General features: G+C 65.8%; 54 protein-coding genes and 3 tRNA genes (1 of these 57 running past the window's edge). 17 read left to right on the forward strand and 40 right to left on the reverse strand.

Features of this window, described 5'->3' with window-relative positions:
- Window positions 1-233: 233 nt before the first annotated feature.
- Together rluB and scpB are read right to left on the reverse strand one after the other, a co-directional pair.
- Window positions 234-2,120, reverse strand: coding sequence for a 23S rRNA pseudouridine(2605) synthase RluB (gene rluB / locus FBY20_RS03390; protein ID WP_255452225.1), 1,887 nt, complete (start codon window positions 2,118-2,120; stop codon window positions 234-236).
- 17 nt (window positions 2,121-2,137) lie between these two features.
- Entirely contained in the window at window positions 2,138-3,370 is a 1,233-nt protein-coding gene (scpB, locus tag FBY20_RS03395) for an SMC-Scp complex subunit ScpB (RefSeq protein ID WP_142050035.1), read from the reverse strand.
- Between the two features lie 63 nt (window positions 3,371-3,433).
- On the opposite strand from scpB, the gene FBY20_RS03400 reads away from it, so the two are divergent.
- Window positions 3,434-3,510: transfer RNA gene (locus tag FBY20_RS03400), tRNA-Met, on the forward strand.
- A 105-nt stretch (window positions 3,511-3,615) separates the two neighbouring features.
- Window positions 3,616-3,891, forward strand: coding sequence for a hypothetical protein (locus FBY20_RS03405; protein WP_142050038.1), 276 nt, complete (start codon window positions 3,616-3,618; stop codon window positions 3,889-3,891).
- Window positions 3,892-4,115: 224 nt separating this feature from the next.
- On the opposite strand, the gene FBY20_RS03410 is transcribed toward FBY20_RS03405, so the two are convergent.
- The 3 genes from FBY20_RS03410 to FBY20_RS03420 form a co-directional block, all read right to left on the reverse strand.
- Window positions 4,116-5,021, reverse strand: coding sequence for a LysR family transcriptional regulator (locus tag FBY20_RS03410; RefSeq protein ID WP_142050041.1), 906 nt, complete (start codon window positions 5,019-5,021; stop codon window positions 4,116-4,118).
- 101 nt (window positions 5,022-5,122) lie between these two features.
- On the reverse strand, window positions 5,123-6,124 hold the full coding sequence (locus FBY20_RS03415; RefSeq protein WP_142050044.1) for a GTP-binding protein: 1,002 nt from the start codon (window positions 6,122-6,124) through the stop codon (window positions 5,123-5,125).
- A 90-nt stretch (window positions 6,125-6,214) separates the two neighbouring features.
- Window positions 6,215-6,290 (reverse strand) — tRNA-Asn (locus FBY20_RS03420).
- A 215-nt stretch (window positions 6,291-6,505) separates the two neighbouring features.
- On the opposite strand from FBY20_RS03420, the gene FBY20_RS03425 reads away from it, so the two are divergent.
- The 4 genes from FBY20_RS03425 (at window position 6,506) to FBY20_RS03440 (ending at window position 10,208) form a co-directional block, all read left to right on the forward strand.
- Window positions 6,506-6,581: transfer RNA gene (locus FBY20_RS03425), tRNA-Thr, on the forward strand.
- 139 nt (window positions 6,582-6,720) lie between these two features.
- Entirely contained in the window at window positions 6,721-7,380 is a 660-nt protein-coding gene (locus tag FBY20_RS03430; RefSeq protein ID WP_056322372.1) for a response regulator, read from the forward strand.
- A complete protein-coding gene (locus FBY20_RS03435; protein WP_142050047.1) occupies window positions 7,377-8,705 on the forward strand; it encodes an ATP-binding protein in 1,329 nt (442 codons plus the stop codon). The genes FBY20_RS03430 and FBY20_RS03435 overlap by 4 nt, the downstream gene beginning before the upstream one ends.
- 63 nt (window positions 8,706-8,768) lie before the next feature.
- Window positions 8,769-10,208, forward strand: coding sequence for a DegQ family serine endoprotease (locus tag FBY20_RS03440; protein ID WP_056322366.1), 1,440 nt, complete (start codon window positions 8,769-8,771; stop codon window positions 10,206-10,208).
- Window positions 10,209-10,220: 12 nt separating this feature from the next.
- Here FBY20_RS03440 and maiA read toward each other — a convergent pair whose 3' ends face one another.
- From maiA to FBY20_RS03455, 3 genes are read right to left on the reverse strand one after another with little or no spacing between them, the layout of a single operon-like run.
- Window positions 10,221-10,865 (reverse strand): maleylacetoacetate isomerase, encoded by a 645-nt coding sequence (gene maiA / locus FBY20_RS03445; RefSeq protein WP_056322364.1) that lies wholly within the window; start codon window positions 10,863-10,865, stop codon window positions 10,221-10,223.
- A 49-nt stretch (window positions 10,866-10,914) separates the two neighbouring features.
- Entirely contained in the window at window positions 10,915-11,892 is a 978-nt protein-coding gene (gene ispH / locus FBY20_RS03450; RefSeq protein ID WP_056322361.1) for a 4-hydroxy-3-methylbut-2-enyl diphosphate reductase, read from the reverse strand.
- The gene (locus FBY20_RS03455) at window positions 11,892-12,368 is read right to left on the reverse strand and encodes a peptidylprolyl isomerase (protein ID WP_081100848.1); all 477 of its coding nucleotides are present in this window, start codon (window positions 12,366-12,368) and stop codon (window positions 11,892-11,894) included. Before FBY20_RS03455 ends, ispH begins: the two co-directional genes overlap by 1 nt.
- 50 nt (window positions 12,369-12,418) lie before the next feature.
- Between FBY20_RS03455 and radC the strand changes: the two genes are divergently transcribed.
- From radC to FBY20_RS03485, 6 genes are all read left to right on the forward strand, one after another.
- A complete protein-coding gene (gene radC / locus FBY20_RS03460; RefSeq protein ID WP_056322355.1) occupies window positions 12,419-13,096 on the forward strand; it encodes a DNA repair protein RadC in 678 nt (225 codons plus the stop codon).
- 91 nt (window positions 13,097-13,187) lie between these two features.
- Complete coding sequence (gene kynB, locus FBY20_RS03465) at window positions 13,188-13,814, forward strand: arylformamidase (protein ID WP_062838632.1); 627 nt, start codon at window positions 13,188-13,190, stop codon at window positions 13,812-13,814.
- Between the two features lie 144 nt (window positions 13,815-13,958).
- Entirely contained in the window at window positions 13,959-14,807 is an 849-nt protein-coding gene (kynA, locus tag FBY20_RS03470; RefSeq protein ID WP_062838631.1) for a tryptophan 2,3-dioxygenase, read from the forward strand.
- 214 nt (window positions 14,808-15,021) lie between these two features.
- The gene (locus tag FBY20_RS03475; protein WP_008164119.1) at window positions 15,022-15,288 is read left to right on the forward strand and encodes a type B 50S ribosomal protein L31; all 267 of its coding nucleotides are present in this window, start codon (window positions 15,022-15,024) and stop codon (window positions 15,286-15,288) included.
- A gap of 124 nt (window positions 15,289-15,412) precedes the next feature.
- Complete coding sequence (locus FBY20_RS03480) at window positions 15,413-17,143, forward strand: glycosyltransferase family 39 protein (protein ID WP_142050050.1); 1,731 nt, start codon at window positions 15,413-15,415, stop codon at window positions 17,141-17,143.
- Window positions 17,140-18,543, forward strand: a complete 1,404-nt coding sequence (locus FBY20_RS03485; RefSeq protein WP_142050053.1) for an MATE family efflux transporter — start codon at window positions 17,140-17,142, stop codon at window positions 18,541-18,543. Before FBY20_RS03480 ends, FBY20_RS03485 begins: the two co-directional genes overlap by 4 nt.
- Window positions 18,544-18,581: 38 nt before the next feature.
- Here FBY20_RS03485 and paaK read toward each other — a convergent pair whose 3' ends face one another.
- The 9 genes from paaK to paaA all read right to left on the reverse strand — a co-directional run bounded on the left by paaK (window position 18,582) and on the right by paaA (window position 26,774).
- Window positions 18,582-19,895, reverse strand: a complete 1,314-nt coding sequence (paaK, locus tag FBY20_RS03490; protein ID WP_062838629.1) for a phenylacetate--CoA ligase PaaK — start codon at window positions 19,893-19,895, stop codon at window positions 18,582-18,584.
- 36 nt (window positions 19,896-19,931) lie between these two features.
- Window positions 19,932-20,402 (reverse strand): hydroxyphenylacetyl-CoA thioesterase PaaI, encoded by a 471-nt coding sequence (gene paaI, locus FBY20_RS03495; protein ID WP_056322752.1) that lies wholly within the window; start codon window positions 20,400-20,402, stop codon window positions 19,932-19,934.
- On the reverse strand, window positions 20,402-21,190 hold the full coding sequence (gene paaG / locus FBY20_RS03500; protein ID WP_056322341.1) for a 2-(1,2-epoxy-1,2-dihydrophenyl)acetyl-CoA isomerase PaaG: 789 nt from the start codon (window positions 21,188-21,190) through the stop codon (window positions 20,402-20,404). The genes paaI and paaG overlap by 1 nt, the downstream gene beginning before the upstream one ends.
- A 15-nt stretch (window positions 21,191-21,205) precedes the next feature.
- Window positions 21,206-22,870: a phenylacetic acid degradation protein PaaN gene (gene paaN, locus FBY20_RS03505; RefSeq protein WP_142050056.1), complete on the reverse strand. Its 1,665-nt coding sequence runs from the start codon at window positions 22,868-22,870 to the stop codon at window positions 21,206-21,208.
- Window positions 22,871-22,917: 47 nt separating this feature from the next.
- Window positions 22,918-24,006 carry a 1,2-phenylacetyl-CoA epoxidase subunit PaaE gene (gene paaE / locus FBY20_RS03510; RefSeq protein ID WP_056322336.1) on the reverse strand — a complete coding sequence of 363 codons (1,089 nt, stop codon included), beginning with the start codon at window positions 24,004-24,006 and terminating at the stop codon, window positions 22,918-22,920.
- Between the two features lie 14 nt (window positions 24,007-24,020).
- A complete protein-coding gene (gene paaD / locus FBY20_RS03515) occupies window positions 24,021-24,527 on the reverse strand; it encodes a 1,2-phenylacetyl-CoA epoxidase subunit PaaD (protein ID WP_056322749.1) in 507 nt (168 codons plus the stop codon).
- A complete protein-coding gene (paaC, locus tag FBY20_RS03520; protein ID WP_142050059.1) occupies window positions 24,524-25,288 on the reverse strand; it encodes a 1,2-phenylacetyl-CoA epoxidase subunit PaaC in 765 nt (254 codons plus the stop codon). Before paaC ends, paaD begins: the two co-directional genes overlap by 4 nt.
- A gap of 16 nt (window positions 25,289-25,304) precedes the next feature.
- Window positions 25,305-25,589 (reverse strand): 1,2-phenylacetyl-CoA epoxidase subunit PaaB, encoded by a 285-nt coding sequence (gene paaB / locus FBY20_RS03525; RefSeq protein WP_006388300.1) that lies wholly within the window; start codon window positions 25,587-25,589, stop codon window positions 25,305-25,307.
- 195 nt (window positions 25,590-25,784) lie between these two features.
- On the reverse strand, window positions 25,785-26,774 hold the full coding sequence (paaA, locus tag FBY20_RS03530; RefSeq protein ID WP_142050062.1) for a 1,2-phenylacetyl-CoA epoxidase subunit PaaA: 990 nt from the start codon (window positions 26,772-26,774) through the stop codon (window positions 25,785-25,787).
- A gap of 172 nt (window positions 26,775-26,946) precedes the next feature.
- On the opposite strand from paaA, the gene paaX reads away from it, so the two are divergent.
- Window positions 26,947-27,876: a phenylacetic acid degradation operon negative regulatory protein PaaX gene (gene paaX, locus FBY20_RS03535; RefSeq protein ID WP_142050066.1), complete on the forward strand. Its 930-nt coding sequence runs from the start codon at window positions 26,947-26,949 to the stop codon at window positions 27,874-27,876.
- Window positions 27,877-27,895: 19 nt separating this feature from the next.
- Here paaX and FBY20_RS03540 read toward each other — a convergent pair whose 3' ends face one another.
- Both FBY20_RS03540 and orn read right to left on the reverse strand, forming a co-directional pair.
- Window positions 27,896-28,534: an NAD(P)H-hydrate epimerase gene (locus tag FBY20_RS03540; RefSeq protein ID WP_142050069.1), complete on the reverse strand. Its 639-nt coding sequence runs from the start codon at window positions 28,532-28,534 to the stop codon at window positions 27,896-27,898.
- Window positions 28,535-28,593: 59 nt separating this feature from the next.
- Complete coding sequence (orn, locus tag FBY20_RS03545; RefSeq protein ID WP_142050072.1) at window positions 28,594-29,139, reverse strand: oligoribonuclease; 546 nt, start codon at window positions 29,137-29,139, stop codon at window positions 28,594-28,596.
- A gap of 61 nt (window positions 29,140-29,200) precedes the next feature.
- Here orn and FBY20_RS03550 point away from each other — a divergent pair, with 61 nt between their 5' ends.
- Window positions 29,201-30,451, forward strand: coding sequence for a M48 family metallopeptidase (locus tag FBY20_RS03550; protein WP_142050075.1), 1,251 nt, complete (start codon window positions 29,201-29,203; stop codon window positions 30,449-30,451).
- Entirely contained in the window at window positions 30,448-31,350 is a 903-nt protein-coding gene (rsgA, locus tag FBY20_RS03555; RefSeq protein WP_062838621.1) for a ribosome small subunit-dependent GTPase A, read from the forward strand. Before FBY20_RS03550 ends, rsgA begins: the two co-directional genes overlap by 4 nt.
- Before the next feature lie 81 nt (window positions 31,351-31,431).
- Here rsgA and FBY20_RS03560 read toward each other — a convergent pair whose 3' ends face one another.
- Entirely contained in the window at window positions 31,432-32,163 is a 732-nt protein-coding gene (locus FBY20_RS03560) for a CoA pyrophosphatase (protein ID WP_056322314.1), read from the reverse strand.
- A 124-nt stretch (window positions 32,164-32,287) separates the two neighbouring features.
- Window positions 32,288-32,668, reverse strand: a complete 381-nt coding sequence (rplS, locus tag FBY20_RS03565; protein WP_056322312.1) for a 50S ribosomal protein L19 — start codon at window positions 32,666-32,668, stop codon at window positions 32,288-32,290.
- Window positions 32,669-32,880: 212 nt separating this feature from the next.
- On the opposite strand from rplS, the gene FBY20_RS03570 reads away from it, so the two are divergent.
- The gene (locus FBY20_RS03570; RefSeq protein ID WP_142050078.1) at window positions 32,881-33,753 is read left to right on the forward strand and encodes a DMT family transporter; all 873 of its coding nucleotides are present in this window, start codon (window positions 32,881-32,883) and stop codon (window positions 33,751-33,753) included.
- Between the two features lie 19 nt (window positions 33,754-33,772).
- On the opposite strand, the gene FBY20_RS03575 is transcribed toward FBY20_RS03570, so the two are convergent.
- From FBY20_RS03575 to FBY20_RS03645, 16 genes are all read right to left on the reverse strand, one after another.
- Window positions 33,773-34,279, reverse strand: coding sequence for a hypothetical protein (locus FBY20_RS03575; RefSeq protein ID WP_142050081.1), 507 nt, complete (start codon window positions 34,277-34,279; stop codon window positions 33,773-33,775).
- Window positions 34,280-34,355: 76 nt separating this feature from the next.
- Window positions 34,356-35,777: a PA0069 family radical SAM protein gene (locus FBY20_RS03580; RefSeq protein ID WP_142050084.1), complete on the reverse strand. Its 1,422-nt coding sequence runs from the start codon at window positions 35,775-35,777 to the stop codon at window positions 34,356-34,358.
- A gap of 211 nt (window positions 35,778-35,988) precedes the next feature.
- Window positions 35,989-37,287, reverse strand: coding sequence for a sulfate adenylyltransferase subunit 1 (locus tag FBY20_RS03585; RefSeq protein WP_062838618.1), 1,299 nt, complete (start codon window positions 37,285-37,287; stop codon window positions 35,989-35,991).
- A gap of 43 nt (window positions 37,288-37,330) precedes the next feature.
- A complete protein-coding gene (gene cysD / locus FBY20_RS27895; RefSeq protein WP_152383782.1) occupies window positions 37,331-38,239 on the reverse strand; it encodes a sulfate adenylyltransferase subunit CysD in 909 nt (302 codons plus the stop codon).
- A 39-nt stretch (window positions 38,240-38,278) separates the two neighbouring features.
- A complete protein-coding gene (locus tag FBY20_RS27900; protein ID WP_255452226.1) occupies window positions 38,279-39,022 on the reverse strand; it encodes a phosphoadenylyl-sulfate reductase in 744 nt (247 codons plus the stop codon).
- On the reverse strand, window positions 39,019-40,083 hold the full coding sequence (locus tag FBY20_RS03595) for a sulfate/molybdate ABC transporter ATP-binding protein (protein WP_142050087.1): 1,065 nt from the start codon (window positions 40,081-40,083) through the stop codon (window positions 39,019-39,021). Before FBY20_RS03595 ends, FBY20_RS27900 begins: the two co-directional genes overlap by 4 nt.
- A 24-nt stretch (window positions 40,084-40,107) precedes the next feature.
- Complete coding sequence (gene cysW / locus FBY20_RS03600; RefSeq protein ID WP_142050089.1) at window positions 40,108-41,007, reverse strand: sulfate ABC transporter permease subunit CysW; 900 nt, start codon at window positions 41,005-41,007, stop codon at window positions 40,108-40,110.
- Window positions 41,004-41,894, reverse strand: a complete 891-nt coding sequence (gene cysT, locus FBY20_RS03605; RefSeq protein WP_056322290.1) for a sulfate ABC transporter permease subunit CysT — start codon at window positions 41,892-41,894, stop codon at window positions 41,004-41,006. The genes cysW and cysT overlap by 4 nt, the downstream gene beginning before the upstream one ends.
- Window positions 41,895-41,918: 24 nt before the next feature.
- Window positions 41,919-42,884 (reverse strand): sulfate ABC transporter substrate-binding protein, encoded by a 966-nt coding sequence (locus FBY20_RS03610; protein ID WP_240622239.1) that lies wholly within the window; start codon window positions 42,882-42,884, stop codon window positions 41,919-41,921.
- Between the two features lie 276 nt (window positions 42,885-43,160).
- Complete coding sequence (locus FBY20_RS03615; RefSeq protein WP_056322285.1) at window positions 43,161-43,802, reverse strand: peroxiredoxin; 642 nt, start codon at window positions 43,800-43,802, stop codon at window positions 43,161-43,163.
- Window positions 43,803-44,008: 206 nt separating this feature from the next.
- On the reverse strand, window positions 44,009-45,709 hold the full coding sequence (aspT, locus tag FBY20_RS03620) for an aspartate-alanine antiporter (protein ID WP_142050092.1): 1,701 nt from the start codon (window positions 45,707-45,709) through the stop codon (window positions 44,009-44,011).
- 39 nt (window positions 45,710-45,748) lie between these two features.
- The gene (locus tag FBY20_RS03625) at window positions 45,749-47,569 is read right to left on the reverse strand and encodes a bifunctional aspartate transaminase/aspartate 4-decarboxylase (protein WP_142050095.1); all 1,821 of its coding nucleotides are present in this window, start codon (window positions 47,567-47,569) and stop codon (window positions 45,749-45,751) included.
- A 115-nt stretch (window positions 47,570-47,684) separates the two neighbouring features.
- A complete protein-coding gene (aspT, locus tag FBY20_RS03630) occupies window positions 47,685-49,376 on the reverse strand; it encodes an aspartate-alanine antiporter (RefSeq protein WP_056322278.1) in 1,692 nt (563 codons plus the stop codon).
- Between the two features lie 196 nt (window positions 49,377-49,572).
- Window positions 49,573-50,502: an electron transfer flavoprotein subunit alpha/FixB family protein gene (locus FBY20_RS03635; RefSeq protein ID WP_056322276.1), complete on the reverse strand. Its 930-nt coding sequence runs from the start codon at window positions 50,500-50,502 to the stop codon at window positions 49,573-49,575.
- Between the two features lie 2 nt (window positions 50,503-50,504).
- Window positions 50,505-51,254: an electron transfer flavoprotein subunit beta/FixA family protein gene (locus FBY20_RS03640; RefSeq protein WP_056322273.1), complete on the reverse strand. Its 750-nt coding sequence runs from the start codon at window positions 51,252-51,254 to the stop codon at window positions 50,505-50,507.
- Window positions 51,255-51,325: 71 nt separating this feature from the next.
- On the reverse strand, window positions 51,326-52,249 hold the full coding sequence (locus FBY20_RS03645; RefSeq protein WP_082586273.1) for a histone deacetylase family protein: 924 nt from the start codon (window positions 52,247-52,249) through the stop codon (window positions 51,326-51,328).
- Between the two features lie 10 nt (window positions 52,250-52,259).
- Here FBY20_RS03645 and mltB point away from each other — a divergent pair, with 10 nt between their 5' ends.
- A complete protein-coding gene (gene mltB, locus FBY20_RS03650; RefSeq protein WP_056322271.1) occupies window positions 52,260-53,420 on the forward strand; it encodes a lytic murein transglycosylase B in 1,161 nt (386 codons plus the stop codon).
- Between the two features lie 153 nt (window positions 53,421-53,573).
- Here mltB and cysM read toward each other — a convergent pair whose 3' ends face one another.
- The 3 genes from cysM to rfaD all read right to left on the reverse strand — a co-directional run.
- On the reverse strand, window positions 53,574-54,482 hold the full coding sequence (gene cysM, locus FBY20_RS03655) for a cysteine synthase CysM (protein WP_056322744.1): 909 nt from the start codon (window positions 54,480-54,482) through the stop codon (window positions 53,574-53,576).
- Window positions 54,483-54,705: 223 nt separating this feature from the next.
- Window positions 54,706-55,212, reverse strand: a complete 507-nt coding sequence (locus tag FBY20_RS03660) for a helix-hairpin-helix domain-containing protein (protein ID WP_142050098.1) — start codon at window positions 55,210-55,212, stop codon at window positions 54,706-54,708.
- Between the two features lie 170 nt (window positions 55,213-55,382).
- On the reverse strand, window positions 55,383-55,609 hold the end of the coding sequence (gene rfaD, locus FBY20_RS03665) for an ADP-glyceromanno-heptose 6-epimerase (RefSeq protein ID WP_056322266.1). The gene runs 763 nt beyond the window's last position; the window shows 227 of its 990 coding nt (coding positions 764-990); its start codon lies off the right edge, out of view; its stop codon occupies window positions 55,383-55,385.

The following is a 55,609-nucleotide window of genomic DNA, read 5'->3' on the forward strand; positions in this document are numbered from 1 at the left end:
CCAACACGCCAGCACAAAGCCGAGCGCCCGGTCGGCACACATGCAGCCGACGTGCTTTTTGCGGTAAAGCGCACTTGAGAAACCAGTGCATCCAGCAAAAAGCCATGACGCGAAGCCATGAAAACCATTGATTTTACCAGATAAACGGGAAAATCGCCTGATTCGTCACGGGCTTACGTTTATATGGGACGGATGCGGGGCGGCAGCGCGCTCAGCGGGCCGCCCTGCGGGGATCAGCGGCCCTGACGTCCCCGGCCGCCACCCACGACACCCAAGCGGGATTCGTGCGCCGACGCACTGCGCGGCTGCCAATCGTCGCCCCGCTGACCGCCTTCGCTGCGGGCGCCGCCCGCACGCGGCGTGCGCGGCTTGCCGCCCGCGCCGGGACCCTTGTTGTTGCCGCCGGCGCGTGCGCCTTCGGCCTTGTTGCCGCCGCGGCCGCCGGCAGCCGGCTTGCCCCCGCGCGCCGCATTGCCGCCGCGCGCGCCTGCCGGTTTGTTGCCGCCCGGCTTGCCGCCGCCCGGCTTGCCACCGGACTTGCCGCCGGGCCTGCGGCCCGCGCCAGCCGGCGCTTCCGCCATGCCGCCAACCGCCGGGTTCACGCCGGCGACATTGCCGCCCGCCGGGCTGCTGGCCATCGGGTTACCCGGGCCGGCGTTCGCTGCGGCGCGAGGCCCACGGGCATTGCCGCCCGAGCGTCCACCCGCCTTGCCGCCCGACTTACCGCCCGCCTTGCCACCGGGCTTGCCGGCGCCAGCGGGCCGCGAACCCGGTTTGCCCTTGCGATTGCCGAAGCCGCCCTCGCCCGAGAGCGGATGGCCGTTGGCATAGCCGCCAGCAATCATCAGGCCGGTGCCGAACGGATCGGACGGACACGCCGCGGCCTGACCCGCGCTGCCCACACCGCCGCCCTGCAGCTTGCCGCGGCGCCCGATGCGGGCGCCATTCATGCCATTGCGGTCCAGCGTGCCAAACCCCGGGGGCAGCGCGCTGTCATGCGATTGCGGCTGCTTGGAGCGGCGGCGGTTGCCGGACGAATCGTCGTCGTCACGCAACAGCCCCAGTTGCACCATCAGCGCGGTCACGAGAGACGCATCCAGTTCGTCCCAGCGGCCACGGCGCAGCGTGCGCGGCAGCACCACATCGCCAAAGCGCGTACGGATCAGGCGGCTGACCGTGACGCCAACCGCTTCAAACATGCGGCGCACTTCCCGGTTGCGGCCTTCTTGCAGCGTGACGCGATACCAGCGGTTGCTGCCGTCGCCACCCAGATAATCCAGCGCGCCGAACGCGGCCAGACCGTCTTCGAGTTCGATGCCGTCCACCAGCGACTGGCGCTGCGCTTCGTCCATTTCACCCAAGACACGGACGGCGTACTCGCGTTCCGTGCCATAACGGGGGTGCATGATCCGGTTGGCCATGTCGCCCGACGTCGTGAAGATGAGCAGGCCTTCGGTGTTCAAGTCCAGGCGGCCCACCGAGAGCCACTTGCCGGTGCGCAGCTTGGGCAAACGCGCAAACACGCTGGCACGACCGCCGGGGTCGTCGTGGCTGACGATCTCGCCGGCGGGCTTGTGATACAGGATCACGCGCGGCGGCTTCTTGGTGTTGGCGCGCATGATGGGCTTGCCGTTGACGCGGACCTGGTCGTTGGGACCCACGCGCTGGCCAATATGCGCCGGCTCGCCGTTGACGGACACGCGGCCCGCCACGATCAGTTCTTCCATTTCACGGCGCGAGCCGATGCCGGCGTCGGCCAGCACCTTGTGCAGCTTGGGCATGACCGCTTCGCTGTTCAGGTACTTGCCCAGGCGCTGTTCCATGCGGTCAGCCGTGTCCAGGTAGGACAGGGCCTGTTCGGCCTCCTGCTCGCCGCCACGGGAGTCCGCGGACTCGACCGGCGCGGCCGGCGCGGCGGCCTGGCCTTCGGCGGCGGGGGCCTGCTCGGCGGCGGCATCGCCACGACGGCGGCGGAACGGCGTCCTCAGTTTGCGGCCGCGGCCGCGGGCGCCGGCATCGCCTTCGGCGGCCGGTTCGCGCGCGCCAGAGGATTCCGGCGCGCCGGCAACGGCGTCATCCGAACGGGGGGTGTCGTCCTGTATTGCTGTATTCGTTGTCACTGGGACAGCTCCGAATTTCAAACTTGGGTAGGCCTGCCGGGAGCAGGCTCGTCATCATCTGGGGACGCCGAATCCGGTCCAGACCCGGACCGTTCGGGGTCCGCCTCTTCCGGCGCCGCGTCGGCGGCTTCGGCGTCGGGCTGAACAGCCCCGCCAAGACCATGAACGGGCTCACGCCTGGCGTCGCCAGGGGCCTCGGCATCGGTCTTGTCAGTCGGGTCAGTCGGTTCCGCGTGTTTTGCGTTCTCGACTCTTTCCTTTGCAGCACCGGCCTCGGAGGCATCGGCGGCCATATCGGAAGTGTCGTTGCCAGCCCTGTCGTCGGGAAGATCGGACGAGAGCGGCGTATTGGACAAGCCTTCGGCTTGCTCCCGGACGGTGGATTCGTCGGCGGGATCCGCGCCTTCTTCTGTGCGCGAAAGCTCGGATTCTACGCTATCGATGGCCGCCATGGGGGCCTCGTCTTCCGAAACAGACAATTCCGCAACAGGGAAGTTCTCGCGGTTTTGTTCGTCGAGGCCAGCCAGAGGCAGATTTTCGCCTTCGGGCGCCGCCTGCTCCGGCTCAACATCCGAGCCCGGCTCTGCGCCATCGGCGCCAAGCGTGGCACCTTCTTGGGCCACCTCGCCTGCTGGCGCGGCGCCCTCGCCTTCGGCCTGTTCCGGCCCCTCGCCCAGCACCTGCTGCACTTCGCCCAGATCCAGCCCGGCCAGTGCGGCGGCCGCGTGTGCGGTTTCCAGCGGCGGCAGCTCGTCCAGCGCGCGCAGCCCCAGATCGTCCAGGAACTGACGCGTGGTGCCGAACAGCGCGGGGCGTCCCGGCGCGTCACGATGGCCGATCACCTCGATCCAGCCACGGTCTTCGAGGGCCTTGACGATCTGCGACGACACCGTCACACCCCGGATGTCTTCGATATCCCCGCGCGTCACGGGTTGGCGCCAAGCCACGATGGCCAGCGTTTCCATCACGGCGCGGGAATATTTAGGCGGCTTTTCCGGGCTTAGACGCTCCAGATAGCGCTGCATGCTGGGGCGGCTCTGGAAACGCCAGCCGGAGGCAAGCTGCACAAGTTCCAACCCGCCGTCGGCCCAGTTGGCCTGCAACGTCTCCAGCAGCCGGCGCACGGCACTGTTGTCGAATTGTTCATCATCCCCGAACAGCTTGCGCATATCGGAAATCTGCATCGGCTGCACCGCGCACAGCAGCGCGGTTTCCAGCACGAGTATTGCCTCGCTATCGTTCATCGACATCCAAATTCAAAAAGGGGCTAACTTGCGCTTGGTTTAAAATAAGGTTAATATTCTTTTCTCAGACGCGGGGTGGAGCAGTCTGGCAGCTCGTCGGGCTCATAACCCGAAGGTCGTAGGTTCAAATCCTGCCCCCGCAACCAATTCGATGAAGGCTCGGCATTCGCCGGGCCTTTTTCATTTGCACGGCCAAATTGAATGCGCGAGAAACCGGCATTCGATTTGCGAATAAACCCGCGGCGGCAGACATGTTCGCGCGCAAACACCCGGGCCGCCGCATGAGCGGCGGCGCAACAGTCGATGTTGGCTTGCGAAATTGTCACTGGGTTCCTGTTTACCGCCGCGCCGGCGCCCATAAGGCGGAACGTCTGCCGCTGCTGCGCAGCAGCGGCAAACGTCTGAGCAAAATCCGGTCTGAGCAAAATCTGGAAAAGCTGGCGCCAGCTATGCCGACGCCGGTCGCCAAAATGGCTGCGGAACGCGCCGGAACCACCGGCACCAAGCGTTATCCGCGAAAGTATTGATCGCAACGACTAGAACCAACAGGCATCGGCCACAGCCGCGCGACGCAATAGCGCCACTGCCAGACAGACACGCCCACTGGCACACCCCCATGCGCAAACCGAGCCGTGCTGCGGATTGCGCCGGCCTGCCACCAGGCCGGAATGATTCTTAGGTTTTTTTAGGTCAAATGCCGGCAAATTATACCGCCATATATTGCGCTCTCAAGCTGCGGCGCACCCGGAGCCTAGGCTGCCGGCCTGTCCCACGGCGCCGATCCCAGCCGCTCGGCAAGATAATCCAGCATCGAGCGCAAAATCAGCGGCATTTGCCGGCGCGAGGCATAAACGCCATAGATGCCAAGTTCCTGAGGCTTGCACTCGCGCAGGATGACCTGCAGCTTGCCGGACGCAATGTATTCGGCCGCGTAATAGGTGGGCAACATGGCGATGCCCGCCCCCTCCACCGCAGCGGACGACAACACGGACACTTCATTGGCGCTGATGTTGCCGCCGACCGGCACATCGACCGGCTCGCCGTCGCGTTCGAAACGCCAGAGGCTTTTACCGAAATAGGAATGCGTCAGGCAGTTGCGCAATGACAGATCTTCGATGCGCGCCGGCACGCCTTCGCGCGCCAGATATTCCGGGGATGCACAAACCACGGAGCGGCACACGGCCAGCTTGCGCGCAATCAGGTTGGGATCGAGGTCGTTGGTGATCCGCACGGCGAGATCCACGCGCTCTTCCACCAGATTGACCGCCCGCTCCACCAGCATCAGGTCGACCGACGTGCCGGGGTGCCGCTTGACGTAGTCGGTGACAGCCGGCGCCAGGTGACGGGCGCCAAAGGACATGCTTGTGGTGATGCGCAGCAGGCCGCGCGGCGTGTCTTCGGGGGTGGCGACGGCGCTATGCAGGTCGCCGACCATATCCAGCATCTGGCGGCAGCGCGGCAGCGTTTCGGCGCCGGCCGGCGTCAGGCTCAGGCGCCGCGTGGTGCGATGCAGAAGACGCACGCCGACCCATTGCTCCATCTCGGCCAGGTAGCGAGACACCATGGCCCGCGACATGTCCAGATGGACGGCGGCCGCCGACAGGCTGCCCCGGTCGGCAACCTCGACGAACACCTGCATGGCTTTCAGTCGATCCATCTTCGTCTCGGCACGGGCATCAGACCGTACCGGTTATACCGTATTTCCGCGCCGCATCCGCAACGGAATATCGATCAATGAAACGGGGTCCTTCGAAAGGATCAGGCCGCGGGCTGACCCAGCGCCTCGCGCACGGCCCCGGCCACTTCCGTCTCCGCCACGCCACGCACGATGAGCACCAGCCGCGACGCGCGCGATTCGTCCGGCCACGCGCGCAAGGGATGCAGCGGGTACAACTCGCCATGAACGCCGTGCACCTCGCAGGGCATCGATTCACCCTCGAAGCAGATCAGCCCCTTCATCCTGAGCAAGCCCTGCCCATAGCGCTCCTGGATCCGGGCGATGCCTGCCAGAAACGCTGCCCGCCCGACGGGCGCCTGCAACGTGATCGACACACTGCCCACGCCCGCATGCCGAGCGCCCGGGGACGTGGAAAAAGCCGCAAGCCAATTGGAGGCAATCACGCCATCCTGCCGCGCAAAAAGATCCGGCGCCTCGCGCAGCATGAGCGCAAGCGGCTCGTCCGGGCGCTGCACGCACCGCCGCGCGCCGGGATTGACGGCGGCAATCGCCCGCTCGACCTGCTGCACTTGCGCCTGATCGGCCAGGTCGGACTTGCTGACCACGACCGTGTCGGCGAGCGCCAGCTGCCGGGACGCCTCGGGCTGCGTCTGCAACTGCCCGGCGCCCTGCGTCGCCGACACCACCACGATCGCGCCCCGGTACACGTAGCGTTCGGCCAGAAACCGGTCATGCTTGAGCGTGAAGAGAATGGGCGCCGGATCCGCGAGGCCGCTGGTTTCGATGATGACGTGCCGAAACGGCTTGATCTTGCGCCCAAGCGCCGACATGAACAGATCGCGCAAGGTGTCGATCACCGAGCCGCTTACGACGCAGCACAGGCAGCCGCCCTCGACCAACACGACATTGTCCGGGGCGAGCCGGACCAGATGATGATCGACCCCGATATCGCCGTATTCGTTGACGATGACCACCGCGCCGGCATAGGCGGGCTCTTGCAGCAGGCGATTGAGCAGCGACGTCTTTCCGCTGCCCAAAAAACCGGACACCACGGTCACGCCCACGCGCTTGTCGTCACTCATGCCGATTCGACCCTTTGATGGACGCGCAACGGCGCCACGCCGCAAAAACCAAAAGGGCCGCTCACTTGCGTGAGCGGCCCAACATTCTTTTGGCTCCCCGAGCTGGGCTCGAACCAGCGACCTGCGGATTAACAGTCCGTCGCTCTACCGACTGAGCTATCGGGGATCTGCCAAGACCGAAATTATGAACTAAAAATTCATCGCGTGCAAACGCCATCTTTTTCCGGATTTTTTTCACTCCTTGTTTCCCATCGCGAAAAAACTCTGATATGATTTCTGTCTTTCCAGATCGGGCCCCAAAAAAGGCAGCGAACGGGAAAGAAAAAAGATGTTTTGCTTAGCGCTTTCCGGCTTGGTCCAGAAACAAAAGCAAATGGTCTTGCCGGCATAGCTCAGTTGGTAGAGCAGCGCATTCGTAATGCGAAGGTCGTAGGTTCGACTCCTATTGCCGGCACCAGATTTCCAAAAAGCAGCCCTCTCGGGCTGCTTTTTTCATTTCCGCCCCCTATCCTCGTCCCGCCCGCCCCGCCCCAGCCGGGAACTCGGGCTGATCGCCGCGCGTCCAACCCCCTTGGACCACCCCAGCGGAAAAAACCATGCGCATTCTTCTCGTGGAAGACGACATGATGATCGGCGAAAGCGTGCTGGACTGCCTGCGCGCGGAACACTACGCCGTTGATTGGGTCCGGGACGGCAGCGCGGCGGACTCGGCGCTGCGCACCGACCCTTATGACCTTGTCCTGCTCGACCTGGGCCTGCCCAAGCGCGACGGGCTGAGCTTGCTGCGCGACATGCGCACGCGCAAGGACCGTACGCCGGTGCTCATCGCCACCGCGCGCGATGCGGTCAGCGACCGTATTGCGGGACTGGACGCCGGCGCCGACGACTACATCGTCAAGCCCTACGACGTGGACGAACTGCTGGCTCGCATGCGGGCCCTGATCCGCCGCAGCGCGGGCCGGGCCGAACCCATCTTCGAACACGAGGGCATCACCATCGACCCGCAGTCCCATGCCGCCATGGTCGACGGCTCGCCGGTCACGCTGACCGCCCGCGAATGGGCGGTGCTGGAACCCCTGATCGCCCGGCCCGGCATGATCTTCTCCCGCGCCCAGCTCGAAGAAAAGCTCTACAGCTGGAAGGAGAGCATCAGCAGCAATGCCGTTGAGGTTTATATTCATGGCCTGCGCAAGAAACTGGGTCCGAACCTGATCCAGAACGTCAGAGGCGTCGGCTATGTCATCCCCAAAACATGAGCATTCCGCTTAGCTACTCGCTGAGAGCCCGGCTGCTTTTCTTTCTGCTGGCCGCCATCGCGGTCGGCGCGCTGGTGCAAGGCGCAATCGCCTACCGCAGCACCTTGGCGCAAGCCGACGACATCTTCGATTCGCTGCTGCAGCGCACGGCGCTGTCGCTGGGCACCGGCGACGGCTTGCTCAGCACGGGGCCGACGCACGCGCGTGGGGCGGGTTCGCCGGTTGCCGACGATCTCATCATCCAGATCTGGACGCCGGACGGCCTGCGGGTCTTCAATTCGCGCTCCCGCCTGCGCCTGCCCAGCCAGATCGTGCTGGGGTTTTCGGATGCCAGGCTCGAGGGCGAGACCTACCGCGTGTATTCGCTGGCCACGCCCTTCCAGGTGATCCAGGTGGCGCAGGATATGCGCGTGCGCAAGAACATGGCCAGCGCGCTTGCCCTGCGCACCGTCGCGCCGATCGCCGCGGCCGCGCCGCTGCTGATGCTGATCATCTGGTGCGTCGTGAGCTGGTCGCTGCGGCCGGTCAAGCGCGCCCGCGCGCAAGTGGCCTCGCGCCAGCCCGAAGACCTGTCGCCCGTGAGCGTGCGGGGGCTGCCCGATGAAATCCGCCCGCTGGTGCAGGAACTGAACCTGCTGCTCGAACGCATGCGCGGCGCCTTTGCCCAGCAGAAGCAATTCGTGGGCGACGCGGCGCACGAATTGCGCTCGCCATTGGCGGCATTGCGCCTGCAGATGCAGGCGCTGCAGCGCGCAACCGACCCCGAGGCCCGCCAGGTTGCCGAGCAGCGCCTGGCCGCGGGCATCGATCGCGCCACGCGGCTGGTCGAGCAATTGCTGTCGATGGCGCGCCAGGAAGGCGCGCAGGCGCAGACGCCGCTTGCGCCCGTCGATCTGGCCGACGTGCTGCGCCAGGCCGTATCCGAGACGCTGCCGCAGGCGAACGCCAAATCCATCGACATTGCGCTGGACGGCGAGACGCAGGTGCAGGTGCGCGGCAATCGCGATGCGCTGGTGCTGCTTGCGCGCAATCTGCTGGACAACGCGATCAAGCACTCGCCTGCCGGCGGGCGCGTCGGCATCCGCCTGGACCGCACGCCGGACCGGGTCTCGCTGCTGATCGACGACGCGGGACCGGGCATCCCCGTCCACGAACGCGAGCGCGTGTTCGACCGCTTCTATCGCGCCGAAGGCAACTCGACGCATGGCAGCGGGCTGGGGCTGGCCATCGCGCGCACCATCGCCGACCGCCACGGCGCCACCATCACTTTGGAAGATCCGCCTCCCGGCCAGGGCCTGCGCGCACGCGTGGATTTTCCTGCTTAAGTTTCCCCTAAGTGTCGGGCCTGAAGATAGCGCCATGTCCCCAACATGATCGCAGGAGCCGACATGAAGACCACGCAAATCAAACCCTCGCGCCTCATCATGGCGCTGCTGGCCGCCGGCGCCATTGGCGGCGCAGGTGCCACTGCCTTGACCGGCAGCGTTTCGATGGCTGCCGACGCCCCCACCGCGGCTTCGCAGCCGATCAGCGCGTCCGTGCCGCCCAATTTCGCGCAGATCACGCGCGAATCCGGTCCGGCCGTCGTCAACATCAGCGTGAGCGGCACACGCAAGGTGTCCGCCGCCGAGAGCGACGACCCGTTCGCCCAGTTCTTTGGCCAGATTCCCGGCTCTCGCGGCCGCGCGCCGGCCCGTGAAGTACCGATGCGCGGCGAAGGCTCGGGCTTTATCGTCAGCTCGGACGGCATCATCCTGACCAACGCGCACGTGGTCCAGGACGCCAAGGAAGTGACCGTGAAGATGACCGACCGCCGCGAGTACAAGGCCAAGGTCCTGGGCGCCGATCCCCAGACCGACGTCGCCGTCATCAAGATCGAGGCGAAGAACCTGCCGGTGGTCAAGGTGGGCGACGTCAACAAGCTGCAGGTGGGCGAATGGGTGCTGGCCATCGGGTCGCCCTATGGCCTGGAGAACACCGCCACCGCCGGCATCGTCAGCGCCAAGGGCCGCTCGCTGCCGGACGACACGTCGGTGCCGTTCATCCAGACCGACGTGGCCGTGAACCCCGGCAACTCGGGCGGCCCGCTGTTCAACGACCGCGGCGAAGTCGTGGGCATCAACTCGCAGATCTACAGCCGCACCGGCGGCTTCCAGGGTCTGTCGTTCTCGATCCCCATCGACCTGGCTTACAAGATCAAGGACCAGATCCTCGAGCACGGCAAGGTGCAGCATGCGCGCCTGGGCGTGACGGTCCAGGAAGTGAACCAGGACCTGGCCGATTCGTTCAAGCTGGATTCGCCGTCGGGCGCGCTGGTGTCGAGCGTCGAAAAGGGCAGCGCGGCGGATAAGGCCGGACTGCAGCCGGGCGACGTGGTGCGCAAGATCGACGGCAAGACCATCGTGTCGTCGGGCGACCTGGCTTCCACGATCACCATGGCCGCCCCCGGCGAGAAGATCAAGCTGGACGTGTGGCGCAATGGCGGGCAGAAGGAAATGGTCGCGACGCTGGGTGGCGTGCCCAAGGACAAGACGCAGGCGTCGGCCGACGGCCAGGAAGTGCAGCGCGGCCAGCTTGGGCTGGCGCTGCGCCCCCTGAGCCCGCAGGAGCAACAGGAGGCCGGTGCGGAAGGCTTGCTGATCGAACGTTCGGCCGGCCCCGCCGCCAAGGCTGGCATTCAGCCCGGCGACGTGCTGCTGTCGCTCAATGGTGTGCCGGTGCACAACGTCGGCCAGGTGAAGGCCGAGTTGTCCAAGGCGGGCAAGACCGTGGCCTTGCTGGTGCAGCGGGGCGAAGACAAGATCTTCGTGCCGGTGCAGATCGGCTGACCGGCCGCTGTGTCACTCCGCGTCGGGCTGGTTGCCCGGCGCGGCCTTTTCGAAAGCCGGCAAGGCCCGGCACGCCGCATCGATGCGCAGCACATTGGGCATGGCCGACAGGTCACACTCGAAGCGCTGCGCATTTGCCACTTGTGGCACCAGGCACAGGTCCGCGATGGTGGGCGTGTCGCCGTGGCAAAACTGGCCCGTGGCGCTTGAGCCGGCCAACTGGGCTTCCAGGGCTTCGAGCCCCTGATGCACCCAGTGCTTGTACCAGGCGGTCTTGGCCGCTTCGTCCACGCCCAGCGTGTGCTTCAGGTACTTCAGCACGCGCAGGTTGTTCAACGGATGCGTGTCGCAGGCAATGCCCAGCGCCAGATCGCGCACCCGGGCGCGGCCGATCGCATCGGCCGGCAGCAGCGGCGTCTGGGGATGGGTTTCTTCCAGGTATTCGATGATGGCCAGCGATTGGCCGATGACCGCATCGCCGTCGACCAGCGCCGGAACCAGCGCGGTCGGATTCACCTTGCGGTAATCGGCCGACAGCTGCTGGCCGCCGTCCTTCAGCAGATGGACCGGCACGTATTCGTAGGGCAAGCCCTTCAGGTTCAAGGCGATGCGCACGCGGTAAGCGGCCGAGCTGCGGAAGTAGCTGTAGAGCTGCATGAAGTCTCCTCGGTGTTCTTGTGGCGCCGCCCGCGCGGGCGGCGCTTGTTCATTCCAGCGATTCGGTCTGGGCCGCCTTGCGCGACAAGCCCTTGGGCAACGGGAACGCGACGTTTTCTTCAAGCCCCGGCATCTTGCGCACCGAGACGGCGCCCAGTTCCTTGACCCGCGCAATCACCTGCTGCACCAGCACTTCCGGCGCCGAGGCGCCCGCGGTCACGCCAATGCGCTTGCGGCCAGCCAGCCAGGCCGGATCGATGGAATCCGCGCCGTCGATCAGATAGGACGCGACGCCCTTGCGCTCGGCCACTTCGCGCAGCCGGTTGGAGTTCGAACTGTTCGGGCTGCCCACCACCAGCACCAGGTCGCATTCAGGCGCCATGACCTTGACCGCGTCCTGCCGGTTCTGCGTCGCATAGCAGATGTCGCTCTTCTTTGGCTCGGCAATGTTGGGAAAACGCGCCTTGAGCGCCTGCGACACGGCGGCCGCGTCGTCGACCGACAGCGTGGTCTGCGTGACGAAGGCCAGGTTTTCCGGGTTTGCGACATCAAGGCCGGCCACGTCCTCGACGGTTTCGACGAGATACATGCCGCCCTGCGCCTGCCCCAGGGTGCCCTCGACCTCGGGATGGCCCTTGTGGCCGATCATGATGATCTCGCGGCCGGCCGCGCGCATGCGCGCGACTTCGATGTGGACCTTGGTGACCAGCGGGCAGGTGGCGTCAAACACTTGCAGGCCGCGCGATTCGGCTTCGGCGCGCACGGCCTTGGAGACGCCATGCGCCGAAAACACCACGATGGCGCCCGCCGGGGCGTCCTCGAGCTCGTCGATGAAGATGGCGCCCTTGGCGCGCAGGTCTTCGACGACATAGCGGTTGTGAACGATCTCGTGGCGCACATAGATGGGCGCGCCGTGCAGTTCGATGGCCCGCTCGACGATATCGATGGCGCGATCCACGCCTGCACAGAAGCCGCGCGGCTGCGCCAGCAGGACTTCGGCGTCGGAGGCGGTGACAGCCTGGCTCATCAAAGCACTCCCAGCAGCGCGACGTCCACTTTCAGGCTGATGCCCGCCAGCGGATGGTTGAAATCGAACAGGGCCGAGTCGTCGTTGATTTCCTTCAGGACGCCCGAGTAGCGGCCCCCGTTGGGCGCGGTGAATTCGACCAGGTCGCCGGGTTCGAAGGTGGCATCCGGACCCGCGTGTTCGGCCAGCATGGCGCGCGTGACGCGCTGGATGAGTTCGGGGTTGCGGTCGCCATAGGCATCGGCGGGCTCGATGGTGACGCTGAACTTGTCGCCTTCGGCGCGGCCGACCAATGCGGCCTCAAGGCCGGGCGCCCATTGGCCGCTGCCCATTTGCAGCGTGCCGGGCCGGCCGTCGAAGGTATCCGTGAAGATGGAGCCCGCGCCCGGGCCGGACGCCAGCGTGATGCGGTAATGCAGCGTCAGGTAGGAATCCGGACGGACCAAAACGTTCACTTCATTAGAGGCGATGCTCACGATCTGCCACCGTATGGGTATTTGAGTAAACCCTGATTTTAGAGCCTCTTATGAAATTGTCCGTCCGGCTGCCAAAACAAGACCGTCCCCGAGAGCGCATGCTGCGCCACGGGGCCGCATCCATCCAGGACGCCGAGCTGCTTGCCGTCGCCCTGCGCACGGGCATTCCGGGGCTGAATGTGGTGGATCTGTGCCGCCAGCTGCTGGACCGGTTCGGCGGCCTGCGCGGCCTTTTAAGCACCTCGCCCGAGGAACTGATGGCCGTCGCCGGCCTGGGCTCGTCCAAGGCCTGCACCCTGGCGGCCTTGCTGGAACTGGCGCGCCGGGCGCTGGAAGAAGACCTGGTCAGGGACATCGCCATGAACCACCCGACCCGCGTGAAGCAATACTGCAAGGCGGCGCTCGGGCATCGCCAGGTCGAGCACTGCATCGCGCTCTACCTGGACGCCCAGCTGCGCCTGATCGCCACCGGCGAACTGGCGCGGGGCACGCTGTCGCAGGCGGCGGTCTACCCCCGGGAGGTCGTGCGCGAAGCCTTGCGCCACCACGCGGCGGCCCTCATTGTGGCGCACAATCATCCATCGGGCGTGGCCTCACCAAGCGCCGCTGACCAGAGCTTCACCCGGCACCTGAAGCAAGCCCTGGCGCTGGTGGACATCCGGCTGGTCGACCACCTGATCGTCGCGGGCGGCTCGGCGCTGTCGATGGCCGAGCTGGGCTGCCTCTGACCGCAACGCGGGCCGGAATTCCGTTAGACTACCGCCCGATATTGTTTTAGGCTTAACCTAATTTCGGCCCTCGCGACCCTTCTTGCCTGCCATGAAACGCCTGTGGGACATTTCCCCGCCCGTCTCGACGGCATCGCCCGTGTTTCCGGGCGACACGCCGTACCGCCAGCAATGGAAGTGGTCGCTCACGCCTGGCTGTCCGGTCAATGTCAGCGAAATCACGCTGTCGCCGCACATCGGTGCGCATGCCGACGCCCCGCTGCACTACGAAAACGGGGCCGCAGCCATCGGCGCGGTCTCGCTTGAACCCTTTCTGGGCCCCTGCCGCGTCATCCACGCGATCGACTGCGGCGCGCTCATCACCATCGATCACCTTGCCCATGCGGCGCACAACCTGCCGCCCCGCGTGCTGGTGCGCACCGCCAAGCATGCCGCGCAGGACTGGTGGACGGACGACTTCTCCGCCTACGCGCCCCAGACGATCGAATGGCTGGCCGAACGCGGCGTCATGCTGATCGGTCTGGACACCGCCAGCATCGACCCCGCTTCCAGCAAGACCCTGGACAGCCACCACACGATCTTGCGGCATGACATGCGGGTACTGGAGAACCTGGTGCTCGACGACGTGCCGGAAGGCGATTACGAGTTGATCGCCTTGCCGTTGGCGCTGGTCCAGGCCGATGCCAGCCCGGTCCGCGCGGTCCTGCGCGAACTGTAGGCTGATTTGCCTGCCTGGGAGCGGCTGCGCGACTGCAGCCGCCCCGCCTGGAGAATCGACCATGCAATTGCTTTTCGCGCCCCACTGGCGCGCCCTGCCCGCATCCGCCCGCCGCGCCGCCCCGCCCTGCCCCGGAGGCCGCGCATGAACCAGAACGAACGCCCCGAAGACATCGTCCACCAGGAAAAAGCGCAGCTCGATTTCGCGCGCGACATGACCTACGGCGATTACCTGCATCTGGACGAACTGCTCGGCGCCCAGCATCCGATGTCGCCCGAGCACAACGAAATGCTGTTCATCATCCAGCACCAGACCAGCGAACTGTGGATGAAGCTGATGCTGCACGAGCTGCGCGCGGCGATCGCCAGCGTGGCGGCGGACCGCCTGCAGCCCGCCTTCAAGATGCTGGCGCGCGTCAGCAAGATCATGGAGCAGCTCGTTCACGCCTGGGACGTGCTGGCCACCATGACGCCGCCCGAATACTCCGCGTTGCGTCCCTATCTGGCGCGGTCGAGCGGATTCCAGAGCTACCAGTACCGCCAGGTCGAATTCCTGCTGGGCAACAAGAACGCGGCAATGCTCAAGCCGCACTCGCACCGCGCCGACCTGCTGGCCCAGGTGCAAAGCGCCTACGAGGCGCCGTCCCTGTATGACGAGGCGCTGCGGCTGCTGGCGCGAAATGGCCTGGACATTCCCGCGGACTACCTGGAGCGCGATTGGACGCAGCCCTATCAGGCGTCTGCGGCGGTTGAAGCCGCGTGGCTGGCGGTCTACCGCGACACGGACCGCTACTGGGCGCTGTACCAGCTGGGCGAAAAGCTGACCGACCTGGAAGATGCCTTCCGGCTGTGGCGCTTTCGCCACGTGACGACGGTCGAACGGGTCATCGGCTTCAAGCGCGGCACGGGCGGCACGTCCGGGGTGGATTACCTGCGGCGCATGCTGGAAGTCGTGCTGTTTCCGGAAATCTGGAAGCTGCGCACGGATCTCTGACGTTCTCTCGCGTCAAGGCGCCCGGGCCGCAGGCGGGCCCAGGCGCCCACTTACGGCTGGCCGAGGGCAATATCGCGTGCTAGAATGCGGGGTTACTTTTTGGATACGTGGCTAGCGCCTGTCGCGCCATTGGGTGTAGGCAAACCCAACCCAGGCAGCTGTAGCTGGCGACCCTAACTCTTGAAAAAGACTCGACCGAGTCTAGGAAAGCACCATGAAAGAAGGCATTCACCCCGAATACCGCGAAGTCGTCTTCGCCGACCTGCAAACGGGCAACAAGTTCATCACCCGTTCCACCGTCCAGACGCGCGAAACCGTCGAACTCGACGGAAAGACGTACCCGCTCTTCAAGTGCGACGTGACCTCCGAATCGCACCCGTTCTACACTGGCGCCCAGACCCGCATCGTCGAAACCGGCCGCGTGGAAAAGTTCCGCGCCCGCTTCGCCCGCACTGCTGGCACGGTCAAGTCCGCTTCCTGATCCTGTTGCTCCTACGGGAGTCACAGCAAAAAGGCAGCCTTCGGGCTGCTTTTTTTTCCCCCCTTGACGCCGGACAATCGGTCAGGGGGTGGCGCATTCCGACCACTCGGTTACATTAACGCCCGTGTCCCCACTTTCCATTTCCACCCCGGCCCGGCTGACGTCGGTCGCCACCGCAAAACTGCCCCGCCTCATCCTGCTGGGCCTGTCCCTGGCCTACATCGTGGCCGGGCTGTTCATGCGCGACCCGTGGAAAACCGACGACGCCGTCGGACTGGCGACCATGATCACCGCGATCCGCGAAGGCGGCCTGACCTGGCTGCTGCCGCAGGTGGGGCATCTGGCGCACGCCGAGGAAGGTCCGCTGATCACGTGGGTGGGCGCGATCAGCATCTGGCTGTTTGGCCCGTTCATCGGCGACATCACCGCCGGCCGCCTACCCAACCTGCTGTGGTTCGGGATCACGGCCTCGAGCGTCTGGTACGGCACGTATCTGCTTGGCCGCCGCGCCGAGGCCCAACCGCTGGCGCTGCCCTTCGGCGGCGAACCCGAACCCCGCGACTATGGCCGCATGCTGGCCGACGCCGCCCTGCTGCTGCTGCTCGCCACCGTCGGCATCCTGCAGCGCACCCATGAAACGACGGTCATGCCCGCGATCATGGCCTGCCAGGCGCTGGCGTTCTATTCGCTGGCCCGCACCGTGGACCGCCCCGTCACCGGCTCCACTACGCTGGGCATCGCGCTGGCCGCCAGCTTTCTGACGCGCGGCTGGGTCGGCGCCCTGCCCATCATGATCGGCGCGGCGCTGGCCTTCTATCCGCGCAGCCCGCTCTGGAAATGCAAGCGCTGGCTGCTCTGGGCCGCAGTGCTGGCCGCCGGCCTGATCCTCGCCTGGTGGATCCCGGCCAGCCAGGGCAGCGAATACTGGATCCGCAACTGGAAGACCTGGAACCTGTCGTCGTTCGCCATCCCGGGCCTGCACGACGCCGCCCGCACGCTGCGCGACCTGCCGTGGTACCTGTGGCCGACCTGGCCGCTGGCGCTGCTGGCCATCTGGCGCTGGCGTGCCTGGATCTACGCCCCGCACATCTGGGTGCCCCTGATGCTGCTGGCGTGCTCAACCGTCATCCTGTTCTTCGTGGACGAGGCCGGCGATTCCGAATTCGTGCTGCTGGCCGTGCCGTGCGCGGTGCTGGGCGCGTTCTCGCTGCCCACCCTGCGCCGCGGCGTGGTGAACACGCTGGACTGGTTTGCCGTCATGTGCTTTTCGCTGACGGTGGCCACGGCCTGGCTCGGTTGGGTGGCGCTGCATTTCCATTGGCCGGCGCAGATTTCCCGCAACATCGCCCGCCAGACCACCGGCTATGAGCCCGTGATCTCGTGGGTGGCCTTTGCCCTGGCCGTCCTTTTCACGCTGGGTTGGATCGTTCTGGTCGTATGGCGGCTGCGCGTGCGCCCGCAGGCGCTCTGGCGCGGCACGGTGCTGTCGGCTGGCGGCCTGACCGTGACCTGGATCCTGCTGGTGCTGCTGTGGCAACCCGCGGTGGACTACGCGCGCAGCTATCGCACGGTGTCGGGCCAGCTGGCCGAGGCCATCGCGCAGCACAAGCGTCCCGGCGAGTGCATCCGCGGCCTGAGCCTTGGCAGCGGGCAACGCGCCTCGTTCCTCATCTTCAACAACCTGTCGTTCCCGTTCGACACGCGCTGCACGCTGGTCCTGCAACAGACCACCAACCAAAGCCTGCGCGACGGCACCGCTGCCTACAGCGAAGGCGCCGAAGTCCTCTGGCAAGGCGGCCGCCGCGCCGACCGTTCCGAAACCTTCCGCCTGCTGCGCACCGGCGCCAAGCCATGACCCCTGCCATGACGGCGCCGATGACCTTCGGCGCCACCCTGCGCGGGATCCTCAAGCAGGCCTGGCCCGTGCTCATCAGCCAGTGGGCCAGCATTTCGTTCGGCGTGCTGGACACCGCCATGACGGGGCATTCCAGCCCCGACGACCTGGCGGCGATGGCGCTTTCCGCTTCCATCTACATCACGATCTTCGTCGGCTTGATGGGCGTCGTGCATGCCCTGATCCCGATCCTGGCGCAGCAATTCGGCGCCGGCAACAACCTGGAAGTCGGCAAAAGCTGGGGCCAGGGTGTGTGGCTGGCGCTTGGCCTGTCGGTCGTGGGCGCGGTGCTGATGCTGTTTCCGGACATGTGGCTCTTCATGTCGGGCGATGTTGCCCCCGGCGTGCGCGACCGCATCGCGTCCTACCTGCAGGCGCTGGTCCTGGCCCTGCCCGCCGCGCTGGTGTTCCGCACCATCTATGCGCTGGGCACCGCGGTATCGCGGCCCAAGCTCGTCATGGCCATCAACCTGTCCATCATCGGCTTCAAGGCGCTGTTCAACTGGATCTTCATCTACGGCAAGCTGGGCCTGCCCGCGATGGGCGCGGCCGGCGCGGGGCTGGCCACGGCCGTGGTGTCCTGGATGAGCCTGGGCCTGGGCCTGTGGGTGATCACGCACGACCGCTACTACCGCCGTTTCCAGCTGCGCATCGGCAAGCCCGACTGGAAGGCGCTCAAGGAACTGCTGCGCCTTGGCGTCCCGATGGGCGGCTCTTACCTGGTCGAGGTGTCGGCGTTCACCTTCATGGCGCTGCTGGTGGCGCGCGAGGGCACCTTCGTGACCGGCGGGCATCAGATCATGTCGAACCTGGCCGCGCTCTGCTACATGATGCCGATGGCGCTGGGCGTGGCGACCGCCGCGCTGACGGCGCAGGCCATCGGCGCGGGCAACTACGCGCATGCGCACCGCACCGGCATGGCCGGCCTGGCGCTGGGCCTGATAGGCGCGCTGCTGACGGCCGCCGTGCTGCTGATCGGCCGCCCGCTCATCCTGGCCGCCTACACGGACGACGCCGCGGTCGCTGCCGTGGCGACCACGTTGCTCGCCGTCCTGCCGCTGTTCCATCTGTTCGATTCGATGCAGTGCATCAACTCGTACCTGCTGCGCGCCTACAAGATCGCCGTCGTGCCGCTTATCCTGCAGACGGTCGCGCTGGCCGGCGTGGGACTGGTGGGCGGCTGGTGGTTCGGCTTCGGTCCCGGCCAGGGCGGCATCGACGGCCTGCGAGACCTGCTGGTGCCGGGATCGCCGCAAGGCGCCGGCAGCATGTGGCTGATGGCCATGTTCGGCCTGGCGTTGTCGGCCGCCCTGCTGCACTTCTGGTACCGGCGGATCCTGCGCACCGTGGGTCAGTCGTGACGGCGCAATAGAAAAAGCAGCCTTGCGGCTGCTTTTTTTTACTTCGGACGCTTGTCGATCACCCGGCGCGCCTTGCCGGTCAACGTGCGTTCCACATGCCCGGCATCCGACACCTGGATGCGCGCGCTGACGCCGATGTGCGTCTTGACCGCGTGCTGCAACTGCTTGCCCAGGTTGGCGCGTTCAGCGTCGGACAGGCCCGAGAACTCGGCGCGCACTTCGGTCAGGATCTCCAGCTCGTCCATGTTGCCGGTGCGGCTCAGCACCAGCTGGTAGTGCGGCGCAAGCTGCGCGATCTTCAGGACCAGTTCTTCCACCTGCGTGGGGAACATGTTCACGCCGCGCACGATCAGCATGTCGTCGCTGCGGCCCGTGATCTTGCCGATGCGGCGCATGCTGCGCGCCGTGGGCGGCAACAGGCGGGTCAGGTCGCGCGTGCGGTAGCGCACGATGGGCATCGCTTCCTTGGTCAGCGACGTGAACACCAGTTCGCCCGGTTCGCCGTCGGCCACCGGTTCGCCCGTATCCGGGTTGATGATCTCGGCGTAGAAATGATCTTCCCAGACCACCGGACCGTCCTTGGTCTCGACGCATTCGCTCGCCACGCCCGGGCCCATCACTTCGGACAGGCCGTAGATGTCGACGGCGTCGATGCCGGCTTCGGCCTCGATGTCGGCGCGCATCTGGCCCGTCCAGGGTTCGGCGCCGAAAATGCCGATGCGCAGCGAGCTTTGACGCGGATCGATACCCTGGCGGCGCTGCTCTTCCAGGATGTTGCAGAAATAGGAAGGCGTGACCATGATGATGTCCGGACGGAAATCATTGATCAGCTGGACCTGCTTTTCAGTCTGTCCGCCCGACATCGGAATGACCGTGCATCCCAGGCGTTCGGCCCCGTAGTGCGCGCCCAGGCCGCCCGTGAACAGCCCGTAGCCATAGGCCACGTGAACCGTATCGCCGGGCTTGCCCCCCGCCGCGCGGATCGAACGGGCCACCAGATTGGCCCAGTTGTCCAGGTCGCCCTGCGTGTAGCCCACCACGGTCGGCTTGCCGGTCGTGCCGCTGGACGCGTGGATGCGCGAGATGCGCTCGCGCGGCACGGCAAACATGCCGAATGGATAGTTCTCGCGCAATTCCTTCTTGGTGGTGAACGGGAACTTCGAAATATCGGACAACTGCTTCAGGTCGTCCGGATGCACGCCGGCTTCGTCGAACGCCTTTTTGTAGTGCGGCACGTTTTCGTACGCATGCTTGAGGGTCCACTTCAAGCGGTCCAGCTGCAGCGCCCGCAGCTCGTCCTGGCTGGCATGCTCGATAGGATCCAGTCCCGGCTTGCTCATGGTGTTGGGCATGATGATGTCTCTCTTCTCTTTGGTTCTGTAATGCAGTCAGGCGTCCGTGGGCGTCCCGACGATCTGGCCCTTGATGCGGTACGAACGTCCCCGGAACAAGGCCACGTTGCGGCCGTCCTGGTTGGTCACGGTGACGTCGTAGACGCCGGTGCGGCCAGCGAGCGAACGCTCCTGGGCCACGGCGGTCAGCAGGTCGCCCTCGAATCCCGGCGCCAGATAGTCGATCGTGCAACCCGACGCCACGGTGCTGACATTGCGGGAATTGCACGAGAACGCGAAGGCGCTGTCGGCCAGGGCGAAGATGAAGCCGCCGTGGCAAGTCTTGTGGCCGTTCAGCATGTCGGGCCGCACCCGCATGGTCAGCCGCGCGTAGCCCGGCGCCATTTCCTCGATCTTCATGTCCAGGCCTTGCGAAGCCGCGTCGCCGGCATACATCACCGAGCCCACGGCCTGCGCCAGTTCCTGCGGATCGGCCGGCACTTCAACGGGGGGAACGTGAACGCCCATCATTGCCCCTTGAACTGCGGTTCGCGTTTGCCCAGGAACGCGGCCACGCCTTCGGCATAGTCGGCGCTGCGGCCCAGTTCGCGCATCATGTCGCGTTCCAGGTCCAGCTGCGTGGACAGGTCATTGCCCAGGCTGGCCTGCAGCGCCCGCTTGGTGAACGCCAGGCCCTTGGTGGGCGCGGCCGCGAAATGCGTGGCCAGGCGCTCCAGCGCAGCGTCGAATTCCTCGTCGGCCACGCATTGCCAGATCAGGCCCCACTCTTCTGCCTGCTTGGCGCTCAGCTTGTCGCCCAGCATGGCCAGGCCCATGGCGCGGGCGCGGCCCACCAGACGGGGCAGCGCGAACGTGCCGCCCGTATCCGGAATGAGCCCCAGGCGGCAGAACGACTGGATGAAGTTGGCCGACGCCTTGGCGATGACGATGTCGCCCGCAAACGCCAGATTGGCACCCGCCCCCGCGGCCACGCCGTTCACGCCCACCACGACCGGCATGGGCAAGGCGCCCAGCCGGCGCACCAGCGGCGCGTAGAACTTGTCGACGGTCTCGCCCAGATCCGGCGGCGTGCCGTCGGGCGCGGGCTTGCGCTCGCTCAGGTCCTGGCCGGCGCAGAAACCGCGGCCGGCGCCCGTCAGCACCAGCACGCGCGCGCCTTCGGTTTCGACGCGGGTCAGCGCGTCGGCCACTTCCGCGTGCATGTTGGCCGTGAAGCTATTGAGCTTGTCCGGGCGGTTAAGCGTCAGGCGCGCGATGCCGCCGGACAGGTCGAATTGAATATCCTGGTAGGTCATGTGCGATCGCCCGGCTTAGATGTGACGGCGGGTTTGCACCACGCGGAAGCGGTTGGAGACGAACGCCGTGTCCGACAGCGCCGCGTTGGCCGCCGGGTTGGCGCCGGTGCCATGGAAGTCGCTGAAGGCCGCGGTCTGGTTGACGAACACCGCGCCGGTCAGGTTCAGCGACAGCGACACGCCCGACACTTCGGCGGCGTCCTGGATCTGCTCGGCCACGCGCTCGTCCGTGGTGTAGGCGGACAGGGACAGCGCGCCGTGCTCGATGACGCTGTCACGCGCCAGCTCGATGCTGTGCGCGGTGGAATCGGTGGCCACGACAAACGCGATGGGACCGAACCACTCCTGGCTGAGCGCCGGGTTGCCGGCCTCGGTGCGCAGCAGCAGCGGCGTGCGCACGCGCGCGTTCTCGAACTGCGGATGGACCAGCGTCTTGCTGTCGGCCACGACGGGCAGACCCAAGGCGCGCGCCTTCTCGATGCGCTCGACGATGCCTTCGTTCTGGATGGCGCCCGTCAGTTCGACGGCCTTGGCGGCGTCGGCGCCGACCTTTTCCAGCGCCACGCCCAACGCGGCGGCCACGTCGTCGAAGCTGACCCGGCCTTCGGGCGTGTTGATGCCGTCGCGCGGCACATAGATGTTCTGCGGCGCCGTGCACATCTGGCCGGAATACAGGGCCAGCGAGAACGCCAGGTTGCGGGCCACGCCCTCCAGGTCCGAGGTCGAATCGATGATGACCTGGTTCACGCCGGCCTTCTCGGTGTAGACCTGGGCCTGGCGCGCATTGTTCTCCAGCCAGTCGCCGTTGGCGGTGCTGCCGGTGAAGTCGACGATCTTGACCGCCGGGTCCAGCGCCAGCTTCTGCGCGGTGTCGTCACCCGCTTCATGGGCGGCAAGCTGCACGACGTCGGGATCGAAGCCGGCTTCCTGCAGCACTTCGCGCGCCACCTTCACGGTGATGGCCAGCGGCAGGATCGCGCCCGGGTGCGGCTTGACGATGACGGTGTTGCCCGTCGCCAGGCTGGCAAACAGCCCGGGATAGCCATTCCACGTCGGGAAGGTCGAGCAGCCGATCACCAGCGCGACGCCGCGCGGCACGATCGTAAAGTGCTTTTCCATGCGGATGGGATCGTTCTTGCCCTGCGGCTTTTCCCAGACGGCGACGCCCGGAATGCGCGACATCTCCTGCCAGGCGTAGGTGACGGCTTCGAAGCCGCGGTCCTGCGCGTGGGGGCCGCCGGCCTGGAAGGCCATCATGAAGCCCTGACCGGTGGTGTGCTGGACCGCGTAGGCGATCTGGAAGCTGAGCTTGTTCAGGCGCGCCAGGATTTCCAGCGACACGCCCACCCAGGCGCGCGGACCGGCGCGGCGCCAGTCTTCGAGGGCGCGCTTGGAAGCGGCGATCAGCTTGTCGGCCGGCACGCGCGGATAGGTGATGCCCAGGTCGAAACCATAGGGCGATTTTTCGCCGCCCACGACGCCGTCGGCATCGTGCAGGTTCAGCGGAAAAGGCTTGCCCTTGAGGGCTTCAAAGGCGGCGCGGCCCTCGTCGTTGGCGGTCTCGCCATAGTTGCGCGGGCTGGGCGACTCGGCAAACGGGCTCCAGTAGCCGCGCAGCGCGGCGGCTGCCAGGGATTGTTCCAGCAGGGGCTGGTGGCGTTCGAAGAATTTCTGGGACACGCTTGTCTCTCCAATAAGATTTGAATGCTTGCCTGGCGCGCGCCAGGTCAGGTTTCCTGGTCGAAGTCGATGACCAGCCGGTCGCTGACCGGGAAGCTCTGGCAGCTCAGGATGAACCCGCGCGCGACCTCATAGTCTTCAAGGGCGAAGTTGGCGTCCATGTCCACCTCGCCTTCAATCACCTTGCAGCGGCAGGTGGAACACACCCCGCCCTTGCACGAATACGGCAGTTCGATGCCCTGCGCCAGCGCCGAATCCAGCACGCTGTCCTTGTTCTTGTCGATGACGAACATGCGGCTATGCCCGTCCTGCACCACGGTGACCTCGCACTGTCCCTTGCCGGGCGCCTGGCGGGCATCCTGGCCGGTGCGCAGCGCGCGCGGGCCCTTCGGCGCGCCGAAGAGTTCGAACTTGATGTTCGACTTCGGGATGCCGCGCGCCTGCAATCGTTCGACCACGCTCTCCGTCATGGTCTGGGGACCGCACACAAAAGCGTAATCGATATCCTCCGGGCTCATCCAGGCCGACATGAGCTGATCGACCTTGTCCCCGTCCAGGCGGCCGTTGAAGAGTTCGATGTCCTGCGTCTCGCGGCTCATGACGTAGACCAGCGAAAAGCGGTCCATGTACAGGTTCTTCAGGTCTTCGATTTCCTCGCGGAACAGCACCGCGGACGACGCGCGGTTGCCGAAGAACAGGGTGAACTTGCTCTTGGGTTCGGTCGACAGCGCCGTCTTGACCAGCGAAAAGACAGGCGTGATGCCGCTGCCCACCGCGAAGGCCACATAGTGGCGCTGGTTCTCGGGCGAGAAATCCACCGTGAAGTTGCCGGCCGGCGCCATGACTTCGAGCGTCTGGCCAGGCTGCAATTCGTGATTGGCCCAGCTTGAGAACACGCCCTCGTCGACCTTCTTGATCGCGACGCGCAGGAGCTTGTCGCGCGGCGCCGAACAGATCGAATACGAACGACGCAGTTCTTCGCCGTTGAGCTGCGTGCGCAGCGTCAGGTACTGGCCGGGCTGGAAGGCAAATTCTTCCGTCAGCGCCTCGGGCAGGTCGAAGGTCACGACCACGGCGTCGCGCGTGTTGCGCGCGACGGACGCCACCTTCAAAGCATGGAATTGGTTCTGGCTCATCTCGAAACCACTCTTTAGTGAGTCTTGAAATAATCGAAGGGCTCGCGGCACGAGACGCAGCGATACAGCGCCTTGCACGACGTGGAGCCGAAATTGCTGACCAGGCGCGTGTCGCGCGACCCGCAGCGCGGGCAGGCGATGGCCGGCGCGGCCGCGCGGCGGCTGATGCCCGAGATGTCGATGGCGCGTTCGGCGGGGGCCGCGATGCCGTAACCCTTGAGGGCCTCGCGGCCTTTTTCGGTCATCCAGTCGGTCGTCCAGGCGGGCGCGAGGCGCGTTTCCACCCGGACCTCGGGCACGCCGTGGCGTTCGAGCGTCTGGCGGATGTCCTGCGTGATTTCGCGCATGGCGGGGCAGCCCGAATAGGTCGGCGTGATGACGACCACACAGGCGTCGCCGTCCCACGACACATCGCGCACCACGCCCAGGTCCACCACGGACAGCACGGGGATCTCCGGATCGGGAACCTCCTGCAGCCAGGCGTAGACCTGGTCGGCGGAAATGGGCGCGAGCGCGTTCACCACGTGGCTCCCGGGTAGGCGCGGGGCAGGTATTGCATTTCGGCCAGCATGTAGCCCAGCGCCTCGGTGTGCTTGCCCTGGCGTCCGCCGCGGTGCGCCGCGTGGTTTGCGGCCGCCTCGTCGGGCACCGTCAAGGTGGCTTCTTCCAGCACTTCACGCACGTGCGCAAGCCAGGGCTGGCGCAGCGCGGCCAGTTCACAGCCGATGCCGCGCGCCGCGAGGTCCTGGTCGATGGCGTCGTCGGCAAAGAGCTCGCCGGTGAAACGCCACGCGTCGTCGATGGCGGCCTGCATCTTGGCGTGGCTTTCGGCCGTGCCGTCGCCCAGACGCACCACCATGTCGGAGGAACGCCGCACGTGATAGGTCACTTCCTTGAGCGACTTGGCCGCGATGGCCGCAACGCGCTCGTCGGCGGACGTCTCCAGGCGCTGCAGCAGGAAGTAATGCCACACGTCGAACAGGAATTGCCGCGCCATGGTGTCGGCGTAGTTGCCGTTGTCGCGCTCGACCAGCAGCGCGTTGCGGAATTCGTGCGCGTCGCGCAGATATGCCAGCGCGTCCTCGTCACGGCCCGCGCCCTGGACCTCGCCGGCCAGCGTCAGCCACATACGGGCTTGGCCCAGCAGGTCCAGCGCCGTGTTGGTCAGCGCCAGGTCTTCTTCCAGGATCGGACCGTGGCCCGTCCAGGCGCCCAGCCGCTGCGACAGGATGAGCGACGTGTCGCCCAGACGCAGCAGGTATTCAAAGAGTGCTTTATCCATGTCTCCCCCACCCGCCTTACATGTGCTTGATTTCTTCAGGCATCGGGAAGAAGGTCGGATGCCGGTAGACCTTGCTGTTGGCCGGCTCGAACAGCGGATCCTTGTCGCCCGGGCTGCTGGCCGAAATATCGGAGGCGCGCACCACCCAGATGCTCAGGCCCTCGTTGCGGCGCGTATACACGTCGCGGGCATGATTGATCGCCATTTCCGCATCCGGGGCATGCAGGCTGCCCACGTGCTTGTGCGCCAGGCCGTGCTGGCTGCGGATGAAGACTTCCCACAGAGGCCAGTCTTTGCTCATGATGGATTTCCTCTAGTGCCGGGGCGCATGGCGCCAACGGTCTGCAATAAATGAAATTGGGAACTGCGAATGCCAGAAATTTGACCGATCCCGAAGCGCCAGCAAGGGCCAGCGGGGCCGCGCGGATCCGGGCTCCGCCGGTCCGCTGCGGCGCCCCCCTGGGGGGGAAGCGCGCAGCGCTCCGGGGGGGGAACCTCAAGCGGCTCTACGGGCGGACTGCTTTTCGGCGTGGGCGACCAGCGCGTCGCGCACCCAGGCGCCGTCCTCGTGCGCCTTGACGCGCGCGGCGAGGCGTTCGCGGTTGCAGGGGCCGTTGCCCTTGAGCACGGCGTAGAACTCGGTCCAGTCGATTTCGCCGAAGTCGTAGTGACCGCGCTCGGCGTTCCACTTCAGGTCAGGATCGGGGACTGTCAGGCCCAGGTACTCGGCCTGGGGCACGGTCTGGTCCACCATCTTCTGGCGCAGCTCGTCGTTGGAGAAGAGCTTGATCTTCCATGCCATCGATTGGGCGCTGTTGGGCGAATCCGCATCCGAGGGGCCGAACATCATCAGGGCCGGCCACCACCAGCGGTTCAGCGAGTCCTGCACCATCGCCTTCTGTTCGGGCGTGCCGTGCAGGCACATCTGCATGAGCAGGTCATAGCCCTGGCGCTGGTGGAAGGACTCTTCCTTACAGACACGCACCATGGCCCGCGCGTACGGGCCGTACGAACAGCGGCACAGGGGAATCTGGTTGATGATCGCCGAGCCGTCGACCAGCCAGCCGATCATGCCGATGTCGGCCCAGCTGAGCGTGGGGTAATTGAAGATGCTGGAGTACTTGGCGCGCCCGGCGTGCAGGTCGTCGATCAGGTCGTCGCGCGACACGCCCAGGGTTTCCGCGGCGCTGTACAGGTAGAGCCCGTGGCCCGCTTCGTCCTGCACCTTGGCCAGCAGGATGGCCTTGCGCTTGAGGGACGGCGCGCGGGTGATCCAGTTGCCTTCGGGCAGCATGCCCACGATTTCCGAGTGCGCGTGCTGCGAGATCTGGCGAATCAGGGTCTTGCGGTAGGCCTCGGGCATCCAGTCCTTGGCCTCGATGCGGACGCCGTCGTCGATGCGCCGCTGGAACGTCTGTTCCAGGCCTTCAAGCTGGTCCGCGGTCTTGACCTGCTTGACGCCGGTTTCGACGAGTTGAGCGTACATAGTTGTCTCCTTGAGACGGTTTGCGAAAACGCAAAGCAAACGCTGCGCAGTGCCGTCATGTCATGGATCGATTATTTAATACAAAAAATTCATTGTCAAACTCAAATCTGTATCACATTGGATTTATGTATCATATCCAGCATCCCGATATCGGCCGTCCGCGGCCCTCCTTATGGCAAACCCTCAGTCGCCCCTGGAACGCGCCCTGTCCCGCTTATTGAAAAGCGATCCGCCCCGCGCGAAATCGCTCTGCGTCAGCGTGCTGGGCGATGCCCTCGCGCCCCACGGCGGCGCCATCTGGCTGGGCAGCCTGATCGAGCTGCTCGCCCCGCTGGGCATCAACGAACGCCTGCTGCGCACCAGCGTCTTTCGCCTGGTGGCGCAGAACTGGCTGCAGTCCGAACGGCACGGCCGGCGCAGCCTGTACCTGATCTCCGAGCAAGGCGCGCGATATACGTCGCACGCGTCGCAACGCATCTACGAAGGCGGCGCCAAGGAATGGAACGGGGAATGGACGCTGGTCGCGCTGCCTCGCACGGGCAACGGACTGGCAGAACGCGGCGAGTTGCGCCGCGAATTGACCTGGGAAGGCTTCGGCATGATCGCGCCGGGGCTGTTTGCGCATCCGCACACCGAGGCGCGCGCCGCGCACGAGATTCTTGAGAAGCTGGGCATTCCGGACCGCGCCCTGGTGCTGTCGGCCCGCGATCTGGCCGGGGCCGGCGGGCTGCCCATCGCCAGCCTGGCCACCCAGTGCTGGAACCTGGACGACGTGGCCGAGCAATACCGGCAGTTCTCTCGCAATTTCGGCCCGCTGGAAAAGCTGCTGGACGATGCGCCCTCGCCCGCAGACGCATTTACCGTCCGCGTCATGGTGCTGCACAGCTGGCGCCGGATCGTCTTGCACGACCCGCAGCTTCCCGCCCCCATGCTGCCGGACAACTGGCCCGGCCACGCCGCCCGCGACCTATGCGGCCGGCTCTACTGGAAGGTATTCGATCCGTCCGAGATCCACCTGGATGTCCTGGCCGGCCAGGACAACGAACGCTATCGCCCGCTGTCGCCCGAGGTCGAAACCCGGTTTGGCGGACGGCCGGCCTGACAGCCCACCGTGCGGCAGCTCAGCAGTCTGCGCTGTCGGCGGGCATGACGACGCCCAGCGTATCGACGTGGCACTCTCCGGCTGCCTCGCGTCCCGCGCCGGGAAGCGACAGCCCGCGGCTGACCGCAATGAAAGATAGCGTCCACCGCGCCTGAATCGGGCGGCCCAGCGCCGCCCCGCTGTCGGCCTCGATGCCGCTGGGCACATCCAGCGCCAGCACCGGCACCTGCAAGGCATTGACCGCATCGATCAGGGATTGCCATTTGGCATCCAGGGGACGGTTCAGACCGATGCCGAACAGGCCGTCCATCACCAGATCAGGGGACGGTCCGTCAGGCAGGTCTTCATGCGTGCGCGCTTGTCCGCCAGCGGCCAGCCAGCCGGCCCAGGCACGGGCAGCGTCGGCGGGCAGCTTGCCGGGGCCGGAAGGCAGCACCACATGGACATCGAAGCCCCGCGCCAGCAGCAGCGTGGCCGCTTCCAACGCGTCCCCGCCGTTATTGCCGGGACCGGCCAGGGCAAGCACCGAGGCCTTCGCGGGAACCCGCGCGGTAACGAAGTTGGCGGCCGCGGCGCCCGCAAGCGGCATCAGGGTGCGCCCGGATGCCAGGGCGCGCTGCTCTGCAAGACGGATCTGCGCGACGGAGTAGGACGGCATAAGCGAAGCGCGGCGGCAAGGCCGTGTGTCGTTTGGAACCCGGCGGTCCGCCGCCGGTCTCAGACCTTCAGGAAATGCTCGCGGTAGTACTTGAGTTCGTCGATGGACTCGTAGATGTCGGCCAGCGCTTCGTGGCGGCTCTTTTTCTCGAATCCCTTGTAGACGGCGGGGGCCCAGCGGCGCGCCAGTTCCTTGAGCGTGCTGACGTCCAGGTTGCGGTAATGGAAGAACTGTTCCAGGCGCGGCATGTACGCAAACATGAAACGGCGGTCCTGGCTGATGGTGTTGCCGCACATCGGCGATTTTCCGGCCGGCACATGCTGCGCAAGGAACGCCAACAGCGTATCCTCTGCCTGCGCCTCGGACACCGTGGAGGCCTTGACCTTGTCGATGAGCCCGCTTTTGCCGTGGGTGGATTTGTTCCAGCTGTCCATGGCGTCGAGCAGGCTGTCGGATTGGTGCACAACAATCACCGGCCCTTCGGCCACGACTGTCAGGTCAGGCTCGGTCACCACGACGGCGACCTCGATAATCCGTTCTTTCTCGGGGTCCAGCCCCGTCATTTCCATGTCGAGCCAGATCAGGCGGTTTTCGTTCGCAGCCATATAATTTGCCTTTAAAACACGCGATTTTCGCACATCCCTTCTTGAGCAAAACGCATCGCCCATGTTCACACTGCTGTTCGTTGCCTTCCTGCTGACCGATATTGCCGTGCGCATGTGGCTGGCGTCGCGCCAGATTCGCCACGTCGCCCGCAATCGGGACCAGGTGCCTGCGGAATTCTCCCATCGCATCGGGCTGGCCAGCCACCAACGGGCGGCCGATTACACCGTGGCGCGGGTCAGGCTGGGCATGCTCGAACGCACCTACGACGCCCTCGTGCTGGTCGCCCTGACGCTGTTGGGCGGGCTGCAGTTCATCGACCTTGCGGTCAGCCAGCTTACCAGCAACGACTTCGTGCGGCAGATGCTGCTGCTGGTGACCGTGGCGCTGGTGCTGGGGTTGCTGGGCCTGCCCTTCACGCTCTGGCGCCAGTTCAAGCTGGAAGCGCGCTTTGGCTTTAACCGCATGACGCCCGGGCTGTTCGTGGCCGATGCCCTCAAGGGCCTCCTGGTCGCCGCCGTGCTGGGCCTGCCGCTGGCCGCCGCAGTGCTGTGGCTGATGGGCAGTGCAGGCGCCTACTGGTGGATCTGGGCCTGGGCGCTCTGGACGGTGTTCAACCTGGCGCTGCTGATCATCTACCCGATGTTCATTGCCCCCCTTTTCAACAAGTTCACGCCGCTGTCCGACCCCGAACTGGCCGGCCGCATCCAGCGCCTGGCCCAGCGCTGCGGCTTTGCCTTGAACGGGCTCTTCGTCATGGACGGCTCGCGCCGCTCGGCGCATGGCAACGCCTACTTCACGGGCTTCGGAAAATCCCGCCGCATCGTGTTCTTCGACACGCTGCTCGCCCGCCTGAACGCCGACGAAATCGAAGCCGTGCTGGCGCACGAGCTGGGGCATTTCGCCAAGCGTCACATCATCAAGCGCGTGGTCTTCAGCTTTGCCGCCGCGCTGGTGTTCTTTGCCATCCTGGGTTGGGTCGCGCAGCAACCGTGGTTCTATGTGGGCCTGGGCGTGCTGCCGCAACTGGGTGGCCGCAACGACGCCATGGCCCTGTTGCTGTTCTTCCTGGTCATTCCCGTATTCACCTTCATGTTGACGCCGCTTGCCAGCTGGTATTCCCGCCGCGACGAATTCGAAGCGGACCGCTATGCCGCCGAGCAAAGCTCGCCGGACCGCCTGGTTTCCGCGCTGGTCAAGCTGTACGACGACAACGCCGCCACCCTGACGCCCGACCCCGTGCATTCCGCCTTCTATGACAGTCACCCGCCTGCCGCCGTGCGCATCCGCCACCTGATGGCGGCCGCCGCATGAGCGCGCCAATGGAAGGCCGCATCATCGCCGCGCATGGCCGCCACTACACCGTGGAACTGGCCGACGGCGCGCTACGCAAATGCTTCCCGCGCGGCAAGAAGACCGGCGCTGCGGTGGGCGATCGGGTCAAGATCACGCCGCAAGGCAAGGACGAAGGCGCCATCGACGCCATCCTGCCGCGCAGCAACCTGCTCTATCGTTCCGACGAAATGCGGTCCAAGCAGTTTGCGTCCAATGTGGACCAGCTGTTGATCGTCGTGGCCGTGCGGCCCACCTTTTCGGACGACCTGACGGGCCGCGCCCTGGCGGGCGCATGGAGCGCGGGCATCGCGCCGCTCATCATCCTGAACAAGACGGACCTGACCGACGAGCTGCCGGCCGCCCGCGCGCGGCTTGCGCCCATCGCGGCGCTGGGCGTGGATGTCATCGAACTGAGTGCGCTCGAGCCCGAAAAAGTCCACACCCTGCTCGCGCCACGCCTGGCTGGCCGCACCAACCTGCTGCTGGGGCAAAGCGGCATGGGCAAGTCCACGCTGCTGAACGCCCTGGTGCCGGACGCCGCCGCCGCCACGCGCGAGCACTCCACCGCGCTGGACATGGGCAAGCACACCACCACCAGCACCCGGCTCTACCATCTGCCGGCGCCGGGCGGCGACCTGATCGATTCGCCGGGATTCCAGGCATTCGGGCTGCATCACCTGACCCGTGACGACATCATTCGCGGTTTTCCGGAGTTCACGCAGCCCATCGAGGAATGCCGCTTCTACAACTGCACCCACCGCCACGAGCCCGGCTGCGGCGTGATGGCGGCGTTGCAGGCCGGCAGGATCGATCCTGCTCGCTACGCGCTGTACGAACGCATCCTTGAGGAAAATCTGGCGGGCCAGCAGCGCTACTGACGCTTGGCGCCGCGCCATTGAAAACGGCCCCAATCGGGGCCGTCAGCGTGTGCGGGTCGCGCCCCCCCCTGCCCCAACGCGTCAGCGCGGCGTGAATCCGTGGCGCAGCAGGTGATAAAGATTGCGCAGCATGCCCGCAGTCGCGCCCCAGATGAAATGCTTCCCATACGGCATGCCGTAATACTGGCGCACCCGCCCATCATCCAGCCGGGCTTCGTACAGGCGGTGATTGGCCGGGTCCATCAGAAAGGACAGCGGCACCTCGAACACCTCGGCCACCTCGAACGCATCGGGCGCCAATTCGAACCCCGGCCGCACCAGCGACACAACGGGAATGATCGAAAAGCCGGTGGCCGTCAGGTACGGCGGCATGCTGCCCAGGACTTCCACGTGATTGGCCGGCAAGCCGGTTTCCTCTTGCGCCTCGCGCAGCGCCGCCGCCACGGGCGTGGCGTCGCTGGTCTCGATGCGACCGCCGGGAAAACTGATCTGGCCCGCGTGATCATGCAGGTGCGCCGCACGCTGCGTCAGCATGATATTCACGCCCTCGTCACGGGTCACCAGCGGAATCAGCACGGCGGCAGGCACCGGCGCGCCCTCTCGTCCGGGATAGCGCAGATCGTTGTCACGCGATAACTCCAGCGTCCAGGTGGACGGCTGGCTCAGCGTGCCCCGCAGCGAGTCCGGCGTGAGCAGGCGGGTCGGCACGGGCGGCAGCGATTCGTTGGCCACCACCCACGGTTGCGTCGCGGGATCGAAGCCGGGACGCGCCAGCGGCCGTCGGGGCCGCGCGGAAGACGAGGAATCAGACATACGGCTCAGAAATAAGAAAAAAGGCACCCTCGCAGGTGCCTTTTTAACCCGGAAACCCGTGCCGGACGGAAACGCGGGTTGGCGTGTACGTCCGACACTGGCAGGGCCGTGTACCGATAAGCGATCAAGCCGCGTTGGCTTGCTTGCTGACCAGCTTTTCCTTGATGCGAGCCGACTTGCCCGAGCGCGAGCGCAGGTAGTACAGCTTGGCGCGGCGCACGTCGCCGCGGCGCTTCACTTCGATGCTGGCGATTTGCGGCGAGTACAGCTGGAACGTACGTTCCACGGCTTCACCCGACGAAATCTTGCGCACGGTGAACGCGGAGTTCAGACCGCGATTGCGCTTGGCAATCACAACGCCTTCGAAAGCCTGCACGCGCTTGCGGGTGCCTTCGACAACGTTGACGCTCACGATGACGGTGTCACCAGGAGCAAATTCAGGCTTGGCTTGACCGCCGGTCAGACGGGCAATTTCTTCCTGTTCCAGGATAGCGATGAGGTTCATGTGAACTCCTAGATCATCATGCCTTTGCGGGGTAATACTTTTGCCGTTCAGTATTGTGAGTGCTATGCCGCAAGCAGAGGATGAGATTTGGCAAACCAATGATTCTACACCAAAAATTCCGCTAAGCCTCGGGTAACATGTGCGGCTTGAGCATGGTTTGCGGTACCCTTCCAACTCCCTGTAACAAACACGTCATCTGACGCTGTTCCCTCATGTCGTACTCGTCCCTGTTATTGGTCGTCCTGGCGGCGATGGCCCACGCCACGTGGAACCTCCTTGCCAAGCGCGCGGCCATGGTGGGCGCGCCCTTCGTCTTCGCATACGGCCTGTGCGCCTCGGTGCTGTACGCGCCCTGGGTGATCTGGGTGTTGATGCACGACGGCATGAACTGGACCTGGCCCGTCGTCGGGGCAATCCTGGCGTCCAGCCTGTTGCATCTGGGCTACAGCCTGTGCCTGCAACGCGGCTACCAGGTGGCCGACCTGTCCGTGGTGTATCCGATTGCCCGGGGCACCGGCCCGTTGCTTTCCACCACGGGCGCCTTCCTGCTATTGGGCGAGCCAGCCACCCACACCGGGATTGCGGGCATGCTGTGCGTGGTGGCCGGGGTGCTGCTGATCGCCACCCAGGGACGGCTTGCCATCTTCAAGCAGCCGCAGGCGTGGATCGGCGTGCGGTGGGGTGTGGTGATCGGCCTGTTCATCGCCGCCTATACGGTAGTGGACGCGTACGGTGTGAAAGTGCTGCTGATCAGCCCGGTGCTGTTCGACTGGTTCACCTGTGTAACCCGCACCGCGATGATGACGCCCCACATGCTGCGCCGCCCCACGCATTCGTGGGAAGCCATGCGCGGACATTGGCACCTGGCGCTGGCCGTGGGTTTTCTGTCGCCGCTGGGGTACATCCTGGTGCTGTATGCATTGCGCAACGGCGCGCCGCTGAGCCTTGTGGCCCCTGCCCGCGAAATGTCCATGATGCTCGGCACCCTGGCCGGCATGTTCCTGCTGCGTGAAAAAGTGGGCGTCGGCCGTCTGGCCGGTTGCGTGTCCATTCTGGCGGGCGTGATCCTGTTGGGATCGAGCTGACCGCCGCTTGGCGGCCTTTTCAGAATCCGCCCGCCACGCCCAACCACATCAGGCCGGGAATCATTGCGCCCCAGGCCAACACCAGCACGACGTCCGTGATCATGGCTTTCATGGTGAGCTGGTTGGCAATGGGCTGAGCCTTGGCATCACCGATGCTGTGATCGCGCGCGCCCAAGGCGACCGGCACGGCTGCGGGAGCGGGAGCGGCGGCCGGAGCCGAAACGCTCGCCGGGGTGTCGACCGCGGGAGCGCCTGCCGCAGGGCCGCCTGCCGCAGGACCGCCTGCCGCAGGACCGCCTGCCGCAGGACTGATGGCCACTTCCTCAGGCGTGGGCGCCGGCGGGAACGGCCAGCGGGCGGGCATGCGGGTGGCACGCATGCGCGGGCCAGAGGCCGAACCGCTCCAGGGCAAGGCCATGCCCGTCAGGCTGGCGCAGAACGCGCGGGCGCGGTTGGCGCCACGGCGCAGCGGATTCAGGGAATCGGCGAGCTCATCCTGCAGGACGGAAAAATCAGCGGTGTTCATGGGAACTCCTTGGATAAACGTTCCAGCGCCGAGGCGATTCGCCCTGGCATGCACCCGAGGCAACGGCAGCCTGCGGTCAGTCGAACAAAGACAATTGGCCGGCGGCCATGGCGCGCAACTGGCGCGCACCGCGCCCGTACGCGCCGCTGACCGCGGGCAAACCACCCGGAAAAGGGACCCCTGAAGACGCTTTCGCGCCAGCCGGGGATGGAAAATCGGAGTCGGCGCCGCCGGCATCACCCGGCGGAGCCGCAACCGCAGCCGCGGACGCAGCGTCGAAAAACGACGCCGAAACGCCAGGCCCCACGGGCGGCGCGAAGCGGCTGCAATCGAGCGACAGGCGGGTGCGGTTGAGCCCCAGCTTGCGCGTGGCCACCGCAAAACGCTGGCGCAGCAGGTCGGCCCAAATGCCCGTTCCGCGCATGCGCGACCCGAAGTTGGGATCGTTGCGGCGGCCGTTGCGCAAGTCTTCGATGCGATGCAGGACGCGCTGCGCGCGGTCGGGATAGTGGGCGTTGAGCCAGTCTTCGAACAGGGTTTTGACCTCCCAGGGCAGGCGCAGGACCGTGTAGCTGGCGTAGTGCGCGCCGGCGGCCTTGGCCTCCTGGAGGATGTGTTCCATGGATTCGTCGTTGATGAACGGAATGACCGGGGCCACCAGCACGCCCACCGGCACGCCGGCGTCGGTCAGGCTGCGCACCGCTTCAAGGCGGCGCCACGGCGCGGCGGCGCGGGGCTCCAGCGTGCGGGCCATGCCGGCATCCAGCGTGGTGATGCTGATGTAGACCACCACGAGGTTCTGCTGCGCGAGGGCCGCCAGCAGGTCCAGGTCGCGGGCGACCAACGCGTTCTTGGTGACGATGGTGACCGGATGCCGGGTTTCGAGCATGAGCTCAAGCATGCCCCGCGTCAGGCGCCAGTCGCGTTCGATGGGCTGGTAGGCGTCGGTGGCCGAGCCAATGTTGATGGGCGACGGCTTGTAGCCGGGCCGGGACAGTTCGGCGCGCAGCGCTTGCACGGCGTTGGCCTTGGCGACCAGGCGGGTTTCGAAGTCCAGCCCGGGCGAATAGCCCAGATAGGAATGCGTGGGCCGGGCATAGCAATACACGCAACCGTGCTCGCAGCCGCGATACGGGTTGGCGGCGACCTCGAAGGGGATGTCCGGGGAGTCGTTGCGCGACAGGATCTTGCGCGCTTCTTCCGCAGTGACCGTGGTCTTGGGTGCGGGCGGCGCGCAGCGGGTGTCGGGCAGGATGGGGATAACGGACGAGCGGGCGGAAGAACGGGCGGCGTCGCCAGCATCCGGGGCGTTATCGGGGACGGAATCGATGAAGTCGGCCGGCAGACCGGAAGCGGACCAGCCATCGTCGACCTGGACGCGGTCATCGCGCTGAAAGCGATGCCGAACATTAGTAACCGCACCCCGACCGCGCAAGGCGGCGGGGGCGGCAGCCGGGGACCCAGAACCGGCGGGAAAAGAATGATCGGTGCGTGCCATAAAAACTACTGTACAAAAACACAGTGGTTTTGACAAGCACCAAAAGCCTTTTCGTCAGACAGCCCAACTTTACCGCAAGAAGAAGACATCGTCTGAACAATTCGATTTCATCTTGCGATATCGCCCGGAAACCCGCGCCAACACTAGGTTTGGACGAAAAACAACACGAAAATCGGGCGCGAAATTCAGCGATTTCGCCCCTGTTTGCGGCTTACCGCAGCATGCCGGCGGCAGCCGTCTGATGCGTGGCCTCGTCGATCAGAATGAACGCGCCGGTTGCCGCCACATCGTCATAACGATCGACCGCGAGCGACTCGCGCGTGGTGAGCGTCACGCGTCCGATGTCGTTCATGCGCAGCGTGCCTTCGGTGTTCTCGACTTCCTGCAGTTCGTGGATGTCCCGATGCGACAGCACCGCACGCACCTTCGCCGACGTCAGGCGCGTGCCCGACTTGAGCAGATACTTGCGCGCCGGATTCAAGGCCTGCGCGTCCAGCCAGCACAGCTCGGCTTCGAACTCGCGCGACACCTGCGCCGGCGCGGCCGTGTGCACGATCACGTCACCGCGCGACACGTCGACATCGCGGTCCAGCACCAGCGTGATGGAGTCGCCCGCCACCGCTTCGTCAAGCGTGCGGTCGAATGCGCGCACTTCCTGCACCACCGCCGTCACGCCAGAAGGCTGCACCGTCACCGCGTCTCCCGGGCGCACCACGCCACTGGCGAGCCGGCCCGCGTAGCCGCGGAAATCATCGGCGCGCTCGCCGCCATGACGCGCAACCCACTGCACCGGAAAACGCAGCGGCAACGCGCGGCCGTCGCCCGACAAATCCAGCGACTCCAGGAGCGCGAGCAGCGGCTGCCCGTCGTACCAGGGCGTCTTGCCGGACAGCGTGACGACGTTGTCGCCGCTCAGCGCCGACAACGGCAATGCGTCGAAATGCGCGATGCCCAGCTTGCCGGCCAGGTCCGCATAGGCGTCGCGGATGCGTTCGAAGACGGCGCGGTCCCAGTTCACCAGGTCCATCTTGTTCACCGCGACGACGATGTGGCGTATGCCCAAAAGGCGCGCGATGGTGCTGTGCCGCTTGGTCTGCGGCAGCAGCTTGCCGTCGGCGGCGCGGGTCGCGTCGATGAGGATGACCGCGACATCCGCGGTCGATGCGCCAGTCACCATGTTGCGCGTGTACTGCTCGTGCCCCGGCGCATCGGCGATGATGAATTTGCGCGTGGGCGTCGAAAAGTAGCGGTACGCCACGTCGATGGTGATGCCCTGCTCGCGTTCGGCTTCCAGGCCGTCCGTCAGCAGCGAGAAATCGATGCCGTCGCCCGCGACGCGCTTGTGCTTGGCGCGCGAGATCGCATCGAGCTGGTCGGCAAACACGCCCTTGCTGTCATACAGCAGGCGGCCGATCAGCGTGGACTTGCCATCGTCGACGGAGCCCGCCGTGATCAGGCGCAGCACGCCGGTGTCGGCGCCGGAAAGAAAGGAATCGTTCAGTGCGTTCATGTGGTTCCCCCAGACGCCGGCATGCGCCGGCGCGTCTTTTCGTTCAGAAATAGCCTTCCTTCTTGCGGCGCTCCATGGAGGCCTCGGAAGTCTGGTCGTCCATGCGCGTGGCGCCGCGCTCGGTGATGTCCGTCACGGCGGTCTCGGCGATGATGGCCATGGTGTCGCCGGCGTCGGAGGCGACCGGGCACGTGCACGAGATATCGCCCACCGTGCGGAACCGGACCGACAGGCGTTCGACCTGTTCGCCCTCGGCCGGCGGCGTCAGACGGGTGACGGGCACCAGCAGACCCTTGCGGCGCACCACTTCGCGCTCGTGCGCGAAATAGATCGAGGGCAGCGCCAGCTGTTCGCGCTGGATGTACTGCCAGACGTCCAGCTCGGTCCAGTTCGAGATCGGGAAGACGCGCATGTTCTCGCCGCGATGCACGCGCGTGTTGAACAGGCTCCAGAGCTCGGGACGCTGGGCCTTGGGATCCCATTGGCCGAACTCGTCGCGGAACGAAAAGATGCGTTCCTTGGCGCGCGCCTTTTCCTCGTCGCGGCGCGCGCCGCCGATGCAGGCGTCAAAGCCGAATTCCTCGATGGCCTCCAGCAGCGTCACCGCCTGGGCCGCGTTGCGCGAGTCGGTCTCGCGGCGCAGCACGACGCTGCCGCGCTTGATCGAATCCTCGACGCTGCGCACGATCAGCGTCTCGCCCAGCTCGGCCGCGCGGGCATCGCGAAACGCGATCACCTCGTCGAAGTTGTGGGCGGTGTCGATGTGCATCAGCGGAAACGGGAAGCGGCCTGGCCGGAAGGCCTTTTCGGCCAGGCGCAGCAGCACCACGGAATCCTTGCCCCCCGAAAAAAGCAGGACGGGCTTTTCGCATTCGGCCGCGACTTCGCGCAGGATGAAGATCGCTTCCGATTCCAGCCAATCCAGGTGGCTGCGTTGAATAACAGCAGACATAGGTTTTCCCCTAAAACGATTTTGAATTCATGGCCGCGCTCAATCGGCGCGCGCCGCAATGGTGATGACCCGGTTGCCCGCGTGCAGGCCGCATTCCTTCGAGTCGGACGATTCCCACCACCACCGCCCTGCCCGCAGGTCCTCGCCGGGGCGGATGGCGCGCGTACAGGGTTCGCAACCGATGGACGGGTAGCCCTGGTCGTGCAGCGGGTTGTAGGGAATGCCGAGCGCGCGGATGGCGGACCAGATGTCGTCCTCGCTCCACTCGGCCAGCGGGTTGAATTTGTAGAGGCCGAAGGTCTTGTCGTCCTCTTCGAGCAGCAGCTCGCCGCGCGTCGTGGACTGCGCGCGCCGCTGTCCGGTGATCCAGGCGCCGCGGCCGGCCAGCGCGCGCTTGAGCGGCTCGACCTTGCGGATCTGGCAACAGGCCTTGCGCAACTCGACGCTTTCGTAGAAAGCATGGGCGCCATGCGCGGCGACGTGTTCGTCGACCGCCGTCTGCACGGGCCGGTACACCGTGATCTCGCGGCCGTAGCGGTCGCGCACCGCATCCAGCACGCCCAGCGTCTCGGCATGCAGCCGGCCCGTGTCCAGCGTGAAGACCTCAAGATCCAGGTCCGAGCTGTAGATGGCATGCGTCAGCACCATGTCCTCGGCCGCCAAAGACGAGGCCAGCGCGGCATCCGGGTAACGCCGGCGGATGTCCGCCAGCCGCCCGGTCAAGTCGCGCCAGCGCGCCGCCAGGGCTGGTTCAAGTTCTGAAGTGAGTTCCGTTGTGGTCATGGTTGCACCGCGAAAATACGGGCGCGCCGGGGACGCGCCAGCAGGATCTCGCCATCCTGCAGATTCAGTTGCTGATAAAGGGATTCGGGCACCTCGGCCTCGATGATGGCGTCCGAGTCCTGGCGCGCCAGTTCCAGGTATGCGCTGGGGCCCGCCAGATAGGCGTGAGACAGCCGAACGGCAATGCCCTCGGCGCCGGCGCGGTAGCGCTCAACCTCGAACTCATGCGGCCGCACGTAGGCCGTGGCGCGCTGCGCGTCGGCCTGCGCCAGTTCCGGGGCCGGCAGCGACAGGCCGGCGCCTTCCCACACCCCGCGCGTGGCGGTGCCTTGCAGTTGATTCACGTCGCCCAGGAATCCGTAGACGAACGGCGTGGCCGGACTTTCCCAGACCTCGCGCGGCGTGCCCACCTGCTCGATGCGGCCGGCGTTCATCAGCACCACGCGGTCCGAGACTTCCAGCGCCTCTTCCTGATCGTGTGTGACGAACACGCTGGCCACGTGCAGTTCGTCGTGCAGCCGCCGCAGCCAGCGGCGCAGCTCCTTGCGCACCTTGGCGTCCAGCGCGCCGAAGGGCTCATCGAGCAGCAGCACGCGCGGCTCGACCGCCAGCGCCCGCGCCAGGGCGATGCGCTGACGCTGCCCGCCCGACAGCTGCGCCGGATAGCGGTCGGCCAGCCAGTCCAGTTGCACCAGGCTCAGCAGGTCATGCACCTTGCGCTTGATCTGATCCTCGGACGGACGCTGCGAGCGGTGCTTGATGCGCAGGCCGAAGGCCACGTTCTCGAACACCGTCATGTGCTTGAACAGCGCGTAGTGCTGGAACACGAATCCGACCTGGCGCTGGCGCACGTCCACGGCCGTGGCGTCTTCGCCCGCGAACAGCACGCTGCCCGAATCGGCCGATTCCAGCCCGGCGATGATGCGCAAGAGCGTGGTCTTGCCGCAGCCCGACGGCCCCAGCAGCGCCACCAGCTCGCCAGTCTCGATGTGCAGCGACACATCGTCCAGCGCCCGGAACTGGCCGAAGCGCTTGGATAGATTGCGTACTTCGATACTCATGCCTATGTCTCCTTGCCCGGCCCGTCAGGCGGCCGCCGGGTTGATGGCAACCGCGGGGCCGGGATACTCCACCGGCTGGTCGGCGCCCTGCAGAAGGCGCGCGTTGCGCCACTCGACCACGTTCTTCGCCACCAGGGTCACCAGCGCCAGCAAGGCCAGCAGCGAGGCGACGGCGAACGCCGCGGAATACTGGTATTCGTTGTAGAGAATCTCCACATGCAAGGTCATCGTGTTGGTCAGACCCCGGATCTGCCCGGACACCACCGACACCGCCCCGAACTCGCCCATCGCCCGCGCGTTGCACAGGATGGCGCCGTACAGCAGGCCCCACTTGATGTTCGGCAGCGTCACACGCCAGAAGATCTGCCAGCCGCTTGCGCCCAGCGTCAGCGCGGCCTGCTCTTCCTCGCTGCCCTGCGCCTGCATCAGCGGGATCAGTTCGCGCGCCACGAACGGGAACGTCACGAACAACGTCGCGAGAATGATGCCGGGCACCGCATAGACGATCTTGATGTCGTGCGCCTGCAGCCACTCGCCAAACCAGCCCTGCGAGCCGAACAGCAACACGAACACCAGGCCCGCCACCACGGGCGAGACCGAGAACGGCAGGTCGATCAGCGTGATGAGGAACTGCTTGCCGCGGAACTGGAACTTGGTGATGGCCCAGGCCGCCGCCACGCCGAACACCAGATTGACCGGCAAGGCGATTGCCGCGACCAGCAGCGTCAGACGGATCGCCGCCAGCGCGTCCGGTTCGACGATGGCGTCCAGGTACAGCGCCCATCCCTTCCGGAAGGCCTCGGCAAACACGGCCGCCAGCGGCACCAGCAGAAAGAGCGCCAGAAACCCCAGCGCGATGAACAGCAGAACGCCGCGCACCCAGCGCGGCTCGGTCAGATGCGCGGGACGATCCGGTGCGCTCATGACAGCCTCCCCAGGCCGCGGCGCGCCTGCCAGCCCTGCAACAGATTGATGACGAGCAGCAGCACGAACGACAGCACCAGCATCACGGTCGCGATGGCGGCCGCGCCGGCGTAGTCGAACTGCTCCAGCTTGGAAATGATCAGCAGCGGCGTGATCTCGGACACCATGGGCATGTTGCCCGCAATGAACACCACCGATCCGTACTCGCCCACCGCGCGCGCAAACGCCAGCGCAAAGCCCGTCATCAGCGCGGGCGTGATGGTCGGCAGCAGCACGCGACGGAAGGTCTGCCAGCGGTCCGCGCCCAGGCTGGCGGCGGCCTCTTCGATTTCGCGCTCCACATCTTCAAGCACGGGCTGCACCGTACGGACGACGAACGGCACGCCGATGAAGATGAGCGCGATGACGATGCCCAGCGGCGTGAACGCCACCTTCAGGCCAAACCATTCCGACAACGGCCCGCCCAGCCAGCCCTTCTGCGAGTACAGCGCGGTCAGGGCAATGCCCGCCACGGCGGTGGGCAGCGCGAAAGGCAGGTCGACCAGCGCGTCCAGGATCTTCTTGCCGGGAAAGCGGTAGCGCACCAGCACCCACGCAACCACCGTGCCGAACACCAGGTTCACCAGCGCAGCGATGAACGAGGCGCCGAAGGTCAGCTTATAAGAGGCCAGCACCCGCGGCGCGGTGACCGCGTCCCAGAAGCCTTGCCATCCCAGGCCGGCGCTCTTGATGGGCAAGGCGGCAAGCGGGATCAGCACGAGCACGCTGAGATACAGCACCGCGTAGCCCATGGAAATGCCAAATCCGGGCAGCACGCCCGGGCTGTTGCGCCGAGCGGCAAAAGGCGCTTGCGCGCCGTTTGCCACCGGGTTCGAGGCTGAAGTCATGGCCGTCGTCCGAACGTGATGCCGTTATTTCTTCTGCGGCTGGTAGATCTGATCGAAGGTGCCGCCGTCGCTGAAGTGGTCCTTCTGCGCCTTGCGCCAGCCGCCGAAGATCTTGTCGTCGATAGTGACGAGCTTGACCTTGGGGAACTTCGCCTCGTATTTGGCGGCGACCGTCTTGTCCAGCGGACGGTAGTAATTCTTGGCGATGATTTCCTGGGCGGCCGGGGTGTACAGGAATTCCAGATAGGCCTGCGCGGCGGCGCGGGTGCCCTTCTTGTCCACGACCTTGTCGACGATGGCCACCGGCGGTTCGGCCAGGATGGACAGCGACGGCACCACGATGTCGAACTTGTCCGGGCCCAGTTCCTCCAGGGCCAGGAACGCCTCGTTCTCCCAGGCCAGCAGCACGTCGCCCACGCCGCGCTCCACGAACGTCGTGGTGGCGCCGCGCGCGCCGGTATCCAGCACCGGCACGTGCTTGAGCAGGTCGCCGACGAAGGCGCGCGCCTTGTCCTCGCTGCCGCCGTTCTTTTCCAGCGCGTAGGCCCACGCGGCCAGGTAGTTCCAGCGGGCGCCGCCCGAGGTCTTGGGATTCGGGGTGATGACCTGCACGCCGTCCTTGACCAGATCGTCCCAGTCCTTGATCTGCTTCGGGTTGCCCTTGCGCACCAGGAACACGATGGTGGACGTGTACGGCGAGCTGTTCTGCGGCAGGCGGGTCTGCCAGTTCTCGGGCAGCAGGCCGCGGTCGGCAATGGCGTCGATGTCGTAGGCCAGCGCCAGCGTCACCACGTCGGCTTCCAGGCCGTCGATGACCGAACGCGCCTGGCGGCCGGACCCGCCGTGCGACTGGCGGATCGTCAGATCGACGTTGGCCTTTTCCTTGTACTGCTTGACGAAGGCGTCATCGATGGCGCGATAGAGTTCGCGCGTCGGATCGTAGGACACGTTCAACAGCGTCTGCTTCTGCTGTGCCTGCGCGGGCGCCATCGCGGCAAACGACACCGTGACTGCGGCCAAGGCGGCCAACCAACCGGCTTTCCTGAAAGACATGCCCTGCTCCCTGTGATCTGCAATGTGGAGGCAAGTTTGCGGGCAGGCCGATCTGAACGGAACGAATCATTTTTTGATTGCTCATCGCCAAGAGGCATATAGGACGCGCGTCCCAGCAACGAAAAACCGCCGCAATCCTCTATGAAGATTGCGGCGGTCCGGGTGGTTATCCGGCGCGCTGAAGCGGCAGCGCGCACCCCCTGTTTTTCGTATTTACTTATTCGGTTGCGGCGTGATGCGCAGGTACGGACGCACGGCCTTGTAGCCCTTGGGGAACTTCTCCTTGATGACCGCTTCGTCCTGCAGGGAAGGAACAATGATCACGTCGTCGCCGTCTTCCCAATTGACCGGCGTGGCCACGCTGTGGCTGTCGGTCAGTTGCAGCGAATCGATGACGCGCAGGATCTCATTGAAATTGCGGCCCGTGCTGGCGGGATACGTGATGGTCAGGCGGACCTTCTTGTTCGGATCGATGACGAACACCGAACGCACGGTCGCCGTGGCGCTGGCATTCGGGTGGATCATGTCGTACAGCTCGGAGACCTTGCGGTCCTTGTCGGCGATGATCGGAAAGTTGACCGTCGTCGATTGCGTGTCGTTGATGTCTTCGATCCACTTGGCGTGCGAATCGGCGCCATCGACCGACAGGGCCAGAACCTTCACGTTGCGCTTGGCGAACTCGTCGGCCAGCTTGGCGGTGTAGCCCAGCTCGGTCGTGCAGACGGGCGTGAAATCGGCCGGATGCGAGAAAAGCACCCCCCAGCTGTTGCCCAGGTACTCGTGGAAGCGGATCTTGCCAGCCGAGGATTCCTGCTCGAAATCAGGGGCGGTGTCGCCCAGGCGTAGTTGACTCATGATGTCTCCTGTACGGGATTCAGTTGATGGGACCGGCCGCCGGTCCGGCTTGGACCGCAGCGGGCAATCGCGTTTCGGGGCGGCGGTGACCGCGTGTGAAACGATTCTTCCATCAAACCAACAGGCGGGGAAATACGCAAGTCATATAACCTTATGCAATATTCGCAGCAGGCTTTGCGCCATCCCGCCCCCCGGACCAAATACCCTCAGCCCAGGTGGTACGCCAGCGACACGATGATCGGCCCCAGCACCGGCAGCAGCACGTTGGCGATGGCGTATGTCACCGTGTAACCCAAGAGGGGCACCGAACTGCCGCTGGCTGTCAGGATGGCGCTGATGGCCGGCGTGCTGACATGCTGCCCGGCAATGGCGCCCACCAGCAGCGGCCCTTCGATCTTCAACAGCTTGTGTCCCACCCAGAGCGACAGGCACGCAGGCCCCAGCGACACCAACAGGCCGATCACGGGCAGCACCGCGCCATGCTCGCGGATCAGCGACAGCGCATCCGGCCCGGCCGACAGGCCCACGCAGGCCACGAAGATCGCCAGTCCCAGGTCCTTGAGCAATTGCACGGCATGGGCCGGCATGTGTCCGATCGACGGCCGCTTCGCATTGATCCAGCCGCACGCCAGGCCGCTGACCAGCGCCCCGCCCCCGCTGCCCAGCGATACCGGAATCCCCCACAGCCTTGCCCCCAGGCTGCCGATCATCAGCCCGGCAAGAATGCCGAACGCCAGAAAGACCAGGTCGGTCACGCCGCTGCGGCGCAGTTCGGATCCCAGCGCCGCGCCCGCCTCGGACAGCTCCGGCTCCGCGCCCACCAGGGTGACCAGATCGCCGTATTGCACGACCGTCGCGGGGGTCAGGGGCAGCACGTGCCCCGACCGCGTAATGGATTGCAGGAACACGCCACGCGCGCGCCGGGCGTTGGGACGCTTGGCCAGCTCGCCCACCGTATGACCATTGACGGTCTTCTTGCTGACAATGACTTGCAGCTCGCTCAATTGCAGGTCGTCCGCGTGCGCCTCGGGCAACTGGATCTCCGGGCCGATCACCGATCCGGCCCGCAACGCAAAACGGCGCAGTCCCAGCACCACCACGATATCGCCGGTCGCCAGCACATAATCGGGCGTGGCATCGACCGCCTCGCCATTGCGCAGGACGCGGCTGACCACCGTGCGCCCGCCCAACTCGGCCTCCACGTCGGCGACCCGTTTGCCGTCCACGTCCTTGACCACGTGGGCGCGTCCCACCAGACGCGGCAGCGTCGGCAGGCTGGCTTCGTCGTTGTCGCCGGGCGTGGCGCCCAGCTGGGCCTCCAGCGCCTTGGACGCCTCGCGCAGGTTGATGCGCAGCAGCGCGGGCGCCACCTGGCTGGTGAAGAACACGATGCTGATGAGGCCCACCAGGTAGGTCAGCGTGTAGGCCGTGGCGATGTTGGCCTCCATGCGCTGCACCTCGGCCTCCGGCAGCCCCAGGTGCTTGAGCGCCTCGGCGGCGGTGCCAACGACCGCCGATTCCGTCGCCGCACCGGCCGCCAGGCCCGCGGCGGTGCCGGCATCCAGCCCGAACAGCGGCACGGCCGTCAGCACGATCGTCAAGACCAGCACCGCCTCGATGAGCGGCAGCGCCACAAAGCGCAGGCTGGACCGGTTGAGGTTGGCGAAGAACTGGGGGCCGCCGGAGTAGCCCATGGCAAAGATGAACAGGGCGAACGCGACCTCCTTCAGGTCGCCGCGCATCTGGCAGCCGGTCTGGCCGATCAGCAGGGCGACGATGAGCGTGCCGCACACCCCGCCTAGCTGTATCGGCCCGACCTTCAGCTTGCCGATCAGGTATCCCAAGCCCACCGTGACGAACAACACCGCGATGGGGACGCTATTGAAAAACCCGACCGAACACGTCATGAGTTCACGCCGCCCTGTTGTTGCCTGCGTTGCGGCCGCCTACTTCGCGGCGGCCTTCTTTGCCGACTTCGCAGCCGTATCGGCCTTCTTCACCGCCTTCTTCACGGCCTTCTTGGCCGCCGTCTTGCCAGCCGGGACGCGCTTCTTGGCGGCAGATGCCTTGACCGTCTGGCCCTTGCCCGCGGTGGGGCCGGAACGCACCAGTTCAGACGACTTCCACGCCTCGACATATTCGGTCGCGGATTCGACCATGTACTTGCCGATCTTGGCGTAGTCCCCATCGTCCAGGTTGGCCAGCGAAATCCGGATCGACCACGGCGGGCCGCCGAAGCCGCCGCCGTCCATCAGCACGACCCCCGACTTCTCCGCCAGGCGGAACAGGAAGTCCACCGGTTCGTAGTTGTCGATCATGTATTTGCAGAAGGCGTCTCCATACATGACCTTGGCCCAGACCATGAAGTCCAGTTCGACGTAGTACCAGCCCCGCATCGGATCTTCCGGCGGCATCGGAATGCCCAGCCCCCGCCACAGCGCGTCGCGCCGGCTGCGCACGATCTGCATGGTCAGATGCTTGTAGGCGTCCTTCAGGTCCAGCAGATGCGACAGCGCGAAAAAGCCCATCTGCACCTGCTGCGGCAACGATAGGCCGGCCGTGTGGTTCAGGGCGACATCCCGGCTGTCAGCGACCAGGCGGTCAATGAACTTCAGTTTTTCCGGCTCCATCGTCATGGCGCCGTAGCGCTTGTCCAGCCGTTTTTTCCACGCTGCGGGCAGCTCGGCGATGCGCCGGTCCATCGTGTTGTTCTCGTGCGTGGCGATGACGCCCAGGCGCCAGCCGGTGCAGCCGAAGTTCTTTGAAAAGGAGTACACGCAGATGGTGTTCTGCGGCACCTCGGCCATCAGCGACCGGAAGTTCGGCACGAAGGTGCCATAGACGTCGTCGGTCACCAGCACCAGGTCGGGATTCTTGCGGATCAGGCGCACGATCTGCTTCATCTCGACGGGACTGAATGCGACGGAGGGCGGGTTGCTGGGGTTCACCGTGACCGCCAGCTTGATCTTGGGATCCTCCAGCTTGGCGATTTCCGAGGGCGGATAGTGCCAATCGTGCGTGCCGTCGGCGCGCATGCTGCTGGCATTGATGCCGACGATCTTGAACTGGAAGCGCTCGAGGTGCGCAATCTCGATGTAGGGCGTGAACGTGGGCAGGAACAGCGCAATGGTGTCGCCCTGCTTGAGCAGACCGTTGACCATCAGCGAATCGAAGATGTAGCACATGGCCGCCGTGCCGCCTTCCACCGGGAAGAGATCGAACTTGCCCTTGGGCGGGCGGCCATCGCACATTTCCTTGACGAGGTAGTCATGGATGATCTGCTCGATGTGCACCAGCGCCCGGGGAGGCACGGGATAGTGGTCACCGATGATGCTGTCGGTCAGTTCATGGATCCATTCGTCCGGATCAAACCCCTTGATCTTCACGCCGTATTCCAGCACCCCGACCAGAAAGTCGTAGCCGTCTTCACCCTTGTGCTTGGAGAGGAACTTGCGCAGCCGGTCGGCGCACCCCTTCTTGGCCGGCATGCCCGCCAGGATGCCTTCGTCGCGCACCCGGCGCGCCTCTTTCATGGCAAACCGGCCCAACAGGAAAAATGCATCCCGCGGTTCCGTGGCGATCCAGTTGGGATTGCCGCGGCCCGCGTTCAGCATGGTGGCGGCGGCCGATTGCTGGCTATCCTTGGCCAGCGTGATCAGATAGTCCTTCAGTTCAAACGGAGACAACTGTTCCAGGTCGCGCTGGTGGGAACGCGTGGTCTTCAAGGCCGAGGCCAGGCTGACGGTGACGGGCGCAGTGGAAGCCATTTTGTGTACTCCTGATGAGCTTGTTGGCCGACGCCGTGAAGACCGGCGCCGTTACGATTGCCGCGCTTTTCTGCTCTGTAGCACCCGCACGCCGCGGCTTTGCGGGGCTGTCCTGCTAGGCCATGAGCATGACGATGACAATGCCCCAGATGATCAGGAGGGTATTGCCGATGGCATAAGGCACCGTGTAGCCAAGCGCCGGGACCTGGCTTTTCGCCGTCTCGGTGATCTGGCCGATGGCCGCGGTCGTGGTCCGCGCGCCGGCGCAGACCCCCAACGCAATGGCCGGGTGGAACTTGAAGACATGACGGGCGATCAGCACGCCCAGGATCATCGGAATGCTGGTGGCAATGACACCGGCGATGAAAAGCTTGGCGCCCAACTGCTGAAAACCCTGTACGAACCCCGGTCCGGACACGATGCCCACGACGGCGACGAACGCGGTAAGGCCGACCGATGTCAGGAACCAGTGCACCGGCTCGGGCACACGCCCGAACGTCGGATGCACGGAGCGCAGATAGCCGAACACCAGCCCTGAAATCAGCGCGCCGCCGGAGGTCGACAGCGTGATCGGAATTCCGCCCACGGTCAGCACCAGCGTGCCGAACAACCCGCCCAGCAAAATGCCGAAACCCACGAACACCATGTCGGTCTGGTTGGTCGCGCGGTCCACGTAGCCCAGCTTGCCCACGACCCGTTCGACGTCGCGCTTGGCGCCCAACATGAAAAGGCGGTCGCCGCGGTCCAGCTTCAGGCCCCAGTTGACCGGCATCTCGTGGCCGCCACGCACGACCTTGCGCAGGAATACGCCCCGGCCCAGTTGGCGCACAGTCTCGTTATCGGCAAGCTCCTTGATCGTCTTGCCGGCCACGTTCTTGTTGGTCAGCACGACTTCGACGACTTCGGCGGGCAGGTTGATGACGTCACGGTCCTCGACCTCGGTGCCAATGAGACCCGAGGCCTGCAGCACCAGCGCGTCATGGCGTCCGGTTACGCCCAGCACGTCGCCCGCCTGCAATGCGGTGGTGGAGTCGGCATCGATGATCTGGTCGCCGCGGCGGATACGCTCGACAAACACGCGGGCGTCGACGAACTTCGCCTCCAGGTCGCCCACCGTCTTGCCCACGTATTCCGTGTTGTCCAGCCGGTATGCCCGCGCCGTGAATTTGCGGTAGCCCGACAGTTCCATCGAGTCCGCCCCCCCGGACATCTTGGCCTCGTACTCCTGGCATTCCTTGACGATGTCCACGCGCATCAGCTTCGGACCCAGGGACGCCAGCAGCCAGGCGCTTCCCACCGTGCCGTAGATGTAGCAGACCGCGTACGCGACGGGGATGCTGTCGATCCACTGCTTCTTGGTGGCGGCGTCGACGGACAGCCCGTTGATCGTATCGGTGGCCACGCCCATGACCGCCGAAATGGTCTGCGCGCCCGACAGCAATCCCGCGCCTGTGCCGGCGTCAAAGCCGAACGCAACCGCGGTCCCCCAAGTGACCAGCAGGCAGAGCACGCAGATGACGACGGCAAAAATGACCTGAGGAAGGCCATCGCTTTTCATGCCGCGGAAGAATTGCGGTCCTACGCCGTAGCCAAGACCGAAGAGGAAAAGCAGGAAAAACACCTGCTTGAGAATGGGGGCAATCGATATGTTGAGCTGGCCGACCAGCACGCCCACCAACAGGGTTCCCGTTACTGCGCCCAGATTGAAGCCGAATATCTTCTTGGCGCCGATCCAATAGCCAAGACCCAAGGTCAGGAAAATCGCCAGCTCCGGGTACTTACGTAGTGTGTCAAAGAACCATTCCATCACGAATCTCCTTCGTTCTGTACAGGTCAAGCACATTCGCAAACAGGGGGTAGCGCGTCGGTTACGTTAGCAGAGTCTTTGCGAAAATCAAACGTTTTTGACAATTTTGCGGCGCGGATAAAACGCGCAAAAAAAACCGCGCAAAAAAAACCGCGGGCGTCACGCCCGCGGTTCTGATTGACGCCTGCGCTGCGGTTTACAGCGCGTTGGTCAGTTCGGGAACGACCGTGAACAGATCGCCCACCAGGCCGTAATCGGCCACGCCAAAAATCGGCGCCTCGGCGTCCTTGTTGATCGCGACGATGACCTTCGAGTCCTTCATGCCAGCCAGATGCTGGATGGCGCCCGAGATGCCGACGGCCACGTACAGTTGCGGCGCGACGATCTTGCCGGTCTGGCCAACCTGCCAGTCGTTCGGCGCGTAGCCGGCGTCGACCGCGGCGCGCGAAGCGCCCAGCGCGGCGCCCAGCTTGTCGGCCAGCGGATCCAGGATCTTGAAGTTTTCGGCGCTGCCCAGACCGCGGCCGCCCGACACCACGACGCGGGCGCCGGCCAGTTCGGGACGATCGCTCTTGGCGACTTCGCGGCCCACAAACGTGGACAGGCCCGAGTCGGCGACAGCGGCAGCGTCTTCGACCGAGGCGGAACCGCCTTGCGCGGCGACGGCGTCAAAGCCGGTCGTGCGCACGGTGATGACCTTGACGGCGTCGGCCGATTGCACGGTGGCAATGGCGTTGCCGGCATAGATCGGGCGCTGGAACGTATCGGCGGATTCGACGCCGATGATGTCGGAGATCTGCGCCACGTCGAGCTTGGCGGCGACGCGGGGCGCCACGTTCTTGCCCGAGGCCGTGGCCGGGAACAGGATGTGGCTGTAGCTCGAGGCCACGGCCAGCACCTGCGCGGCGATGTTTTCGGCCAGGCCGTCAGCCAGATGCGGGGCATCGGCCAGCAGGACCTTCGCCACGCCGGCGGCCTGGGCGGCCTGGTCGGCCACGGCGCGCGCGTTGGCGCCGGCGACCAGCACGTGCACGTCGCCTCCGATCTTGGCGGCGGCGGCGATGGCGTTCAGGGTTGCGCCCTTGAGTTGGGCGTTATCGTGTTCGGCAATAACCAGCGTCGTCATGATCAGACCACCTTCGCTTCGTTCTTGAGTTTGTCCACCAGCGCCGCGACATCGGCAACCTTGATGCCGGCCTTGCGGGCGGGCGGCTCGCTGACCTTCAGCGTCTTCAGGCGGGGCGCGGGATCAACGCCCAGGTCTTGCGGCGTGACGGTGTCCAACTGCTTTTTCTTGGCCTTCATGATGTTCGGCAGCGTGACGTAGCGCGGCTCGTTCAGGCGCAGGTCGGTGGTCACGATGGCGGGCAGCTTGAGCGACAGGGTTTCCAGGCCGCCGTCGACTTCGCGCGTCACGGTGACCTTGCCGTCGGCCAGCTCGACCTTGCTGGCGAACGTGGCTTGCGGCCAGTCCAGCAGCGCGGCCAGCATCTGGCCCGTCTGGTTGGCGTCGTCGTCGATGGCTTGCTTGCCCAGAATCACGAGCTGGGGCTGTTCCTTATCGACCAGCGCTTTCAACAGCTTGGCGACAGCCAGCGGCTGCAGTTCGGCATCGGTCTGGACCAGCACGCCGCGATCGGCGCCGATGGCCATGGCGGTACGCAGTGTCTCCTGGCATTGCGCAACGCCGCAAGAAACCGCCACGACTTCAGCGACCGCGCCCTTTTCCTTCAGGCGGGTGGCTTCTTCGACGGCGATCTCGTCAAAGGGGTTCATGGACATCTTCACGTTGGCGATATCCACGCCGGTCTGATCAGACTTGACGCGCACCTTGACGTTGTAGTCAACGACGCGCTTGACAGGTACCAACACCTTCATCCCGCTGCCTCCAATTGGAAAATAATGACCCGGCATGCGCCGGGATCGCATTGCACAATTTTTTCCTGATTCTACAGCTTCGCCAGCGCCCGTATGTGCGCGACCACGCTGCGGCCCAGGGCGGACAAGTTGTAACCGCCCTCGAGCGTGCTCACGATCCGGCCCTGACAGTGGCGATCGGCCACCTCGACCAGCTGCTCGGTGATCCAGGCGTAGTCCGCCTCCACCAGGCCCATCTGCCCCATGTCGTCCTCGCGATGGGCATCGAAGCCCGCGGACACTAGGATCAATTCCGGACGGTGCGCCTCCAGCCGCGGCAGCCAGGTGTCCGTGACGATGGTCCTGACCGCGGCGCCAGCCGTGTAGGCCGGCACGGGCACATTGAGCATGTTGGCGGCCGGATGGTCCGCGCCGCTGTTGGGAAAGAACGGATGCTGGAAGAAGCTGCACATCAGCACCCGATCGTCCCCGGCAAAGACATCTTCGGTGCCGTTGCCATGATGGACGTCGAAATCGACGATCGCCACGCGCGTCAGGCCGTGAAAGTCCATGGCATGCTGCGCCGCAATGGCGACGTTGTTGAAAAAGCAGAAGCCCATGGCCTGCGACCGGCACGCGTGGTGCCCGGGCGGACGCACGGCGCAGAAAGCCGTTCGCGCCTCGCCGCCCAGCACGGCATCGACCGCCGCCACCCCCGCTCCCGCCGCATGCAACGCCGCCTCGAAGGTGTGCGGGTTCATGAGCGTATCGGGATCGATAGGGTAATACCCTTGGTCCGGCGTATGTTTCTGCAAACTGTCCAGGTACTGGACAGTGTGCACGCGCAAGAGGTCATTGCGGGACGCCTGCGGCGCCTGCCGGTCATTCAGGTAAGGCATCAATCCGCTTGCGAGCAACTGATCGGAGATGGCGTCCAGCCTCTGGGGGCTTTCCGGATGCCAGCTTCCCATTTCATGCAAGCGGCATGCCGGGTGGGTAAGATACATGGTCTCCATAAGGAAGATTATGTTCATCTGTCGGCGAATACTGCAACTCGGCGCGCTTTCCGCTCTGCTGGCGGGGTGCTCCACCACCACTCCCACCGCAGCAACCTCCACTCCTTCCGCTTCCCAGACCGCTCAGGCTTCAGGGACGCCCGCCATCCGCATCGGGCCCAGCACGCCGACGCTCGGCCCCGAACTCGCGGACGACGCGCCAGCCACGCTGACGCCGTCCGGCGCCTTGCGGCCCGACGTCCGCACCTTCGTCGAAAACCTGGCCGCCGAGCGTCAGCTGCCGCTGGCGCCGATGGTCCAGGCGCTGGAAAGCTCACGTTACAACGCCACGGTGGCGCGGCTCATCGCGCCCTCCCCACCCGGCAAGAAGGTCTGGCGCAGCTGGCTGACCTATCGCTCCCGCTTCGTCGAACCCAAGCGCATTGCCTGGGGCGTCGAGTTCTACAACGAAAACCGCGACCTGCTGAATCAGGCGGCGCAACGCTTTGGCGTGCCGGCCCCGATCATCGCCTCCATCATCGGCGTCGAAACGCTGTATGGCCGCAACATGGGCAATTTCCGCGTGCTGGACGCGCTGGCCACGCTGGCCTTCGACTACCCGGACCCGGCCAAGCCCGAGCGCGCCACGATGTTCCGCACCCAGCTGGCCGACTTCCTGACGCTCGTCATGAACGACAAGCTGGAACTGGAAACCAAGGGGTCTTACGCCGGCGCCATCGGCATGCCGCAATTCATGCCGACCAGCGTGATGCATTACGCCGTGGACGGCGACGGCAACGGCCATATCGACCTGACCAACAACACCCAGGACGCCATCATGTCCGTGGGCAGTTTCCTGGCGCAGCACGGCTGGCAGCGCGGCGTGCCGGTGTTCGCGCCCGTGGTGCTGCCCGCCGACCCGACCGCCTTGGTGGACGGCGGCCTGGAGCCCAAGCAAAGCTGGACCACGCTGACGGCGGCCGGCTCGCGCCTGCAGCCCGGCGCATCCAGCGATGGCTGGGTCAGCCAGCCGCTGGGCGTGGTGGATCTGGTCGAGGAAATGCGCGGCACGGCGCAGTATCGCGTGGGGACGCCCAACTTCTTTGCGCTCACCAAGTACAACCGCAGCTACTTCTACGCCACGTCGGTGGCCGACCTGGCCACCGAGATCGAGGCCCGCGTGACGCGATGATCGCGCGCGCGCCGATTTTCCCGCGGTGACTGCTGCCGCGCGGATGGACAAACGCCCCGGCGGATGCAACCGCCGGGGCGTTTTTTCATTCAAGCGATTGCCGCCTCGTCCTGGGCGGCGCGCCGCGCAATCCCGCGCGGGGCGGCCAGCAGGTCAGTTGAAGACGCCCGTGGACAGATAGCGGTCGCCGCGGTCGCACACGATGAACACGATGGTCGCATCGTTGACGCGCTCGGCAACCCGCAGGGCCGCGACCAGGGCGCCGGCCGACGAGATCCCGCCGAAAATGCCTTCCTCGGCGGCCAGCCGCCGCGCCATCACTTCGGCTTCGGACTGCTGGATGGACTCGTAGGCGTCCACACGGCTGCGGTCGAAGATCTTGGGCATATAGGCCTCGGGCCATTTGCGGATGCCCGGGATCTGCGATCCTTCAGCCGGCTGCGCACCCACCACCTGCACGGCGGGGTTGCGCGACTTGAGGTACGTGGACACGCCCATGATCGTGCCCGTGGTGCCCATGGCGCTGACGAAGTGCGTGATGCGTCCTTCCGTCTGGTTCCAGAGTTCCGGGCCCGTGGTTTCAATGTGCGCGCGCGGATTGTCGGGATTGGCGAACTGGTCCAGCACCAGCCCCCGGCCATCGGCCTGCATCTCGGTGGCCAGGTCGCGGGCGTATTCCATGCCGCCCTTGTCGGCCGGCGTCAGGATGAGCTCAGCGCCATACGCCGCCATGGCGGCACGCCGCTCGACGGACAGGTTGTCCGGCATGATCAGGATCATGCGGTAGCCCTTCATGGCGGCGGCCATGGCCAGCGCAATGCCGGTATTGCCGCTGGTGGCTTCGATGAGCGTGTCGCCCGGCTTGATGTCGCCGCGCTCTTCCGCGCGCTGGATCATCGACAAGGCCGGGCGATCCTTCACGGATCCCGCCGGGTTGTTGCCTTCCAGCTTGGCCAGGATGACATTGCCGCGCGCGTCGCCCGCCGCCCCGGGAATGCGCTGCAGGCGCACCAGGGGCGTGTTGCCGACGGTCTGCTCGATGGTGGGGTAGGTAGTAGTCATGCGGTCGATCATAACTCCGCCCGGCGCCGCGCGGCCCCAAAAGCCGCGCACACGCCAGGGGCTCCCCGCATCGCCGGGATGCGGGGATGCGGGGATGCCGGATCGTCGGATCGTCGGATCGTCGGATCGCCGGATCGCTGAATCGCTGGATCGCTGGACCTTGGGATCGCCGGATCGCCGGATCGGCTGATCGGCTGATCGGCTGATCGCCAGATCGCCGGGCTCAGGGCTTGGCGCGGGCCGGGACCGGCGCGCCGCCCGCCGTGGACGCCCCGGCCGGCTTTGCCGCAGCCGCCTTGCCTGCTGCGGCGCGGGCTGCGGGCGCGGTTGCCGCCGCAGACTTCGGTGCGGCGCCCGCCGCGCCGATCGTCAGGCCCGCCGCTTGAAGCGCCTGCGCCTTTTTCTGTCCGATGCCCCGCACACGCTCGGTCAGGTCGTCCAGCGATTCGAAACGGCCACCGCGCTCGCGTTCGCGCACGATGATGTCGGCGGTGCGCGGGCCGATGCCCCGCAGGCCTTCAAGCTGGGCCGCCGTTGCCTGGTTGATATCCACGGCCTGGGCGGGCGGCGCGGCCACGCCAAGGCCGGCGGACAGCAGCAAGGCGCCAAGCGCCTGCCGCAGCACACGCTGGCCCGTGCGCGGGCAGGCGGGCATGGCGGCCGGACGCGCGCGGCGCCACGGCGCGAGCGGCAGATGGCGGGCAACGGTGGAATGGACGAAGGGATTCATGGGTTCTCCTGACGGGTCGGAGCGCAGCGGTTGCCACGCCTTGTTCCCATCATCGGGCGCCGCCCCGCGCCGCGCCCGGCGAGTGAATCAATTCATCCAGCCCGGCAACCACGCAGGCGAAAAAAAGCCACCGCATGGCGGTGGCCTTGTCGGATCGGCTGCCGGAAGGATTACTTGCGGGCGCGCCAGTAGCGCACGTATTCGGCCACACCCGTCTGCACATCGCGCATGGGTGCCGTGAAGCCGGCGGCGCGAAGCTGCGTGACATCGGCCTGCGTGTAGCTTTGGTAGCGGCCCTTGAGGTCGTCCGGGAACGGGATGTAGCGGATCAGGTCCAGTTCGGCCAGCTGCGCCAGCGTCAGCTCGGCCTCGCCACGCTCGGCGCGCAGCGTGTTGA

Origin of the sequence: Achromobacter sp. SLBN-14, from assembly GCF_006715415.1 — a bacterium.
In the GTDB taxonomy this organism is placed as follows: domain Bacteria; phylum Pseudomonadota; class Gammaproteobacteria; order Burkholderiales; family Burkholderiaceae_B; genus Achromobacter; species Achromobacter mucicolens.

Coding starts and splice junctions, on each gene's coding strand:
- kynB (WP_062838632.1), top strand. CDS start 13,188: ATGAAACGCCTGTGGGACATTTCCCCGCCCGTCTCGACGGCATCGCCC.
- FBY20_RS27900 (WP_255452226.1), bottom strand. CDS start 39,022: ATGACCACAACGGAACTCACTTCAGAACTTGAACCAGCCCTGGCGGCG.
- rplS (WP_056322312.1), bottom strand. CDS start 32,668: ATGAACCTCATCGCTATCCTGGAACAGGAAGAAATTGCCCGTCTGACC.
- FBY20_RS03625 (WP_142050095.1), bottom strand. CDS start 47,569: ATGGCTTCCACTGCGCCCGTCACCGTCAGCCTGGCCTCGGCCTTGAAG.
- paaG (WP_056322341.1), bottom strand. CDS start 21,190: ATGACCTACCAGGATATTCAATTCGACCTGTCCGGCGGCATCGCGCGC.
- FBY20_RS03560 (WP_056322314.1), bottom strand. CDS start 32,163: ATGTCTGATTCCTCGTCTTCCGCGCGGCCCCGACGGCCGCTGGCGCGT.
- radC (WP_056322355.1), top strand. CDS start 12,419: ATGAAATTGTCCGTCCGGCTGCCAAAACAAGACCGTCCCCGAGAGCGC.
- FBY20_RS03440 (WP_056322366.1), top strand. CDS start 8,769: ATGAAGACCACGCAAATCAAACCCTCGCGCCTCATCATGGCGCTGCTG.
- FBY20_RS03435 (WP_142050047.1), top strand. CDS start 7,377: ATGAGCATTCCGCTTAGCTACTCGCTGAGAGCCCGGCTGCTTTTCTTT.
- FBY20_RS03610 (WP_240622239.1), bottom strand. CDS start 42,884: ATGGCGCCCGCGCAGGCACAGCAGAAGCAGACGCTGTTGAACGTGTCC.
- FBY20_RS03660 (WP_142050098.1), bottom strand. CDS start 55,212: ATGAATCCCTTCGTCCATTCCACCGTTGCCCGCCATCTGCCGCTCGCG.
- paaA (WP_142050062.1), bottom strand. CDS start 26,774: ATGTACGCTCAACTCGTCGAAACCGGCGTCAAGCAGGTCAAGACCGCG.
- FBY20_RS03615 (WP_056322285.1), bottom strand. CDS start 43,802: ATGAGTCAACTACGCCTGGGCGACACCGCCCCTGATTTCGAGCAGGAA.
- cysM (WP_056322744.1), bottom strand. CDS start 54,482: ATGACTACTACCTACCCCACCATCGAGCAGACCGTCGGCAACACGCCC.
- paaB (WP_006388300.1), bottom strand. CDS start 25,589: ATGAGCAAAGACTGGCCTCTGTGGGAAGTCTTCATCCGCAGCCAGCAC.
- aspT (WP_142050092.1), bottom strand. CDS start 45,709: ATGACGTGTTCGGTCGGGTTTTTCAATAGCGTCCCCATCGCGGTGTTG.
- FBY20_RS03580 (WP_142050084.1), bottom strand. CDS start 35,777: ATGGCACGCACCGATCATTCTTTTCCCGCCGGTTCTGGGTCCCCGGCT.
- ispH (WP_056322361.1), bottom strand. CDS start 11,892: ATGAGCCAGGCTGTCACCGCCTCCGACGCCGAAGTCCTGCTGGCGCAG.
- FBY20_RS03575 (WP_142050081.1), bottom strand. CDS start 34,279: ATGAACACCGCTGATTTTTCCGTCCTGCAGGATGAGCTCGCCGATTCC.
- FBY20_RS03640 (WP_056322273.1), bottom strand. CDS start 51,254: ATGAAGGTGTTGGTACCTGTCAAGCGCGTCGTTGACTACAACGTCAAG.
- aspT (WP_056322278.1), bottom strand. CDS start 49,376: ATGGAATGGTTCTTTGACACACTACGTAAGTACCCGGAGCTGGCGATT.
- FBY20_RS03540 (WP_142050069.1), bottom strand. CDS start 28,534: ATGCCGTCCTACTCCGTCGCGCAGATCCGTCTTGCAGAGCAGCGCGCC.
- cysT (WP_056322290.1), bottom strand. CDS start 41,894: ATGACTTCAGCCTCGAACCCGGTGGCAAACGGCGCGCAAGCGCCTTTT.
- FBY20_RS03635 (WP_056322276.1), bottom strand. CDS start 50,502: ATGACGACGCTGGTTATTGCCGAACACGATAACGCCCAACTCAAGGGC.
- paaI (WP_056322752.1), bottom strand. CDS start 20,402: ATGGGCGTTCACGTTCCCCCCGTTGAAGTGCCGGCCGATCCGCAGGAA.
- FBY20_RS03405 (WP_142050038.1), top strand. CDS start 3,616: ATGTTCGCGCGCAAACACCCGGGCCGCCGCATGAGCGGCGGCGCAACA.
- paaX (WP_142050066.1), top strand. CDS start 26,947: ATGGCAAACCCTCAGTCGCCCCTGGAACGCGCCCTGTCCCGCTTATTG.
- FBY20_RS03550 (WP_142050075.1), top strand. CDS start 29,201: ATGTTCACACTGCTGTTCGTTGCCTTCCTGCTGACCGATATTGCCGTG.
- FBY20_RS03475 (WP_008164119.1), top strand. CDS start 15,022: ATGAAAGAAGGCATTCACCCCGAATACCGCGAAGTCGTCTTCGCCGAC.
- FBY20_RS03410 (WP_142050041.1), bottom strand. CDS start 5,021: ATGGATCGACTGAAAGCCATGCAGGTGTTCGTCGAGGTTGCCGACCGG.
- paaE (WP_056322336.1), bottom strand. CDS start 24,006: ATGAGCCAGAACCAATTCCATGCTTTGAAGGTGGCGTCCGTCGCGCGC.
- scpB (WP_142050035.1), bottom strand. CDS start 3,370: ATGTCGATGAACGATAGCGAGGCAATACTCGTGCTGGAAACCGCGCTG.
- FBY20_RS03570 (WP_142050078.1), top strand. CDS start 32,881: ATGTCGTACTCGTCCCTGTTATTGGTCGTCCTGGCGGCGATGGCCCAC.
- mltB (WP_056322271.1), top strand. CDS start 52,260: ATGTTCATCTGTCGGCGAATACTGCAACTCGGCGCGCTTTCCGCTCTG.
- cysW (WP_142050089.1), bottom strand. CDS start 41,007: ATGAGCGCACCGGATCGTCCCGCGCATCTGACCGAGCCGCGCTGGGTG.
- FBY20_RS03415 (WP_142050044.1), bottom strand. CDS start 6,124: ATGAGTGACGACAAGCGCGTGGGCGTGACCGTGGTGTCCGGTTTTTTG.
- rsgA (WP_062838621.1), top strand. CDS start 30,448: ATGAGCGCGCCAATGGAAGGCCGCATCATCGCCGCGCATGGCCGCCAC.
- FBY20_RS03585 (WP_062838618.1), bottom strand. CDS start 37,287: ATGAACGCACTGAACGATTCCTTTCTTTCCGGCGCCGACACCGGCGTG.
- cysD (WP_152383782.1), bottom strand. CDS start 38,239: ATGTCTGCTGTTATTCAACGCAGCCACCTGGATTGGCTGGAATCGGAA.
- paaC (WP_142050059.1), bottom strand. CDS start 25,288: ATGGATAAAGCACTCTTTGAATACCTGCTGCGTCTGGGCGACACGTCG.
- FBY20_RS03485 (WP_142050053.1), top strand. CDS start 17,140: ATGACCCCTGCCATGACGGCGCCGATGACCTTCGGCGCCACCCTGCGC.
- FBY20_RS03645 (WP_082586273.1), bottom strand. CDS start 52,249: ATGGAGACCATGTATCTTACCCACCCGGCATGCCGCTTGCATGAAATG.
- FBY20_RS03595 (WP_142050087.1), bottom strand. CDS start 40,083: ATGAGTATCGAAGTACGCAATCTATCCAAGCGCTTCGGCCAGTTCCGG.
- orn (WP_142050072.1), bottom strand. CDS start 29,139: ATGGCTGCGAACGAAAACCGCCTGATCTGGCTCGACATGGAAATGACG.
- paaK (WP_062838629.1), bottom strand. CDS start 19,895: ATGCCCAACACCATGAGCAAGCCGGGACTGGATCCTATCGAGCATGCC.
- FBY20_RS03430 (WP_056322372.1), top strand. CDS start 6,721: ATGCGCATTCTTCTCGTGGAAGACGACATGATGATCGGCGAAAGCGTG.
- maiA (WP_056322364.1), bottom strand. CDS start 10,865: ATGCAGCTCTACAGCTACTTCCGCAGCTCGGCCGCTTACCGCGTGCGC.
- kynA (WP_062838631.1), top strand. CDS start 13,959: ATGAACCAGAACGAACGCCCCGAAGACATCGTCCACCAGGAAAAAGCG.